We start from the raw sequence: 56,803 nt of genomic DNA on the forward strand, positions 1-56,803 counted from the left end.
AGCGGGCCGCGGCAGCCGTGGATGAACTGGCCCGCCTGGGCGTGGCCGCGGTGGCGGGCGAGTATCACAGCGTCGTCGCCCGCGCCGCTGCCGCCCGGGCCGACGCCCTCGGTCTGCCGTTCCTCTGCTCGTCGGCGGTTCTCGACGCGCTCATCCAGCAGCCGACACAATGGGTCGCGCGTCTCTCCCCGCCGCAGTCCCGTGGCTGGCAGCTGTACGCGGACTTCCTCCTCGGCGCGGGCCACAGCCGCATCGCCGTGGCAGCCCAGCCGAGTCTCTACTGGGCTGCTGGGACCCGCGTTCTGCGGGACCACCTCGCTTCACGCGGCGGCACCCTCGTCGAACTCGACATGAGCGCGCTCACCCCCACGGCCGTGTGCGACGAACTCGTCGGCCACCGCGCGACAGCTCTCCTCCTTCTGGTCGGCCACCCGGAACCGGCCGTTTCGATCGTCCAGTCCGTCCGTGGCGACCAGCGCCTCGCCGGGATACTGATCGGTGCTCCGGCCGGGCAGCCGGAGTTCGCCGAGTGGGCGGCGCTGCTGGGCGACGACGGCGCCGCGGTCCCGTTCCTGCGCTACCTGCCCGAGCGCCTCACCCCACTCGGTGCACGGGTCGAGACGGCCCTGCGCGAGCGGCTGGCCGAAGCGCCCTCGTTCGTCGCCTTCGAGGGCTACGACACGATCGCCGTCCTCGCCGATGTGCTGCGTTCTCACGGCACCGACCGGGCACGCACCGCCGCATCCTGGCCGAGCGTCGCAGTCGACGGCACCCGCGGGAAGATCCAGTTCTCCCGCACGCCGGGCATCAGCGTCTGGCAATGGGCTTCGACGCCGATCCAAGTCGTCGACCGGGATCCGGCGGAACCCGGTCGCTTCCGTGTCCTTCACACCGGCTGAACCCGTGCGGGACGAGCTTGCCGACGGCGACCCGGTCGAGCCCGGCGTCAGCCGAACTGGGCCCGCAGATACTCCCGCCACTGCTCGGTGAACTCCGCCGGCGTCGTCCCGAGCACCTTCTTCATCGCGTCCTCGACGGCGCCCGCCCGCTCCGGGTGGGCGCCGACGGCGCGATAGAACTCGCCGAGCCGCACCTCGCCCCAGCGGTCCGCGATCAGCCGGCAGGCGATCCAGCCGCTCTCGTAGGCGCGCGCGAGCCGGGCCGCGTCGCCGGAGAAGCCGAAGTCCGCGTCCTCGGGCAGCGCGTCCGGCGCCTCCCCCGCGGTCACCGCGCGCTCCAGCTCGGGCGCGGCCTCGGCCGGTGTACGCCCGGAACCCCGGTAGCCGACCCAGTCGGCGTACCCCTCGGACAGCCAGAGCGGAGTCGCGGGGCTGGTGTGGGTGCGGGTGGCGACATGGGTGGTCTCGTGGGTGAGCACGACCTGCTTGCCGGTGTCGCCGAGGACGCTGTACGCGTCGGGGTTGACGATCACCCGGTCCGCGGGCGCCGTCGCCGGGGCGCCGGTCTCGCCGGTGGTGACCGCGGCGATCCCCCGGTACGAGGAGGCGGGCGAGCCCAGCAGCCGCGCCATGCCCTCCAGGGAGTTCGGTACGAGCACGACGACGTGCCGGGACCAGTCCGTGCCCCACGCCTCCGACACCGCGGGCACCGCCCGGTCCGCGAGCCCCGCGAACTCGCTCAGCCGCTCCCGCGACTGCCCGACCCCCATCACCAGGCTCCGCTCACCCTGGACGACGCTCACCGCGCCCTGGTCCCACAGCTGCTCGGCGGACTTCTTCTCCGGCCGCTCCGCGTCGACGTACCACTCCCCCTCGTGGTCCAGGCTGAGGGTGAGCGTGCGGCCGACGGTGATGGGCGCCTTGTCGTAACCGTCGACGCGGTAGCGCAGCTCGGCCTCGGCGGTCGCCGTGCCGCCCGAGTCCTGCACGCTCGTGACCCGGTACGACCAATCGGAGAGGGGCACTTCCCGCAGATTGGCGAACCAGCCCGGCGCCCCCGTACGCAGGAAGGCCGCCTGGTCCCGGCCGAGTATCGCCGTCGCCCGGATGTCGAGGACCCGCTGCACCTCGTCCTCGACGCTCTCGGCCGCCGGTCCGCCCCCGCACGACACCAGGGCGACGAGCAGCAGACAGAGCGCCACCACTCCGCGTCCTGACGCCCTCCCTCGAAGCGGCCCCGGGGAAGTGGAGGTGCGTTCCCGCGTCGTTCGGTGCGTGCCTGCACTTCCCCGGGGTTGCTTAGCCACGACTCCGATCGTACGGGGGCTGTCGAGTACGGGTCAGGCCCCGGTGGACGACTCCTGTCAGACCCGGGTGACCGAGTTGACGGGCATCATCCCGACCGGGTCGTAGCGCACGGGTGCGCCGGGGTACGGCGCGTGGATCACCTGGCCGTTGCCCATGTACATCCCGATGTGGGACGCGTCGTGGTAGGTGACCAGGTCGCCGGGCTGGGCCTCGGACAGCGGGACCCGCGTGCCCGATCCGGCCTGGGCCTGCGAGGTGCGCGGCAGGGCGACTCCGGCCTGCGCGTACGACCACTGCATCAGGCCCGAGCAGTCGAAACCGGTGGGGCCGTTGGCGCCCCAGACGTACGGCCTGCCCACCGCGGACATGGCGGCGGCGACGGCGGCTGCCGCGCGGCCCGAGGGCGGGACGGCGCCGCCGAGGTCGGGCAGGTCGTGGCGGCCGGAGCGGGAGGCGCGGTCGTAGGCGGCGCGCTCGGCGTCCGGCAGCGAGTTGAGCAGTTGCCGTGCCTTGGCCAGCTTGCGTTCGACGGTCTTCTTGTGCGCGGCGACGGCCTTGCGGCTCTTCTCCAGCTCGGCGAGTTTCCGGGTCGCCTCCGCGCGCTCCCGGCCGAGGGCGCGCATCGCGTCCTGGAGGTCCTTCAGCTCGCCCGCCTGGTGAGCGGTGATCCGGTCGAGGACGGACGCCTTGTCGAGGTAGTCCTCCGGGTCGTCGGAGAACAGCAGGGCGAGGGAGGGATCGATGCCGCCGGAGCGGTACTGCGCGCCGGCCAGCGAACCGAGCGCCTCCCGCATGGTGTTGATGCTCTCCTGCTGCCGGGCGATCCGGTCCTGGGCACCGGTGACCTGCCTGCGCAGCTTGTCGGCTCGCTCGTCGGCCTTGTTGTAGGCCTCGGTGGCCTTCTCGGCCTCCCCGTAGAGGCGGTCCACCTCGGCACGGGTGTCGTCGTACGGCGTGGCTTCCGCCGGAATCACGCCCAGGGCCGCGACGGCGGCGGACAGCACACAGACCGCGGCACTGGCGCCACGGTCGAATCCGGTCGGTGCAAGGCGACGATGAGACCCCACAGGAAGCCGCATTCCTTCCGCTGGCGGACAAGGACCTTCCCCGGCAGGGGGAAGCGCGGCAGACAGTAGCCCCGTGGTGGGGTGACGGCCAAAGACCTTCGCGGGCACACAAAGTGACGCCCCGCCTCAGACGCAGGTCATGGGCGGGGCGCGGGGTCAGGCGCGGTGGTGGTGATTCGCCCGAACGGGCGGCACGGTGTCCTGATCTTGATCGGCCGGAAGAGGGCTCAGATCCGGACGCCGAACTGGAACGGCATGTTGTTGATCGACTCGTAGCGCACGACCGAGCCGGTGCGGGGGGCGTGCAGCACCTGGCCGTTGCCCGCGTAGAAGGCGACGTGGTGCAGGTCGCCGTAGAAGATGACCAGGTCGCCGACCTTGAGGTCGCTCTGCGAGTAGATGCGCGTGCCGGCGTTCGCCTGGGCCTGCGAGGTCCGGGGTATGGAGACGCCGGCCTGGGCGAAGGCCCAGGAGGTCAGGCCGGAGCAGTCGAAGGAGGACGGACCGGAGGCGCCGTAGACGTAGGGCGAGCCGATCTTGGACTGGGCGGCCTGGAAGGCGGCCATGGCCCGGCCGGAGGCGGGGGCGGTGTTGCCGAGGTCGACCCGCTCGGTGGCGGAGCGGCTGGCGCGGGCGTCCGCGGCGGCGAGGGCGGCCTTCTCGGCGGCCGTCAGGGAGTTGAGCAGCTTCTGCGCCTCGGCGAGCTTGCCCTGGACTTCCTTCTTCTTGCTGCCCAACTCCGTGCGGGTGGCGGCGAGGTCCTTGAGCTTGTCGGACGCCTCGGCGCGGTCCTGGGCGAGTTCGCGCTGCTTGTCCTGGATCTTCTTCAGCTGCTCGACCTGCTGGGCGCTGAGCTGGTCGGCGGTGGACGCCTTGTCCAGGTAGTCGTCCGGGTTCGACGACAGGAAGAGCTGGAGGGAGGAGTCTATGGAGCCGGTGCGGTACTGGGCGGCGGCCGCCAGACCCATGGAGTCACGCAGCTCGTTGAGGTCTTCCTGACCGCGGGCCACGTTGTCCTGGATGGTGGAGATCTCCTTCTGGAGCGTCTCCTGCTTCTCCTTGGCCCCGTTGTACTTCTCGGTGGCCTGCTCCGCCTCTTCGTAGAGCTTGTCGACCTTGGCCTTGACCTCGTCCTTGCTCGGCTTCTCGCTCGGCGCGGCGTTGGCGGCCTGCGAGCTCAGGGCTACGGCGGCAGCGGCCGCGGTGGTCAGCACGGTCACACGCGTGCGACTGGCCTGCTTGGGTCGACGATGGGACGCCACGGAGGCGAACTCCTTCTTGAGAGTGATCACCCGCTCGGAGGTTCGAAGCCAGACCCTAGTGACCCAGCTGTGATCAGTTCAAATCCTGAGGCGAAAAATCCCGGTTACGGACCGCATTCTTTACCCGCAAGTCACATGCAGTGATGCGCGATTGACACTACGTTGCGTGACAGATCAGCCAATTCGGGCATTGAGTCTGTACGTTGACCTTCAGGACAGTCGCTTGAGAAGCACCGCAGACGCCACGGGTCGGGCGCCCGCCTTCGCGACCCCGTCGGCCACCTCGCGGTCGGTCGAGGCGACGATGACCGGACGCCCCGGCGGCTCCGCGCGCACCAGCTGGCGGATCAACTCGTCCGCGGTGACGCCCGGTTTGGAGAACAGCACCCGCACCCCGCGCGGCGGCGCGAGCAACACCGGCGCCGCCAGCTCGGCCCCGTCGAAGACACAGGTCACCTCGGCGCCGGTCTGCGCGGCGAGCTGCGAGAGCTGCCCGAGCAGCCTCAACCGCTGCTTCTCCAGGGGCATTTGGGGATAGCCGGTCTTGGTGACGTTGTAGCCGTCGACGACCAGATGCGCCTGCGGCAGTGCCAGCAGCTGGTCGAGGATCGCGGGGTCGTTTTCGGACAACGCCCGTGCCGCGATGTCTTTCGGCGTCATTCGTCCCGGTTCGACCGCATCCACGGTCTCGGCCGGGCGCACTGACACGGGCGGCAACGCCAACTCCCGCCGCAGCCCTTGGGCCGCGTCGAGCACGGTGTCCAGCAGCAGCCGTACCCGCATGTCCTCGACGCTGCGGCCCTCCCTGGCCGCCCGGCGGGTGGCCTCCAGGGTGGCCTCCGCCTCCCCGAGCCGCGCCTTGAGCCGGCGGCTCTCGCTCTCCGCGGCGGACACCTGCGCATGCGTCTCCGCGCGTACGGCCTCCATCTCGCCGTGCACCTTGCGCAGCGCCGCCTCGCCCCGCTTGACGTCACTGAGGGCGGCGCGCAGCTTGCGGTGCAGGGAATCGGCTTCCTTCTTCGCCGAGTCCAGCTCGGTGCGCAGCCGCTCGGTCTCGGCCCGGGTGTGCTCACGGGCCCGGTCGAGTTCGGTACGGAGCCGCTCCAGTTCGGCGCGGTTCTCCTCGTCGGCCCGCTCGGCGTCGGCGCGCTGGGCCTCCTCGCCGGCCGCGGTCACGAGCTTCACCCAGCCGGTGGGGCGCAGTACATAGGCCGCGGCCGCCACGTCGAGCGGGTCCGCGGCCGGTGGCGGCGAGCCTGAGTCGAGGGCGCCGGACAGCTCCGGCTGCGTCTCTCTGAACTTCTCGCCGATGCGCTGCCGGAACAGCGGATCGGTCTCCAGGGCGGTCGCCATCGCGTTGCCGGCGAACTTGGCCCGGCGATTGGGGGCGAAGCGGGCGTACTGTCGCAGCTGCGCGGGCAGTTCGGCGACGGTCAGCCCGCCGAATCCGTCCGAGACGATCTGCACGACCCGGCGGCGCACTCCGTCGGGCAGCGGACGGTCGAGCACCTCAGCGGCGCCGTCGCCCGGCCCCCCGCCTGCGCTCTCCACCATCCGTCACACCCCATTAGCTGTGCGGGGGCCGCTCTCCCGTCAGGAGCCGGCGCCCGGCCTGTCCACGAGTTCCACCTGGTCCACCGCGTTGCACCAGCGGCAGCGCACCGATTCGATCGTCTCACTGACCACTTCGCGCTCCTCCACCTTCGGCTCCCCGGCAAGATCAAGGTGGACGTACTCGACGACCTTCGACGAGCGGGTCACGTCGAAGCGCGTGAGATTGCCGCAGAGGGTGCAGCGCCACCGCGTGGAGGCGGTCGGCAGGGGAACCGTCATCGTGACTGTTCGCTTTCCTTCTAGTGTCCGTGTCACGCCAGCTTCCCTGATGCGTGTGGCTCGTAACCCTACGGCCTGGCGCGTACTCGACGCCCGTCCGTCCACCGGGCCGGTCCGGCGGCGAGGCGGTCTGTGCGGCTGCGTCCCGTTACGCCATGCTCTGGGGTCATGATCGGCAACTGGAGCACATCGGCGGCCAAGGCCATCCGGATCCCGTCGGCCCCGATGACGTACACCCTGATCGCCGCCTGCTGTCTGCTCTTCCTGGCCGGCCCGGCGGCGGGGCTCAATCCGGCGTACGGCTCCGGCGACGTGCTGCTCGCCGCCCAGCGGGACTACTTCCACCGCTGGGGGGTGGTCCCCGCAGAACTGTTCGAGGGCTCCCCGCGGGCGGCCCTCACTCCGGCCACGGCCCTGTTCGTACACGGCAGCTGGGTGCATCTGCTGGGCAACATGCTCTTCCTCTACGTCTTCGGAGCGATGACCGAGGAACGGATGGGCCGCATGCAGTTCACCCTCTTCTACGTCGGCTGCGGCTATCTGGCCCTACTGGCCTACGCGGCTGCCAACGCCGACTCCGAGCAGTCCCTGGTCGGTGCGTCCGGGGCGATCTCGGCGGTCCTCGGTGCGTTCCTGTACCTGTTCCCCGGAGCCCGGGTGACCAGTCTCCTCCCGTTTCTCTTCTTCCTCCCGCTGCGCTTCCCGGCCTGGGTCGTGCTGCCCTTCTGGGCGGCGCTGCAGTGGCTGGCGGCGGCCCGCGACTCCCAGGGTCCGAGCGTGGCCTACCTGGCCCATCTGACGGGCTTCGGCCTGGGTCTCTGTTACGCGTGGGCCCGATTCGGCCGGGCGACTAGAGTGAGGCGCACCGCAGCGACGCACGCCCCCGAGGGAGAGAAACAGCCGTGATCACCGCGATCGTGCTCATCAAGACCAGCGTGGACCGGATCCCCGAGATCGCGGAGTCGATCGCGGCGTTGGACTCCGTCAGTGAGGTGTTCTCTGTGACCGGCACCTATGACCTGATCGCCATGGTCCGGGTGAAGGAGCACGAGGATCTGGCGGACGTCATTCCGGGGCGCATCAGCAAGATTCCTGGCGTGGAGGGCACCGACACGCACGTGGCGTTCCGGACCTACTCCCAGCACGACCTGGAGGCGGCGTTCGCGATCGGGCTCGACAACTAAGCGCTCCGCTGGTGGGGCCGCGTTGTGCCGTCGGTCCACTGCGGCGCCGTCGTGGCTGGTCGCGCCCATGCGGCGGAGCCGCATACTGATACAGCCCCGCGCCCCTTCGGGGCGCTACGACTTCTTGGTGCCCAGGGCGAGGGCCGTGATGCCGTCGGCGGTTGCGACGTAGATCCGGCCCTGCTGGACGACCGGGCTCTGGGTGCCGAAGGACGCTCCGCCCTCCACGCGCTTCTCCCAGGTCCGCTTGCCGCGGCGGTTGACGCCGTAGAGCATCGAGCCCTGGCGCACATAGACGGTGTCGCCCGCGACCGTGGGTTCGCTGTACTGATTCCCGTTGCCGGGGAGCAGGAAGGTCCACGCGGTCGATCCGTCGGCGGGATCCAGGGCGACGAGTTCGAAGTCGTTCGCGGTGACGGCGAGACCGCCGAAGGGCACGCAGCTGACGTAGCGGCCACCGCCGAGGTCGTCGTTGTCCGAGTGCCACAGCGCCTTGCCGGTCCGGCTGATGCCGTGCAGCATCCGCTCGCCGCCCGATCCCACCACCAGCGTGTCGCCGACCCGGGCGGGCCGCCCGGTGTCGGACCCGGCGGGCGCCGACCAGAGCCGCTGCCCGCTCGCCGCGTCCAGGGCCTGCACCTCGTCCGCGAAGGTACCGACGTACACGACCCCGTCCGCCACCATGGGCTCGCTGGTCGGCGCCGCCTTCGTGGCCGTGTCCCAGCGCACGCTGCCGTCGGGGCGGTACGCCCGCACTCCGCCCGCCTCCGACGAGCCGCCGTACGACACCAGGACCAGCCCGCGCACGGCCACCGGGAACTGGCTGTTGCCCATGGCGAGCGGCTTGGTCCAGCGCACCTTGCCGCCGTGCCCGAGCGCGCACAGCTTCTTCGCGCCTTCCTGCCCGTCGTACAGCAGGCAGTACACGCCGCCCGCGGTGGCGAGCGGGGACATGACCTCGCCGCCCAGGTCGGTGTGCCAGACGTTCAGGCCGTTCAGGCCCACGGCGTGCAGCGAGCCGTCCATGCCGCCGACGTACACCCGCTTGCCGTCGGGCGACAGTGCGGCGCAGGGCCCGCGCCTCCCGCCGAGCCCCTGCACCTTGTACTGCCAGCCCACTCGTGACGCTCCCGAAGCGGAGGCGCTGGGCCCGCTCCCCGCCTGCCCCTTGCCGTCATCGGCGTCCCGCAGCCACAGCCACCCGCCGACGCCCCCGGCCGCCACGATCCCGGCACCGCCCGCCACGGCCCGCAGCAGCCGGCGCCGGGAGGGCGGCTCGGGCGGCGTGACCGTGGGTACGTCCGTGACCGTCACCGGGGCCACATACTCGACCCGGCTCTCCCGCTCCCCCGAGGCACGTTCCGGAATCCAGCGCTCACCACCTGGCTCGGGCTCTTCCGGGGCCTCGCCGGTGTACCAGCCCGCCCGCAGTCCCTCCCGCAGGGAGCGTGCGCCGTGCCCCACGGCCGCCACCAGGTCCACGGGCGTCGGCCGCGCGTCGGGGTCGTCCCGCAGACACGACTCCACCAGGGGCAGCGCCGCCTTCGGTACGGCGGACAGATCGACGTCCCCGGTCAGGATCCGCAGCAGGACGACCGAATCCTGACCCTCGCCGAACGGCTCCCGCCCACCGGACGCGTAGGCGAGGACCGCGCCCAGCGAGAAGACGTCGCTGGCCGGTCCGACCCGGGCGCCGTTGCGGATCTGCTCCGGCGAGACATAGCCGACCGACCCGACGACCACCCCGGTCTTCGTCAGCGCCGTCGCCTCCAGCGCCCGTACGATCCCGAAGTCGATGACCCGGGGACCGTCCGGCGCCAGCAGGATGTTGGACGGCTTGAGGTCCCGGTGGATCAGCCCCTTGGCATGGATCGCGGCGAGCGCCTCGCCCAGGGCGGCCGCCAGCAGCCGGACCGCCTCCTCGGGCATCGGCCCGCCGTCCAGCACCGCGTCCCGCAGATTCGGTCCGTCCACGAACTCCGTTGCCATCCAAGGCCGTTCGGCCTCGGTGTCGGCGTCCACGACGCGCGCGGTGTACGTGCCGGCCCCGCCGACGGTCTGCGCGGCCCGCACCTCGTGCCGGAACCGGGCGCGGAAGGTGCGGTCCTCCGCGTGCTCGGCCCGCACCACCTTGACGGCCAGCCGCAGCCCGCCCGGCGCTTGGGCGAGGTACACCTCCCCCATGCCGCCGGAGCCGAGTCTGCCCAGTACCTCGTACGGGCCGATCCGCCGAGGATCCGTCTCGCGCAGCACCTGCACCCCGTGCTCCCCCTGTTTCTCCGTACGGCCGCAGAAAGGAGCGTATACGCGGTGTCCGCGTCAAAGGGTCAGACAGCCGGGACGCAGCGCCCGTCCTCGGTGCGGTAGCGCCACTTCGCACCGTCCTGGACGAGTTCCTTCACGGCCTTCACAAAACGTTCGACATGCTCGTCCGGCGTGCCCGCGCCGAAGCTCACGCGGATGGCGTTGAGGGACTTCTCGCCGGGCGCGGCCTCGGGAGCGCCGCACTCGCCCTGGGTCTGCGGATCGCTGCCGAGCAGGGTGCGGACCAGCGGGTGGGCGCAGAACAGGCCGTCGCGGACGCCGATGCCGTACTCGGCGGAGAGGGCGGCGGCGAAGTGCGAGCTGTTCCAGCCGTCGACGACGAAGGAGATGACGCCGACGCGGGGGGCGTCGTCGCCGAAGAGGGAGAGGACGCGCACTTCCGGGACCTCGGCGAGGCCTTCCCTGACCTGCGCGATCAGGTGCTGCTCACGGGCGACCAGGGTGTCGAAGCCCGCCTCCGTCAGGGCCTTGCAGGCGGAGGCGATGGAGTAGGCGCCGATGACGTTCGGGGAACCCGCCTCATGCCGGGCGGCCGTGTCGTGCCACTCCACGTCCACTCCCCCGTCCGTGCGCCGGGCGACCTTCCGGCTGGCGCCGCCGCCCGCGAGATACGGCTCGGCCGCACGCAGCCAGTCGGCACGGCCGGCCAGGACGCCGGAGCCGAAGGGGGCGTACAGCTTGTGTCCGGAGAACGCGACCCAGTCGACGTCGAGGTCCTGCACGGAGACCGGGTGGTGCGGGGCCAGCTGGGCGGCGTCCAGGACGATCCGGGCGCCGTGCGCGTGCGCGGCTGCGGCCAGCTCTCGTACGGGCCACAGCTCGCCGGTGACGTTCGAGGCGCCGGTGACACAGACCAGGGCCGGGCCGTGCTGGTCACGGTCGGCGAGGGCGCGCTCCAGGGTCTCGACGGCCTGGCGCGGGGTGCGGGGCGCGTTGAGGTAGGTGACGTGGGCGTCCTGCCAGGGCAGCAGGGAGGCGTGGTGCTCGGTCTCGAAGACGAAGACCTGGCAGTCGGCGGGGAGCGCGGCGGCGAGCAGGTTGAGGGAGTCGGTGGTGGAGCGGGTGAAGACCAGCTGGTCGTCGGCGCGGCAGTCGAGGAACTCGGCAACCGTGGCGCGGGCGTTCTCGAAGAGGTCGGTCGACAGCTGGGAGAGGTAGCCGGCGCCGCGGTGCACGCTGCCGTAGTACGGCGCGTACGCCGCCACGTCGTCCCAGACGCGCTGGAGGGCGGGGGCGCTGGCCGCGTAGTCGAGCGCGGCGTAGGTGACCTCGCCGCCGGTGACGAGGGGGACGGTGACATCCCGGCCGAGAACGGGCAGCGGGGCGCAAACGGACTGGGCGGCGGCAGCGGTGGAGACGGACATGGGTGAACTCCCGTGAGAGGCGCACGCATGCGGCGTACGAGAAAGAGAAAAGGGTGTGCGGAGGCGGGGCTCTGCGGCCCTATCGCATTCGCTTGCTCACGGAAGACTCCCTCGAACGACCAGGACCCCTGGTTTCGAGAGGGGCCCGCGCTTGCCGCAGACCTCGCTGCCTACGGCCTGGTCTTCACCCGGGGCACCCCGCCACGGACGGAGGGTTGCCGGACAGTCGGCCGGGGCCTCATGACTGTCACTCATGACCTGGTCAGGAAAGTACGTCAAATGATCGACGTCCCGCAACCCGTGTCCGGATTGCGGGACGTCTCCTCGCGTTTCGCGTTACTTGTTGCTCGCGGCCACCCAGCGCTCCAGCGTCAGCTTCGCGGCCCCGGAGTCGATCGACTCCGCCGCCTTCTCCATCCCGGCACGGATCTGCTCGGCGAGCGAGGCACCGGTCGGCTCCAGCGCCACCAGGGCCGCCGCCGAGTTCAGCAGTACGGCCTCCCGCACCGGGCCCGTCTCGCCGTCCAGCAGGCGCCGGGCGACCTCGGCGTTGAAGGACGCGTTGGCGCCGCGGAGGGCCTGAACCGGCACCAGTTCCAGGCCGACGTCCCGCGGGTCGAAGGACTCCTCGGTGACCTTGCCGTCGCGGACGATCCACACCCGGGAGGTGGCCGTGGTGGTCAGCTCGTCCAGGCCGTCGTCACCGCGGAACACCAGGGACGAGTTGCCGCGCTCGGCGAAGACGCCGGCCACGATCGGCGCCATGCGGAGGTCCGCGACCCCGACGGCTTGCGCCCTCACCTTTGCCGGGTTGGTCAGCGGGCCGAGGAAGTTGAACGTCGTCCGGATGCCCAACTGGCCGCGCGCCGCCGCCACATGACGCAGCGCCGGATGGAACTTCACCGCGAAGCAGAAGGTGATCCCGGCCTCCTCTGCGACCTCGGCGACCCGCTGCGGCGTCAGCTCCAGATTGACGCCCAGCTTCTCCAGGACGTCCGAGGCCCCGGACGCCGACGACGCGGCCCGGTTGCCGTGCTTGACGACCTTCGCGCCGGTGCCGGCGACGACGATCGAGGACATGGTGGAGATGTTCACGGTCTTCGCGCCGTCACCGCCCGTGCCGACGATGTCGACCGTGTGCCCCGGCACCTCGATCACATTCGCGTGCTCGTACATCGTCCGGACGAGCCCGGCGATCTCCTCCACGGTCTCGCCCTTGGCGCGCAGCGCCACCGCGAACCCGGCGATCTGCGCGTCTGTCGCCTCGCCGCGCATGATCCGGTCCATCGCCCAGGCCGTGTCGTCGGCGCTCTGGTCACGGCCCTCCAGCAGACCGTTCAGCACCTCGGGCCAGGAACGGCCCGCCGCGATGTCGCCTCCAGCGGGGGTCACAGCGCTCATAAGGCCGCTCCTGGTCGTCGTAGAAACAGAACTGTGGTGGACCCCACCCTATCCAGCTCAGGGCACGGCGAAGGGCCCCCGTCCGAAGACCGGACGGGGGCCCTTCAGCCGTGGCGTTCGGCCGCGCCCCGAAGGGGCGCGGGGAACTGCGCGACCAGCTACAACGGCGCCGCAGACGACAACCGACACAGCCCGGCACTGTCAGCGCAGCGTCAGTGGTGGCCGTGGCCGCTCGTGATCTCCTTGTACTCCTCGACGGACGGCTTGGGGATCTGGGCCTCTTCGCCGTAGTACGCCTTGCTGAGCTTGGCGCGCAGCTTCTCGGAGCCCTTCACCTTGCGCTCGACACCGTTCTCGTCGACCGTCGGGCCGATCTGGGCCGGCTCGTACTGCTCGTGCGCGGTGAGGGTGTACAGCGCGTCCTGGCTGAGCGGCTCGTGCACCTCGATGAACTCACCGTGCGGCAGGCGCTTGATGATGCCCGACTCGCGGCCGTGCAGCACCTTCTCCCTGTCCCGGCGCTGGAGGCCGAGGCAGATCCGCTTGGTGATGACGAACGCGATGACCGGGGCGACGAAGAACCCGATCCGGACGAACCAGGTGATGGCGTTGATCGACAGGTGGAAGTGGGTGGCCCAGAGGTCGTTTCCACCACCGATCAGCAGCACCATGTACCAGGTGATCCACGCGACACCGAAGGCCGTACGGGTCGGCGCGTTGCGCGGGCGGTCCAGGATGTGGTGCTCGCGCTTGTCGCCGGTGACCCAGGACTCGATGAACGGGTAGACCGCGATCGCGACCAGCACGAGCGGGAAGATCATCAGCGGGATGAAGACGCCCAGGACGAGCGTGTGACCCCAGAAGTCGATCTCCCAGCCCGGCATGACACGGATCAGGCCCTCGGAGAAGCCCATGTACCAGTCGGGCTGGGCGCCGGTGGACACCTGGTCCGGACGGTAGGGGCCCAGGGCCCAGATCGGGTTGATCGTGGCGATCGCCGAGACGGCCGCGATGACACCGAAGACCAGGAAGAAGAAGCCTCCGGCCTTGGCCATGTAGACCGGCAGCAGCGGCATGCCGACGACGTTCTTGTTGGTGCGGCCGGGACCCGCGAACTGCGTGTGCTTGTGGTAGAAGACCAGGATCAGATGGCCGACCACCAGGCCGAGCATGATGCCCGGCAGCAGCAGGATGTGGATCGAGTAGAAGCGGGCCACGAAGTCGCCGCCCGGGAACTCCCCGCCGAAGAGGAAGAACGACAGATACGTGCCGACGATCGGCACGGACAGGATCGCGCCCTCCATGAAGCGGACACCGGTGCCGGAGAGCAGGTCGTCCGGGAGCGAGTAGCCGGTGAAGCCGGTGAACATGCCCAGGACGAACAGCAGGAAGCCGAACAGCCAGTTGATCTCACGCGGCTTGCGGAACGCGCCCGTGAAGAACACACGCATCATGTGCACGAACATGCCGGCCAGGAAGACCAGCGCCGCCCAGTGGTGGATCTGCCGGATGAGCAGACCGCCGCGGACGTCGAAGGAGATGTGCAGCGTGGAGCTGAACGCCTCCGACATCAGCTGGCCCTGCAGCGGGACGTAACTGCCGTGGTACTCCACCTCGTTCATCGACGGGTGGAAGAACAGCGTCAGATACACACCCGTGAGGATGATGATGATGAAGCTGTAGAGGCAGATCTCACCCAGCATGAACGACCAGTGGTCGGGGAAGATCTTGCGCATGTTGGTCTTGGCGAGGGAGTAGATCCCCAGCCGGCCGTCGGCCCAGTCGGCTACGCGCTCGCCGCCCGGTGCCTTCCCGCGGTCGCGGGACTCTTTGTTGGTCGCAGTACTCATCCGCGCTCCCAGAATGCAGGACCGACGGGCTCTTCGAAGTCGCCGAGCGCCTCGAGGTAGCCCTCGTCGTTCACGCCGATGCGCAGCTGCGGCAGGGCGTGACCGGCGGGACCGAAGATCACTCGGGCACCGTCGGAGAGGTCGAAGGTGGACTGGTGGCAGGGGCAGAGCACGTGGTGCGTCTGCTGCTCGTACAGGGAGATCGGGCAACCGACGTGGGTGCAGATCTTCGAGTACGCCACGATGCCCTCGTGGGACCACTCCAGCTCGCGCTTGTCCTTGATGTCGCCCGGCTGGATCCGGACGATCATCAATGCGTCCTTGGCGATGTTGACCTGGAAGTCGTGGTCGTGCTCCTCCAGGCCCTCGGGCTTGGCGAAGGTGAGCGAGCCGACGACGACGTCGGAGGGACGCAGCGGCTCGTCGGTGTTCATGTTGACGAGCAGCTTGCCCCGGCGCCAGCTGGTGTGGCGGAGCTTGGTCTCGGGCAGCGGGCCGAGGTCGCGCAGCAGGACGACGCCGGAGAGCGGGACCAGGGCCAGCGCGCCGAACATCGTGTTGCGGATCAGCTTGCGGCGACCCAGCGCGGACTCCTTGGCGCCCTGCTTGAAGTCGGCCATGACCTTGGCCTTGACCTCGGGCTCCGCCTCGATCGCGTGGCGCTCGTCGACCATCTCCTCGTCCGACATCAGCGTGCGGGCCCAGTGGACCGCGCCGGCGCCGATGGCGAAGAGGGCGATGCCGAGCGTCATGCCCAGCGCGAAGTTCAGCCCGCTGATGTGGCCCAGCGGGAAGATGTAGACCGACTTGTCGGCGGGGATCGTCACATACGCGGCGATGAAGCCGACGGTGGCCAGCATCGACACCGTGAACAGCATGGCCACCGTGCGCTCGGACCGCTTGGCGGCCCGCTCGTCGATGTCCTGCACCCGGTGCTCATGGGGCGGCAGGCCGGGATCCGCGAACGGGTCCTTGTCGTCCGCGACGCCTACGGCGCCGTGCGTGTCCTGCTCAGCGGGCAGGTTCTCTTCTGGAATGTCTTGGCTACTCATGACTTCTTGGCCTTTGCGGTCCGAGCGGCGACCCAGACGGCGACCGCGATCAGCGCGCCGAGTCCGAAGACCCACGAGAACAGACCCTCGCTGACCGGACCGAGTCCGCCCAGCTCGAGGCCGCCGGGGCTCTCGGTGTCGTCGCTGTTGACCGCGTCGAGGTACGCGATGATGTCCTTCTTGTTCTGCTCCGACAGGATGGTGTCGGGGAAGGAAGGCATGTTCTGCGGGCCGGTCTGCATGGCCTCGTAGATGTGCTTCGGGTCTACGCCCTCAAGGTCTGGTGCGAACTTGCCGTGCGTCAGCGCGCCGCCCTTACCGGTGAAGTTGTGGCACTGCGTGCAGTTGGTGCGGAACAGCTCACCGCCCTTGGCGATGTCGGCGTCATCGGGGCTGTACTGCCGCTCGGTCGGAACGGACGGACCGGCACCCAGCGAGGAGATGAAGGCCGCGAGCTGGTCGATCTCGGCCTGCGAGTAGACGACCTTCTTCTTCGGGACCTGCGCGCCCGGCTGCTGGGCCGGCATACGGCCGGTGCCCACCTGGAAGTCGACGGCCGCGGCGCCCACGCCCACCAGGCTCGGACCGTCGGAGGTGCCCTGACCGCCGGTGCCGTGGCAGCTGGCGCAGCCGACGGCGAAGAGCTTCTTGCCCTCGTCGATGGCGAGGGACTGGGCGGTTGTATCGGCCTGCGCCTTGTCCGCGGGTGCGAACACGGCGTACAGCCCCCCGGTGCATGCCAGCGCGAGGAGTAGAACGACGACCGCGGCCAGCGGATGGCGTCGTCGTGCGGAGAGCTTTTTCACGGATTACCCCGGTGTCAGGATCTTCTGCGTCGATGCTTCTGGAAAACGGTGCGGGACCGCGGCCCCGGCTACTTGATCATGTAGATCGTGGCGAAGAGGCCGATCCAGACGACATCGACGAAGTGCCAGTAGTAGGACACGACGATGGCGGCGGTCGCCTGCTCGTGAGTGAACCTGCTGGCCGCGTAGGTGCGGCCGAGGACGAACAGGAAGGCGATGAGACCACCCGTCACGTGCAGGCCGTGGAAGCCGGTGGTCAGGTAGAACACCGAGCCGTACGGGTCGGACGAGAGCGAGAGACCCTCGTGCTTGACCAGCTCCGTGTACTCGAAGACCTGACCGCCGATGAAGATCGCGCCCATGACGAAGGTGACGATGAACCAGCCCCGGAGCTTCTTCACATCACCGCGCTCGGCGGCGAACACGCCGAGCTGACAGGTGAGGGAGGAGAGCACCAGGATCGTGGTGTTGGCCGCCGAGAACGGGAAGTTCAGGCTGGACGCCATCTCCTTCCAGTGATCCGGCCCGGTCACCGATCGCAGGGTGAAGTACATCGCGAAGAGGGCCGCGAAGAACATCAGCTCGGAACTCAGCCAGATGATGGTTCCGACGCTGGTGAGGTTCGGTCGATTGACCGACGGGTGCGCGTGACCCTTGTCTACTGTCGTTGCTGTCGCCACGACCGACATTATGTCGGTCGCTTATCCCGCCCTCACTCCGGGGGTGCCGTTCGGAGTGTCTCTCCCGGCCGTACCGGTGTTGACGTGGTGTTGAAGGGAGTAGCATCCGGCCCAACGGGCCTGATCCTTACGACGCTGATGTCACGGAGGAACCATGCAGCCGACCGCCACGGTGCTGGTCTACAGCGACGACTCCAACACCCGCGAGCAGGTGCGGTTGGCCTCCGGCCGGCGGCCGGCTCCTGATGTCCCCTTGGTCGAGTTCCTGGAGTGCGCCACGCCCGCGGCGGTGGTTGCCGAGTTGGACAAGGGGGGCATCGATGTCTGTGTGCTGGACGGTGAGGCCGTCCCGATGGGGGGCATGGGGGTCTGCCGTCAGATCAAGGACGAGGTGTTCAACTGCCCGCCTGTCCTGGTGCTGATCGGTCGGCCACAGGATGCGTGGCTGGCTACGTGGAGCCGGGCGGATGCGGCGGTGACGTTGCCGGTGGATCCGGTGGAGTTCGCTGCGGCGCTGGCTTCCTTGCTGCGGGAGAACAAGGCGCTGAGCGCCTGATGGGGCGCCTCACACAGCCGTCGGCCTGAGCCTTGCCGCGTCCTCCGGGGTCGGGCCCTCCGGGTTGCCCTTGACGAGGGCGCTGCCCTTGCGCCAGTGCTTCCACTGGAGGTTCCAGTCGCCGAAGCCGTTGCCGAAGGGTTCCATGGTGTTGCCGTAGGAGTTGACGACCTCGACCAGGTCCCCCTCGCGGACGTTCTCGTAGAACCAGGCGGCGTTGCCGGTGCTCATGCCGGTGCAGCCGTGGCTGACGTTGGCATAGCCCTGGGAGCCGACGGACCAGGGGGCGGCGTGGACGTACTCGCCGCTCCAGGTGACGCGGGTGGCCCAGTAGACGGGCAGGTCGTACGACTCCGAGGAGCCCTCGGCGATACCGATGCTGGTGCCGCGCATGCGTACGAAGTACTCCTTGCCGAGTACGACCTTGACGCCGTTGCGGGTCTCGAAGCCGGGCTTGCCGGTGGTGACGGGGATCTCGTTGATCGCCTCGCCGTTCTTGTAGACCGTCATGGAGTGGGACGAGGCGTCCGTGACGGCGATGACCTTGTCGCCGGTGGTGAGTTTCAGCGGCTTCGTCCCGCCGCCCCAGAGCCGGTCGCTGATCTTTATGCCCTCCAGGGTGCTGCGGACCCGGATGGTGGCGTGGGTGGGCCAGTACTCCTTGGGGCGGTAGTGGAGGTTCTGGTCGTCCACCCAGTGCCAGGCGCCCTCCGCCGCGGGCGTGGACTCGACCTTGAGCGCCCGTTCGATGATGGCCCGCTGGGCCTTGAGCTTGATGGGCTGGTCGAGTTCGGCCGTGATGGGCTGGCCGACGCCGTACTTGCCCGCCTGCGGCCCGAACTCCACCTTCAGGCGCTTCTTGGTGAGGGGCTTGCCGGTGTCGAAGCTGAGGACCTTGCGGCCGGGCGCCCCGTCCTCGTCCTCCGTGCTCACCCGGACGGTGTAGTGGGCGTTGGCGGCCAGCGGTGAGGTGCTGTGCCAGCGGGAGCCGTCGGCGGAGAGCTCGCCGGCCACGAACCTGCCTCTGCCGTCGCGGGCCGTGACATCCGTGATGCGCCCTTCGGAGTCCTCTGCGACGACCTCCAGGGGCTTGTCCGGGTCGGCCTTCTTCCCGCCCTTGGAGGAGCCGTTGAAGGCGATCTGGTCCGCCGCGTCGTACGGTGCGGCGGACAGCGGGTTGCCGTCGCTGCCGCAGCCGGTGACGCCCGCGCCGAGGGCCATCACCAGCAGCGTGCAGCCGACCGCGGTGCGGGTGGTGCGGGGTGAGTCGTTCATGGCTTCACGCTAGGAAGCCTCGTCAACCGTGGCGCGCTGGGTGACCCGTACGGGGGAACGCGATTGCGGCAAAAGGAGGAGCCCGGACCCTCCTTGACGGAGTGTCCGGGCCCCGGAGCGCTCGGCGTGTGTTACTGGGTGCGGTTCTCACCGCGGTAGTACTCGAAGACCCAGCCCCACAGGCCCACCAGGATCAGCGGTGCCGAGAAGTACATCAGCCACCAGCCGATCGCGATCGACAGGAAGGCGAGCGCGCCGCCGACCGCGAGGGAGAGCGGCTGCCAGCTGTGCGGGCTGAAGAACCCGACCTCGCCGGCGTCGTCCGCGACGTCCGCCTCCTTGTTGTCCTGCGCACCCACGTCGACCCGCCGGGCGGTGAAGCCCAGGTAGAAGCCGACCATGATGCACAGACCGAAGGCCAGGAAAAGGGCCGTGGTACCGGCCGGCTCCTTCGACCACACGCCATAGACGACCGCCGTGGCGAGGACGAAGACGCTCAGCCACATGAACATCTTGCCCTGGATCTTCACTTGCCGGCCTCCTTGCCGCCCGCGAGAGCCTTCTCACCGTGAGGCGCGTTCTCGAGCTGGTCGAGAGCGGCGATCTCGGGGTGGTGCAGGTCGAACGCCGGGGATTCGCTGCGGATCCGCGGCAGGGTGAGGAAGTTGTGCCGCGGCGGCGGGCAGGACGTCGCCCACTCCAGCGAACGGCCGTAGCCCCACGGGTCGTCGACCTCGACCTTCTTGCCGTACTTCGCGGTCTTCCACACGTTGTAGAAGAACGGCAGGATCGACAGGCCGAGCACGAACGAGCTGATCGTCGAGATCGTGTTCAGGGCCGTGAAGCCATCGGCCGCGAGATAGTCCGCGTACCGACGCGGCATGCCCTCCGCGCCCAGCCAGTGCTGGACCAGGAAGGTGCCGTGGAAGCCGATGAACAGCGTCCAGAAGGTGATTTTGCCCAGGCGCTCGTCGAGCATCTTGCCGGTCATCTTCGGCCACCAGAAGTGGAAGCCGGCGAACATCGCGAAGACGACGGTGCCGAAGACGACGTAGTGGAAGTGCGCCACCACGAAGTACGAGTCCGAGACGTGGAAGTCCAACGGCGGAGAGGCCAGGATGACACCGGTCAGACCACCGAAGGTGAAGGTGATCAGGAAGCCGACCGCCCAGAGCATCGGTGTCTCGAAGGACAAGGAGCCCTTCCACATCGTTCCGATCCAGTTGAAGAACTTCACGCCTGTTGGTACGGCGATGAGGAACGTCATGAAGGAGAAGAACGGGAGCAACACTCCGCCGGTGACGTACATGTGGTGGGCCCACACCGTCACGGACAGACCCGCGATCGCGATGGTCGCGCCGATCAGACCCATGTAGCCGAACATCGGCTTGCGGGAGAAGACCGGGATGACTTCGGAAATGATTCCGAAGAATGGCAACGCGATGATGTACACCTCTGGATGGCCGAAGAACCAGAAGAGGTGTTGCCATAGCAAGGCGCCGCCATTGGCGGAGTCGAAGACATGCGCCCCGAATTTTCGGTCCGCCTCCAGGGCGAACAGCGCTGCCGCGAGCACCGGGAAGGCCAGCAGCACCAGGACCGCGGTGAGCAGCACGTTCCACACGAAGATCGGCATGCGGAACATGGTCATGCCGGGGGCGCGCATGCAGATGATGGTGGTGATGAAGTTGACCGCGCCGAGGATGGTGCCGAAGCCGGAGAAGGCCAGACCCATGATCCAAAGGTCGGCGCCGATGCCCGGGCTGCGGACCGCGTCGGAGAGCGGGGAGTAGGCGAACCAGCCGAAGTCGGCCGCACCCTGGGGGGTGAGGAAGCCGCCCACCGCGATCAGCGAGCCGAACAGGTACAGCCAGTAGGCGAACATGTTCAGCCGCGGGAACGCCACGTCGGGCGCGCCGATCTGCAGCGGCATGATCCAGTTCGTGAAGCCGGCGAACAGCGGCGTCGCGAACATCAGCAGCATGATCGTGCCGTGCATCGTGAACGCCTGGTTGAACTGCTCGTTCGACATGATCTGCAGGCCCGGACGGGCCAGCTCGGCGCGCATGAAGAGCGCCATCACGCCACCGATGCAGAAGAACGCGAACGACGTGACGAGGTAGAGCGTTCCGATCGTCTTGTGGTCAGTGGTGGTGAGCCACTTGATCACGACGTTGCCGGGCTGCTTGCGCCTGACCGGCAGCTCGTCCGTGTAGTGGGACTCCGCTGCGGCGGCACCCTGGGGTTCGTTGAGGATGCTCACAGGTTTGTCGTCTCCCGGTTCTTCTCGTGGCTCGTCTGCGCGATGCCGGCGGGAACGTAACCGGTCTGCCCCTTCTTGGCGAGGTCCTTGAGGTGCTGCTCATAGCGCTCAGGGGAGACGACCTTCACGTTGAACAGCATCCGGGAGTGGTCGACGCCGCACAGCTCGGCGCACTTGCCCAGGAAGGTGCCCTCCTTGTTGGGGGTCACCTGGAAGGAGTTGGTGTGGCCCGGGATGACGTCCTGCTTCATGAGGAACGGCACCACCCAGAAGGAGTGGATGACGTCCCGGGAGGTGAGGATGAAGCGGACCGTCTTGCCCTTGGGCAGCCACAGGGTCGGGCCCGGGTTGCCGGTCTGCGGGTTCCGGGTGCCGGGCGTGCCGACGTCATAGACACCGCCGGCGTTCGCCGGGAAGTCGTCCTTGAACCGGTTCGGGATCGCGTCCAGGTTCTTGTCGGTCTTCGCGTCACCGGTGGAACCGTCGACGTTCTCGACGTAGTTGAAGCCCCAGCTCCACTGGAAGCCGACGACGTTTACGGTGACGTCCGGCTTCTTCTTGAGGCTGAGGAGCTCGGACTCGTCGCGGGCCGTGAAGTAGAAGAGGACCGACACGATGATGAGCGGGACCACCGTGTACAGCGCCTCGATCGGCATGTTGTACCGGGTCTGCGGAGGAACCTCGACCTTGGTGCGGCTGCGCCGGTGGAAGATGCTGCTCCACAGGATCAGGCCCCAGACCAGCACGCCGGTGGCGAGCGCGGCCGCCCAGGATCCCTGCCACAGGGAGAGGATCCGCGGAGCCTCTTCGGTGGTGGGGGTGGGCATACCAAGGCGGGGGAAGTCCTCGTATGTGCAACCGGTTGCAGTCGCCAGGACCAAGCCCGCGGTCAGTGCCTGCAGCAGCTTCCGCCGCATCGGGCGCCGCGGCGAGCGGTCGGAGCCGTAGGGACTCACGTAGCGCCTTCCCGAGAGTCTCGCCCGCGCTGTTCGGCTGCGGCCTTCTCGCTGGTCGGTCGCCGCCCTGCGTCGGGCAGGGGTTTGGATGTTTATGCGGACCAAACCCTAGCCGACGCTCTCCGAGGGTTCGCGGGGAGGGGTGCCTAGTGAGTGGGGTGGTTCGCTGGTTTGGCGGCTGCGGGTTCGTTGTGGCTTGTCGCGCAGTTCCCCGCGCCCCTTTAAGGGCGTTGCACGTCCGTACGTCTTAGCGTTGCTGTGTGTCCTACTTCGATGCTGCTTCAGCCGCTCCCCTTCATCCCGTTGCCCGGCAGGCCTTGCAGGCCTCTCTCGACGAGGGGTGGGCCGACCCGTCCCGGCTCTACCGTGAAGGGCGGCGGGCTCGGTTGTTGTTGGATGCGGCTCGGGAGGCTGCGGCCGAAGCCGTGGGGTGTCGGGCGGATGAGCTGGTCTTCACCTCGTCCGGTACTCGGGCTGTGCACTCGGGAATCTCGGGGGCGTTGGCGGGGCGGCGACGGGTGGGGCGTCACCTGATCGTGTCAGCGGTCGAACATTCCTCGGTGCTCCATTCGGCCGATGCGCATGAGGCGGACGGCGGGACGGTGACGCAGGTTGCGGTGGATCGGATGGGGGTGGTGGCGCCTCAGGCGTACGGCGCCGCTCTTCGGCCCGATACCGCGCTCGCCTGTCTGCAGTCGGCCAACCATGAGGTGGGGACGGAGCAGCCGGTTGCCGCTGTGGCCGAGTTGTGCCGGGAGGCGGGGGTGCCGTTGCTGGTGGATGCGGCGCAGTCGCTCGGGTGGGGGCCGGTCGAGGGTGAGTGGTCCTTGCTCACGGCCAGTGCGCACAAGTGGGGTGGGCCGTCGGGGGTCGGGCTGCTCGTGGTGCGCAAGGGGGTGCGGTTCGCCGCTCAAGGGCCCGTGGACGAGCGGGAGTCGGGGCGGGCGGCCGGGTTCGAGAATCTGCCGGGGATCGTGGCGGCGGCGGCCTCGTTGCGGGCGGTGCGGGCGGAGGCGGCGCAGGAGGCGGTACGGCTGCGGGAGTTGACGGAGCGGATCCGGGCTCGGGTGGCGGAGTCGGTGCCCGATGTGGAGGTGGTGGGGGATCCGGTGCGGCGGCTGCCCGGGATCGTCACCTTCTCCTGTCTTTATGTCGACGGGGAGACATTGCTGCACGAGCTGGATCGTGCCGGTTTCTCCGTGTCGTCCGGGTCGTCCTGCACGAGCAGCACGCTGACGCCCAGCCATGTGCTGAGGGCCATGGGGGTGCTGAGTGAGGGAAACGTGCGGGTTTCGCTGCCGTTCGGGACTCCGGCGGAGGACGTCGACCGGTTCCTGGAGGTGCTGCCGGGGGCCGTGGCGGCGGTGCGGGAGAAGTTGGGGGCGCCGGTGCCCGCGACGACGACCGTGCGGGAGGACGTCCTGGTCGTGGACGCGCTCGGCAAGCGGTGCCCGATCCCCGTCATCGAGCTGGCGAAGGTCATCGGGGACGTCCCCGTCGGCGGCACGGTCCGCGTGCTGTCGGACGACGAGGCCGCGCGACTGGACATTCCGGCGTGGTGCGAGATGCGGGGGCAGGAGTACGTCGGTGAGGAACCGGCGGAGAAGGGAACGGCGTATCTGATCCGCCGGTCGACATGACCCACCCAGGGGCGCGGGGAACTGCGCGACCAGCCCCCACGCCCCCGCACACGACAACGCTCGAGTGCCCGGCAGACGAATAGTCGACGTCAGCCCAGGTGAGCCCTGACCTCTTCGGCCGCGTCATGGCCGTACGCCTTCGTGAACCGATCCATGAAGTGCGCCCGGCGCAACTGGTACTCCTGGGTGCCGACCGTCTCGATGACCAGCGTGGCGAGCATGCAGCCGACCTGTGCGGCGCGCTCCAGGGAGACGTCCCAGGCGAGGCCGGAGAGGAAGCCGGCGCGGAACGCGTCGCCGACGCCGGTGGGGTCGGCCTTGCGCTCCTCCTCGGGGCAGCCGACCTCGATCGGGTCCTCGCCGACGCGCTCGATGCGGACGCCGCGCGAGCCGAGCGTGGTGACGCGGGTGCCGACCTTGGCGAGGATCTCGGCGTCGGTCCAGCCGGTCTTGGACTCGATGAGGCCCTTCTCGTACTCGTTCGAGAAGAGGTACGTCGCCCCGTCCAGCAGGATCCGGATCTCCTCGCCGTCCATGCGGGCGATCTGCTGGGAGAAGTCGGCGGCGAACGGGATGGACCGGGAGCGGCACTCCTCGGTGTGGCGGAGCATCGCCTCCGGGTCGTCGGCGCCGATCAGGACCAGGTCGAGGCCGCCGACGCGGTCTGCGACGGTCTTGAGCTCGATGAGGCGGGCCTCGCTCATCGCGCCGGTGTAGAAGGAGCCGATCTGGTTGTGGTCGGCGTCCGTGGTGCACACGAAGCGGGCGGTGTGCAGCGTCTCGGAGATCCGGACCGAGTCGGTGTCGACGCCGTGCCGGCCGAGCCAGGAGCGGTAGTCGTCGAAGTCGAAGCCGGCGGCCCCGACCAGGATAGGCCTGGTGCCGAGCTGGCCCATGCCGAAGGCGATGTTCGCGCCGACCCCGCCCCGGCGTACGTCGAGGTTGTCGACCAGGAAGGAGAGCGAGACCGTGTGCAGTTGGTCCGCGACGAGCTGGTCGGCGAAGCGGCCGGGGAAGGTCATGAGGTGGTCGGTGGCGATGGAGCCGGTGACTGCGATGCGCACGGCTAGGTATCTCCAACGGATGCGGAGGCGGATTGACAGTTAACGCTACCGGGTCGGCGTGGTGACGTTGAAGCGACCAAAACTACCCGATAGTAGATCTTTCTTCGCCGACTCGGACGTGCTTACGGTGCCGTCATGACGAAACTCGACGTCCATGCTCCGGTCCCGGTCGATCTGGAAGGCGACCTGGCGTCGCTGCGCGGCGACTGTGCCCGGATGGCCCCCCACTGGACGGTTCCGGACCGGAGCGCCGCCCTTCCCGTCTCCCCGTCCCTCATTCACGGGGTGAGCGTGCCGAAGAGGTCCGCGCGGCTGCTGGACGCCATGTCGGACTACGGCGACTGATTCAGCGCCGTCAGGGAACCGCGCGCTCCCCCGCTGCGTCCCATCGCTGTCCCCCTTAGAGGGGATGCGGAATACGACCCATCGCCCGCGCCGAATTGGCAGGGCCGGGTCAACAGGGACAGCTGTGCAGGCAAAGGAGCGATGCGGTGAACACCGAGCGACCCGACAACGACGACGCGGGCGCCTCCGGCAAGGACGCGGAGGAGGCACGGGTGGAGAAGGGCGCCGTCGGTGCCGCCGAAGACGCCGGGACAACTCGGGACGCCACTGACACCGCCGGGAAGGGCGAGGGGGGCCAGGAGGCCGAGAGGGCCGAGGCGGCGGGGGTCCCGGAGGGGAAGGGCGCCGCGGAGGAGCCCGGCGCCGAAACGTCCGGCGCCGACCCTGCACCCGGCACGGAAGCGCCCGACACCGACGCCCCCAGCGCCGAAACGCCCCACGCCGACACCTCCGACCTCCACGTGGTTGCCCCTGAAGAGGGCTCTGCGGCGCGGCCCCCTCGGCGGCGTTCGCCCGTCGCCATCGCCTCCGTCGCCGCGGCCGTTCTGCTCGTCGGCGGTGGTGGGGCGTACTTCGCCGCCACCGCGTCCAGTGGTTCGGACGGCCGTACGTCGTCCGGGGCCCCCGGCGGCGACGGCACTCCCCCGCCGCTCGCGCTCGACGGATACTCCGAGGGCAGCGCCGGTATCGCGCCGGGCGAGCCCGACCCGAACGGGGTGACGTACAAGGCCGAGGGTGAGATGCCGGACGGTCCCGATTCCGCACCCGTGTACCGGGCGAACGGTGGGGTCACCGAGGATCAGGTGGCCGAGCTGGCTGCCGCACTCGGCGTGGACGGGACGCCGGTCGCCCAGGGACAGGCCTGGACGGTGGGCGCGAAGGACGCGGCGGGGCCGAGTCTGCAGGTGAACAAGGCGGCGCCGGGTACGTGGACGTTCCACCGGTACGCGCCCGGGACGGACGACTGCGAGAGCACCACCGTCTGTTCCAAGGACCCCGCCGATCCGGCGGGCGATCCGGTGAGCCCCGAGACCGCCGAGCAGGCAGCCGCGCCGATCCTCAAGGCCGTCGGGCAGGACGACGCCAAGATCGACACGAGCCAGGTCATCGGCGCCCAGCGGGTGGTGAACGCCGATCCGGTGGTCGGCGGAATGCCGACGTACGGCTGGACGACCGGACTGACCATCGGCGCCGAGGGCGAAGTGGTAGGCGGCAGCGGTCAGTTGGAGGCGCCGGTGAAGGGGGACACGTATCCCGTGCTGAGCGCCGAGAAGACGCTGGGTCTGATGAACAAGGCTCCGGCGGCCGACCATCGGATGGGCATCGGCGGGTGCGCCAGTCCCGTACCGCTGAAGGACCGGCTGGAGGCGCCGTGCGGGTCGGAGAGCGGCGCCCCGCAGCAGACGATCACCGTCGAGAAGGCGGTGTTCGGGCTGGCCTCGCATACCGTGGGCGGGCAGCCGGCGCTGGTGCCGTCCTGGCTGTACGAGGTGCGGGCGCCGGGCGCCGAGGACGCCTTCACGGTGACTCATCCGGCGGTCGACCCGAAGTACCTGGCCTCGCCGACGACTTCCGCGCCGAGCGGGCAGCCCAGCACGCTGCCGACCTCGCCCGGCGATGAGCCGACCTCCGCGCCGGCCCCCCGTGAGGTGACGGTGCAGGGCTACACGGCCGAGGGCAGCGAGCTGACCGTGGCCTTCACCGGCGGCGTCTGCGCCGACTACGAGGCGACGGCGACCGAGGGCGGCGACAAGGTGACGGTCACGGTGACCGAGAAGCCCTGGCCGGGCAAGGTCTGCATCATGATCGCGAAGGAGTACCACCAGACCGTCCAGCTGGACGAGCCGCTGGGCGACCGGAAGGTCGTCGGGGCGGACGGCAAGGCGGTCCCGCTGGAGAAGGCGGGGGCGCGGCTGCCGGAGGCGTCCGGCAGCCGGTGATCTGCCGCACACAAGCGTGAAGGCGGCGGCCCCGTACGGGGCCGCCGCCTTCACATCACGCTTGAGGCTTGGCTGAGGCTTGAGGCTTAGCTGAAGGAGTCACCGCAGGCGCAGGAGCCCGTCGCGTTCGGGTTGTCGATCGTGAAGCCCTGCTTCTCGATGGTGTCCACGAAGTCGATGGAGGCACCGCCCAGGTACGGAGCGCTCATGCGGTCGGTGACGACCTTGACGCCGCCGAAGTCCTTGACCACGTCACCGTCGAGGGAACGCTCGTCGAAGAAGAGCTGGTAGCGCAGGCCGGAGCAGCCACCGGGCTGAACGGCGACGCGCAGGGCCAGATCGTCACGGCCTTCCTGGTCGAGCAGGGCCTTGACCTTCGCCGCGGCGGCGTCGGACAGGATGATGCCGTCGGTGACGGTGCTGGTCTCGTCCGATACGGACATCTACATCTCTCCCGGGTAGTACGGAGACTGCTTGCCGACGGTTGCAACCGGCGCGGCCGCGGATTCATTCCGGGCCCGCCCGAGACTTTCCCTTGGCTTGTCCCTTCATGCTCGCACATGCGCCCGGGAGCGGACAGCGGCCTGTGGACAGCGGCACGGACAGCGTGACAACGCCATGCGACGACGAGGTGTCGGGATTCACGTCACATCGACGCGATGGCCATCGTCAAACTGACGTGAAGCAGTTATGATAGATAGCGTCAAATCGACGAGAAGTCGCTTCTTCTCGCCGGTGAACGGTGTCCCGCATGTCCCGCCGACCCGCCCCGGGCCGGCGAGCCGCAGAACAGAAAGGGTTGGTGTCGTGACCACCGCCCAGACCCAGGAGCTCGACGTACAGCCGACGCCCCTCGCCCTGCTGCTCCTCGGCCGTGAGGCCGACCCGAGGAGCGAGCGCGGCGTCGAGTGTCCCGGCGACCTGCCCTCGCCGTCCGACCCGGACCTGGTCGAGCGTGCCCGCGCGGCCAAGGCCAAGCTCGGCAGCAAGGTCTTCGTGCTCGGCCACCACTACCAGCGCGACGAGGTCATCCAGTTCGCCGACGTCACGGGTGACTCCTTCAAGCTGGCCCGGGACGCGGCAGGGCGCCCCGAGGCCGAGTACATCGTGTTCTGCGGTGTGCACTTCATGGCCGAGTCGGCGGACATCCTGACCTCCGACGACCAGAAGGTGGTCCTGCCGGACCTCGCCGCCGGCTGCTCGATGGCCGACATGGCGACGGCCGAGCAGGTCGCCGAGTGCTGGGACGTGCTGACCGAGGCCGGGATCGCCGAGCAGGTCGTGCCGGTGTCGTACATGAACTCGTCCGCGGACATCAAGGCGTTCACGGGCAAGCACGGCGGCACGATCTGCACGTCGTCCAATGCCCAGCGGGCCCTGGAATGGGCCTTCGAGCAGGGCGAGAAGGTGCTCTTCCTGCCGGACCAGCACCTCGGCCGCAACACCGCCGTCCGCGACATGGGCATGTCCCTCGACGACTGCGTGGTCTACAACCCGCACAAGCCGAACGGCGGGCTGACGGCGGAGCAGCTGCGCGACGCCAAGATGATCCTCTGGCGGGGTCACTGCTCGGTGCACGGCCGCTTCTCGCTGGACTCGGTGAACGACGTCCGTGAGCGAATCCCCGGCGTCAACGTCCTCGTCCACCCCGAGTGCAAGCACGAGGTCGTCTCCGCGGCGGACTACGTCGGTTCGACCGAGTACATCATCAAGGCACTGGAGGCGGCGCCGGCCGGCTCCAAGTGGGCCATCGGCACGGAGCTGAACCTGGTCCGCCGGCTGGCGAACCGCTTCGCGCCCGAGGGCAAGGAGATCGTCTTCCTCGACAAGACGGTCTGCTTCTGCTCGACCATGAACCGCATCGACCTCCCCCACCTGGTCTGGGCCCTGGAGTCCCTGGCCGAGGGCAACCTGGTCAACCGCATCGAGGTCGACAAGGAGACCGAGGCGTTCGCGAAGCTGGCGCTGGAGCGGATGCTGGCGCTGCCGTAGGACCGATGCGAGGAGCGCTCACCCCGAGTTCCGCTCGGGGTGAGCCAGGTCGAGACTGAAGACGCTGCCGTCCGGGGTGTTCACGATCAGCGCGCCGCCGTACGACTGCACCTCGGACTTGATCACGTCGCCGCTCGCGAGCTGCTCGGCGTGCGCGCCCGTCTCCCACAGCAGCGTGCCCCCGCGTGCGTCGAGGGCCGCGACCCGGCCGCTGGTGCTGGCCAGATACAGGGTGCGAGTGCGGGCGTCGTACGTGGGTTTGCCCGAGCCCTCGGCGTCGGTCCGGGTCTGCCACAGCTGTTTGCCGGTCAGCGGGGATACGGCGGTCACCTGGCCGTTGGCCGCGGTGATCCACAGGGTGTCGGCGGCCAGCGTCACCGCGCCCTCGTAGGTCTTCGCCAGCTTCGTCGTGGTGGTGGCGCCGGTGTCCGGGTCGACCAGCAGGACCGTGCCGAACGTCAGCTCCTCGGGGCGCGTCGGTCCTGTGGTGCCGACCGCGAAGGCCAGCCTGCCGTCGACGGCGCCGAGCAGGCCGGTCGTGTACGGGATCTTCAGACGCCGGACCACCGACCCGTCGGTCGGCTTCAGCTCCAGGAACTCGGCGGCCTGGGTTTCGTCGTCCGGGAAGCAGTGCCGGTACAGGCCGGAACCGACGGTCAGGAACTGGCAGTAGTTGTCGGCGGGCACCTGCATGATCCACCGTTCGGTGCCGGTGCGCGGGGAGCGGGCCGTCACCAGCCGGCGGCTGCTGTCGGCGGTCAGGACGAGGTCGCCGGAGAGCATCTGGTCGATGCCCGTGTCGTTCACCTCGCGAGACCACAGCTGCTTGCCGCTCTCCGTGTCGAGGGCGACGACGCTGGTGCTGTCCACGGAGGCGCCCTTGTAGACGGCATGCCGCAGGAGCACCGCGCCGTCCCGCACGCCGAGGAGCGTGAAGTTGTTCAGCCCTGTCTCGCCGGAGTCGGCGGACGCGAGGGAGGCGCGCCAGACGGTGTTGCCGGTACGGCCGTCCAGACGTACGGGAAGGGCGTTGTTGCCCGCGCAGTAGACGGCGTCCTCGTACGTTCGGCAGGTGACGTCACCCGATGCGCCTCTCTCCGCCCCCAGCGCCTTGGCCTCGCCGCTCTGTGCCGTCTCGTACGCCGTCGTCTGCCAGGGCTGCCAGCCGGTGGGCAGCTCGCCCCACCGGGAGGCCGCGACCGGGGCGCTCGTCGCCTCCTGAGGGCTGTCCGCGAATCCCGGGCCGAACACCATGTACCCGAGCAGGCCCAGGGCCACCGCGCCCACCGTGCCCGCCGCCGCCAGCAGCGGGCGGACCCGGCGGCCCCGCCGGCGGACCCGCGGAAGCTTCGTCTTCGCCGCCGGGTCCGCCCCGGAGGAGGTCTCCTCGCTGGTCCGCAGCACATCCCGGCGGAGCGTCACGGTGGCCGGGTCGGCAGGGTTCGCTTCGGGCAGGGCGTCCGCGAACTCCTGGGCCAGCTCGTCCAGTTCGGGACGGTCCGCGGCCTCCTTCGCCAGGCAGCGCTCCAGGACCGCGCGCAACGGCTGTGCCACGCCGTCCAGCACTGGCGCCTCGTGGACGACCCGGAAGGCGGTCAGATAAGGGCTGTCGGCGTCGAAGGGCCCCCGCCCGGTGACCGAGAACACCAACAGCGCCCCGAGCGAGAAGACGTCCGAGGCGGGGCCGACCGTGCGGGCGTCGGTGAACTGTTCCGGGGACATGAAGGGCGGGGTGCCGATCATCTGGCCGGTCTCGGTCAGGGTGTTGTGGTTCTCGGCCGCACGGGATATTCCGAAGTCGATGACGCGCGGGCCGTCCTCGGCGATCAGGACATTGGCCGGCTTGAGGTCGCGGTGCACGACCCCCGCCCGGTGGATGTCCCGCAGCGCCTCCACCAGCCCCAGGGCCAGCCGCCGCAGTCCGGTGCCGCGGAGCCCCCCTTGGTCACGGATCCGCTGGGCGAGCGAGCTGCCGGGCACGTACTGGGTCGCCATCCAGGGCCGTACCGCCTCCGGGTCGGCGTCCACGACCGGTGCGGTGAAGGCTCCGCTCACCTTGCGGACGGCCTCGATCTCCTGCCGGAACCGGGCGCGGAAGACGGTGTCCTCGGCGTACTGGGCGTGCACCACCTTCACGGCGACATCACGGCCCGAGCGCGACCTGCCCCAGTAGACGACGCCCATGCCGCCGGTCCCGAGCCGGTCCACGAGCTTGTAGCCGCCGACCGACTTCGGGTCATCCTTGTGCAGTGGCACGCCCGGATCCCCTTCGCCGCAAAGCAGTTCGGGCCACAGGATACGTAACGGCAGAACGGCGGCGGCCGGGGATCAGGCCGTCACACGCCCGCAGGCTCCGGCTCCTCGGAAGCCGACGTCGGCTGCGGGGGCAGCTTCGCCTCCCTCTTGGCCGCCCGCTTCTTCGCCCGGCGCTCCTTACGCAGTTCGAGCATCGCGTAGAGCGTCGGGGCCAGGAGCAGGGTCAGCAGAAGTCGCGCCGCCCATGGCGTCGACGCCCTCGAGCGCGTCCGGGGACGCGCCCTGGTACGGGGCGAGCACGGACACCATGGGAAGTTCGATGGAGGGCAGCAACTGCTGCTTGAGCTGTGGGATCGCGATCGCTCCGAAAGCGAGCGCGACGATCGACATCAGCCCTATGAGGGCCCGTTGCGCGAGGCTGAATTACACCCTGAGCCATCGCCGGACGGTGATCCGTCGACCCTGGGTCCCGTTCCTCATCTCTCGCCTACTCCGGCCGCAGTACGGACCGGGCGGAGCTCACTCCACCCTTGGACGTACCAGCCCCGACTCGTACGCGATCACCACGAGCTGGGCCCTGTCCCGCGCGCCCAGCTTGGCCATGGCCCGGTTGACGTGCGTCTTCACGGTCAGCGGGCTGACTTCGAGACGTTCGGCGATCTCGTCGTTGGAGTGTCCGCCGGCGACCTGGACCAGCACCTCGCGCTCCCGCCCGGTGAGCGCCGCGAGGCGTTCGGCACGGGCGGGGTCGCGGTCGTCGTCCGCCGCGTTGCCCTGGGCGAGGAAGCGGGCGATCAGGCCCTTGGTGGCGGCCGGGGACAGCAGCGCCTCCCCGCCGGCCGCGACCCGGATCGCGTTGAGGAGTTCCTCGGGTTCGGAGCCCTTGCCGAGGAAGCCGGAGGCGCCCGCGCGCAGCGACTCCACCACGTAGTCGTCGACCTCGAACGTCGTCAGGATCACCACCCGGACCTGCGCGAGGCTCGGGTCGGCACCGATCATGCGGGTGGCCGCGAGTCCATCCGTACCCGGCATGCGGATGTCCATCAGGACGACGTCGGCGCGCTGTTCCTTGGCAAGCCGCACCGCCTCCGCACCGTCGGACGCCTCGCCCACCACCTCCATGTCGGGCTCGGAGTCGACGAGCACACGAAAGGCGCTGCGCAGCAGCGCCTGGTCGTCAGCGAGCAGGACACGGATGGTCATACGGAGTCCTTCGCTGGGCTGGTGCGGGTCTTGACCGGCAGGATCGCATGCACACGGAAACCGCCGCCGTACCGGGGACCGGTGGTGAGGGTGCCGCTCAGGGCGGTGACCCGCTCCCGCATCCCGATCAGCCCGTGCCCGCCGCCGGCCTCGGGGGCGTCGTCCTCCCCGGCGCCGTTGTCGAGCACCGTGATCTCGATGTTCTCTCCCACGCGTACGACGCTGATCTCGGCCTTGGCCTCGGTGCCGGCGTGCTTCTGCACATTGGTGAGGGCTTCCTGGATGACGCGGTAGGCGGCCAGGTCGACGGCGGCGGGCAGCACGTTGCCGTGGTCGGCGCGGGCGACCTCGACATGCAGTCCGGCGCTGCGGAAGGTGCCGACGAGTTCGTCGAGGCGGACCAGGCCGGGCGCGGGCTCGGTCGGCGCCTCGGGGTCGTCGGACTGCCGCAACAGGCCGACGGTGGCGCGGAGTTCGTTGAGCGCGGAGCGGCTGGCCTCGCGTACGTGGGCCAGGGCCTCCTTGGCCTGGTCGGGCCGCTTGTCCATGACATGGGCGGCGACTCCGGCCTGCACATTGACGAGCGCGATGTGGTGGGCGACCACGTCATGCAGGTCCCGGGCGATCCGCAGCCGCTCCTCGGCGACCCGGCGGCGGGCCTCCTCCTCACGGGTACGCTCGGCCCGCTCGGCGCGCTCACGGATGGCGTGCACGACCGCACGCCGGCTGCGGACCGCGTCACCGGCGGTGGCGCCGATGCCGGTCCAGGCGAGGACGCCGAGGTTTTCCTGGGCATACCAGGGGAGCGGGCCGGCGAGCATCGCGGAGCCGGTCAGCACGGTCATGGTGAGCAGGCCGACGCGCCAGGTGGTGTGCCGGTCGGTGCTGGCGGCGACGGTGTAGAGCGCGATGACCGCGGACATGGCGACGGGGGCGCGCGGGTCGCCGGTGACGGACTCGATGAGCGAGGCGGTGCCGGTGAAGGCGAGGACCGGCTTGGGGGCGCGGCGCCGGAAGACCAGGGCGGCGGCGCCGAGCGTGATGAGAACCAGACTGAGGGCGTCGGGGCTGTGCAGGCTCCAGGGGACGCTGTCCTTGCCACGCGGGTCCACGAAGGAACCGGCCACCATGCAGGCGAGCACGGCGGCCGCGAGCGCCGCGTCCAGCGCCAGCGGGTGCGTGGTCAGCCACTGCCGGGCGCGATTGATGCTGCTCACGCTCGCAACAGTACGTCCTGAGGGCTGCCGCCCCCAGACCCCCGCTTCGGCCTGAACAGCCTCGTCCTCAGACACCGGACGGGCTGGATGATGCGGACCGGCGCCGAGAAGAGCCGTCCCTCACCCCGGAATCAGCCCGTCGTCACTCAGCATCTCCCGGACCTCCTCCAGTGTCGCGTCCGGGGACGGGAGGATCAGTTCTGAGGGTTCCAGGGAGTCGTCCGGCAGGGGTTCGCCCAGTTCGCGGACCTTCTGGAGGAGGGCATGGAGAGTGGCGCGGAAGCCTGGGCCGTCGCCGCTCTCCATCTCCTGAAGGAGTTCGTCGTCCAGCTTGTTCAGCTCGGTGAAGTGGCTGTCGGCCAGCCTCACCTGCCCCTCCCCCATGATCCGTACGATCATGTCGCCCTCCGTATGGCGATTACTGCTTGTCGAAGCGCGGGGTGTCCTGCGGCTGCTGCTGGGACTGCGACTGGTCCTTGCCGCCCTCGATGGCCTGCTGCGACGAGGAGCCGCCGGCCAGCTCGGCCTTCATGCGCTGCAGTTCCAGCTCTACATCCGTACCACCGGAGAGGCGGTCCAGCTCGGCCTGGATGTCGTCCTTGTGCATCCCGGACTGGTCGTCGAGGGCACCGGAGGCGAGAAGCTCGTCGATCGCGCCGGCGCGCGCCTGGAGCTGCGCGGTCTTGTCCTCGGCACGCTGGATGGCCATGCCGACGTCGCCCATCTCCTCGGAGATGCCGGAGAAGGCCTCACCGATCCGGGTCTGGGCCTGGGCGGCGGTGTAGGTGGCCTTGATGGTCTCCTTCTTCGTACGGAAGGCGTCGACCTTGGCCTGGAGGCGCTGGGCTGCCAGGGTGAGCTTCTCCTCCTCGCCCTGGAGCGTCGCGTGCTGCGTCTCGAGGTCCGTCACCTGCTGCTGGAGGGCGGCGCGGCGGGACAGCGCCTCACGCGCCAGGTCCTCGCGGCCGAGGGCGAGCGCCTTGCGGCCCTGGTCCTCCAGCTTGGTGGACTGTGACTGGAGCTGGTTGAGCTGCAACTCCAGGCGCTTGCGCGAGGTCGCCACGTCGGCGACACCGCGGCGGACCTTCTGGAGCAGCTCCAGCTGCTTCTGGTACGAGTAATCGAGGGTTTCGCGCGGGTCCTCGGCCCGGTCAAGGGCCTTGTTCGCCTTCGCGCGGAAGATCATCCCCATACGCTTCATGACACCGCTCATGGGCTTCGCGCGCCCCCTTCTGACGGACTACATCCAGCTCCTGCGACAGAACCCACAGTACGGGCCCTGCATCCATTACCGCACTGTTCGGGGACGGATGCGCTCATCCCCAAGGACGACTGCGTTCGGCCCCGCTCCGGCGTAGGGAGTAGGTGACCCCTGAGAGCGACCCCCGAGAGCAGCGCCCCTTCTGTCCCACTAATACGACTGGTGTTGCCGGATCGTTCCCCGCGGGGCTGGGGTCCATGCCTCAGACCCCGTACCCTTGGGTTTTGTGTTCCGTAGCCGTGCCAAGGACGAGAAGGCCGCGAACGCCGACAAGGCGTCGCTGACCGACTCCACTCAGACCCGTGACCCGCAGGCCCCGAAGGGCAGGCCCACTCCCAAGCGGAGTGAGGCCCAGTCCCAGCGCCGCAGCGTCGCCAATACGTCGATGACCCGCAAGGACGCCGTCAAGCGTCAGCGCGAGGAGCGCCGTGCCGCCCTGGACAAGCAGCGCCAGGCGCTGGCCGGCGGCGACGAGCGCTATCTGCCCGCGCGTGACAAGGGGCCGGTGCGCAAGTACGCGCGGGCCTTCATCGACTCGCGGTTCAACGTCGCGGAGTTCTTCCTGCCGATGGCCGTGGTCATCCTCGTGCTGAGCATGGTGCGGGTGGCCTCGTTGCAGAACATCGCGCTGCTGCTGTGGCTGGTCGTGATCGTGCTGATCGTGCTCGACTCGATCGCCACCGGTTACCGCCTCAAGAAGGGGCTGGCCGAGCGCTTCCCGGACGAGAACAAGCGCGGCGCCGTCGCCTACGCGCTGATGCGCTCTCTCCAGATGCGTCGGCTCCGGCTGCCGAAGCCGCAGGTCAAGCGCGGGGAGCGGCCCTGACCGGCACGGCTTCGTTCTCGGGGGGCGCGGCGGATGCCTGGCTGAGCAAGCTGGGCGGGCTCCGTGACGTCGTACGCCAGGAGCTGGTGGCCCGCCAGCTCGACGAGCAGATAGCCGGCCGGTTCCCGGTCGGGCGGCGGCTGCGCGTGCTCGACGTGGGGATGGGCCAGGGCACGCAGGCGCTGCGACTGGCCCGGGCCGGACATCAGGTGACCGGGGTCGAGCAGGATCCGAAGATGATCTCCGTGGCGCGGGAGGCCCTGTCCGCCGAGCCGGAGGGGATCCGGGAGCGGATGCGGATCGTCCAGGGCGACGGCCGTGACACCGGCGTGCACTTCCTGCCGGGCAGTTTCGACGTGGTGTTGTGTCATGGCGTGCTCATGTACGTCGATGATCCCGACCCGCTGCTGGCGGGGCTGGCCCGGATGCTCGCCCAGGGCGGTCTGCTGTCGCTGCTGGTGCGCAACGCGGACGCGCTGGCGATGCGGCCGGGCCTGTCCGGCGACTGGGCGGGCGCGCTGGGCGCCTTCGACACCGTGTCCTACCGGAACCGGCTCGGGCTCGACGTCCGTGCGGACCGGCTGGACGCGCTGACCGGGACGCTGGCCGGGATCGGGGCGCCGCTGCACGCCTGGTACGGCGTGCGGATCTTCACGGACACGGCTGCCGACGGGGCCGGGACACCCGGCGACATCGACGCGCTGCTGGCCGCGGAGGAGCGGGCCGGGCGGACGGATCCGTACCGGCGCGTGGCGGCGCTGCTGCATCTGTGCGGGGTGCGTGGGTAAGCGCTCCGCCGGTTGCGCTGTTTGCCGCGGGCCGGTGGGGGCTGGTCGCGCCCACACGGCGGTAGCCGCACATCGACACAGCCCCGCGCCCCTTACGGGGCCCGGTTCCTGAAGCCCGTTCGGGTCAACAGCGGGGGACGGGTATTCACCCCGCCGCGAGACTCGGGGCATGGACGCTTCCCGTATCCGTGCCCTGCGGCTCGCCGCCGCGCTCGCTTGCTCCCTGGCGCTCGTCTCCGGTTGTTCCGACTCCGGGTCGCCTCGGTCCTCGGAGTCGGAGAAGACGACCAAGCAGGCCGCCGTGCCGGTCGTGGACAGCGAGTTGCAGGACGACTACACGAAGGTGATCAAGGACGTTCTGCCGTCGGTCGTGCAGATCCAGGCCCGGAACGATCTGGGCTCCGGGGTGGTGTACGACAACCTGGGCCACATCGTCACCAACGCGCATGTCGTCGGGAACGAGAAGACCTTCCAGGTGACGACCGCCAACAGCGAGGACGTACTGACCGCCAGGCTCGTCTACGCGTACCCGGACCAGGATCTCGCCGTCATCAGGCTGAACGACGTACCGGACGGTCTCAAGGCCGCGAAGTTCGGGGACTCCGCGAAGGTCGAGGTCGGGCAGATCGTCCTCGCGATGGGCTCGCCACTCGGGCTGTCGTCGAGCGTGACGCAGGGGATCGTGTCGGCGACCGGACGGACCGTCAGCGAGGGGCGGACCGGCGGCGGTACGGGCGCGACCATCGCGAACATGGTGCAGACGTCGGCCGCCATCAATCCCGGCAACAGCGGCGGCGCCCTGGTGAACCTCGACGGCGAGGTCATCGGCATCCCGACGCTCGCCGCCACCGACCCCAACGTCGGGGACGCCGCGGCGCCCGGCATCGGGTTCGCGATCCCCGCGTCGATGGTGAAGACGGTCGCCGACCAGATCATCAAGGACGGCAAGGTGACGGACTCGGGCCGGGCCGCGCTCGGCATCACCGGCCGTACGGTCGTCGACGACGACTACCGGGCCGCCGGGGTCGCGGTCGTCGCGGTGACGAACGGCGGGGCGGCCGACCGGGCGGGACTGGAGGCCGGGGACATCATCACCAAGCTCGGCGACACCGACATCACCACCATCACCTCGCTGACGGAGGCGCTGGCCACGCAGAAGCCGGGGGACAAGACGACGGTGACGTTCACGCGCAACGACGCCGAGAAGACGGTGGATGTGACGCTGGGTGAGCAGTGAGGAGGGGCGGCCGGTTTACGGTCGCCCCTCCCTCGTCCGTCTTACGCGTCCGCGGCGTGCAGGCTCATCGGGCCGTAGATCTCCGTGGCGTCCTCGAACAGGCGGACCTGGTCCGCACCGCCGGCGAGCAGGTCTTTCCAGTACTCGCCGAGCCAGGACTCGGCGTCTCCCTGCGTGGTGAACTCCTCGGGCTGCACCGCGGGCTGGACCTCCGCGCCGTCGGCCTTCTCGAATCGCCACGTCCATAGGGCCATGTGCGCCTCCCGTGTTTGAGCGGTTACGGAGCAGCAGCGTATGCGGTTGTTCGTTGTCTGCGGCGGAGTGGGGGCTTGTCGCGCAGTTCCCCGCGCCCCTTAACGGCGTCTCCGTCACGCAAGATCAGCAGAGACCGGCGAAAATCAACTTCGTGGACGTGACTCTGCTCGGTACCGGTGCCCCCGCGGGGCTGCCCCGCCCCGACTGTCCCTGTGCGGTCTGTGCCGCCGCGCTCGGGCCGGATGCGCGGGCGGCTACCGCGTTGCTCGTGGACGGGGTGCTGCTGATCGATCTGACGCCCGGTGCCGCCTTTGCCGCCGCTCGGGCCGGGCGGTCGCTCGGGGGCGTGCGGCAGGTGCTGTTGTCGCATCCGCATGATGGGCCGGCCGTGGAGGTGCCGGCGGGGGTGCCGGGGCCGGGGCGGGTGCCGGATGGGCGGGAGTTGGCGTTGTTGACGGGGCATCGGGTGCGGGCCGTGGCGATGGACGCGGGCGGTACGGGGTATGCGGTGACCGGCCCGGATGGGCACCGGCTGCTGTATGTGCCGCCGGGCAGCGCGCCGGCCGGGCTGGAGGAGGGGGACGGAGAGGCGTACGACATGGTCGTCGCCGATGTCGTGGGGCGGCCGGACGCGTTGGCACGGCTGCGGGCGGTGGGGGCCGTTGGGCCGACGACGGATGTCATCGCCGTACATCTGGATCACGACGTACCGCCGGGGGCCGAGTTGCGGCGGCGGCTCGCGGCGGCCGGGGCGCGGGCCGTGCCGGACGGGACGACGCTGGTCGTGGGGGTGTACGAAGACGTACCGGATGTGCCGCGGCGGACGCTGGTACTGGGCGGGGCGCGGTCGGGGAAGTCCGTGGAGGCCGAGCGGCGGCTGGAGGCGTTTCCCGATGTGCTGTATGTCGCCACCGGCGGCACGCGGGACGAGGACAGCGAGTGGGCCGCGCGGGTGGCCGCGCATCGGGAGCGGCGGCCGGGGTCCTGGCGTACGGCGGAGACGTGTGACCTGGTGCCGTTGTTTCAGGCCGATGGGGCGCCGTTGCTGATCGACTGTCTGTCGCTGTGGCTGACGGACGCGATGGACTCCGTCGGGGCGTGGGACGACGCGGTGTGGGCCGACGGGGGTGAGCGGGCGTTGCGGGAGCGGGTGCGGGAGCTGACCGGGGCCGTGCGGGCGGCTCGGCGGACCGTTGTCGCCGTGTCGAACGAGGTGGGGTCGGGGATCGTGCCGGCCACCGCCTCCGGGCGGCGGTACCGGGACGAGTTGGGACGCTTGAACGCGGCGTTCGCGGGCGAGTGCGAGCAGGTGCTGCTGGTGGTGGCGGGGCAGGCGGTGGTGTTGCGGGGGTGAGCCGGGGCTCAGGTCTTGCAGGCGATGACCCGGTACGTCGCCGAGAGGTCCGTCGGGGAGAGACGGGGGCGGCGGTCTGCCGAGACGATCGTGCAGCCCTGGGACTCCAGCTCCGTGCGGAGGTTGGCCAGGGGGGTCAGATGGGCGTGGGTGGGGTGGGACTGGGGGAGCCAGTGCTTGCCGAGGAGGGTGGCGTACGCGGACTGCGGGTTCGAGGTCTCGATCACCAGGTGGCCGCCCCTTCGGAGGACCATGAGCGCGGCGCGGATCTCCTCGCGGGGCTCGGGCGCGTGCTGCAGGTGGTGGAGGAGGCTCACCACGTCGTAGCGGGCGCGTAGCAGGGTCCTGACGACGGGGTCCGTCAGGTTGCCCACGTAGGCCTCTTCGATGCGCTCCGCCGCATGCGCCCGCAGCACACGCGAGGTGGGGTCCAGACCGTCGAAGGAGGTGTACGGGAAGAGGTCCCGCGCCGTCTCCGGGAAGCGGGCCTCGCCCGTGCCCACGTCCAGCCAGCTCTCCGGTTCGGGGCGCAGCCGCAGCATCGCGCGGGCGGTGGCACGGTGGTGACGGCGCATCGGCGCACAGCCCTTGGCGTGCTCACCGGAGAGCTGGTCCAACAGCACGTCCTCGGCGGTGCGTTGGGGATTGCGGAAGACATGGGCGCAGTCCTGGCACTCGTCCACGGCGCCCGTACGGGCGCGGAGCAGTTTCGAACCGCACCATGGGCAGTCGTCGCGGCGTGCGGGTGGCATGGGCGGCTCCCCTGAGGACGTACGACATTCCACTGCAAAACGGAACGTATGGGATCGCGATCTTGGGTGCAATGACGTCGTGTGCGCGTGGTGGCGATGTGGCGCTGTTCCGTTCGATCGGGGCCGGTACTGTTCGGCGAATGAGCTCGCTTAATCTCGACGACTTCACCGATCTGATCGAGCGCCCCGACGGCGGGGTGCGCCGCGATGCGGAGGCGCGCCGGGAACGTCAGATCGTGCCGCCCGGAGCACTGGGCCGCCTCGACGACCTGGGTGAGTGGCTGGCGGCGGCGCAGAGCGCCGTGCCGGTGCGGCCGATCGAACAACCGCGGGTGGTGCTGTTCGCCGGCGACCACGGGGTCGCCGGACTGGGTGTCTCCGCACGGCCCGCGGGCAGCGCCGGAGCGTTGGTGCGGGAGGTTCTGGAGGGCGGCCGGCCGGTCTCCGTCCTGGCCCGGCGGCTGGGCGTGCCCGTGCGGGTCGTGGACATGGCGCTGGACTGCGATCCGGAGACGCTGCCCGACGAGGTCGTACGGCATCGGGTACGGCGGGGCAGTGGACGTATCGACGTCGAGGACGCGCTGACGGCGGAGGAAGCCGAGGCCGCGTTCCGGGCCGGGGTCGCGGTGGCCGACGAAGAGGCCGACTCCGGTACGGATCTGGTGGTGCTCGGCGATGTGAGCGTGGGCGGGACCACGGCGGCGGGTGTCCTGGTCGCCGCGCTGTGCGGGACCGATGCGTCGGTCGTGACCGGGCGCGGAGGGCTCGCCATCGACGATCTCGCGTGGATGCGGAAGTGCGCCGCGATTCGCGATGCGCTGCGGCGGGCCCGGCCCGTGCTCGGCGATCAGTTGCAGCTGCTGGCGACGGTGGGCGGTGCCGACCTCACCGCCATGACCGGGTTTCTGCTGCAGAGCGCGGTGCGGAAGACGCCGGTGATCCTGGACGGGGTCGTGGCGGCCGCCTGTGCGCTGGTGGGCCAGCGGATCGCGTTCCGAGCACCGGACTGGTGGCTGGCCGCGCACAGCAGCGGGGAACCGGGCCAGGCGAAGGCCCTCGACCGCATGGCCCTCGAGCCGCTCCTCGACCAGGGCGTGACGGTGGGGGAAGGGGCGGGAGCACTGCTGGCGCTGCCGCTGGTGCAGGCCGCGGCGGCGTTGGCGGCGGAACTGCCGGAGAAGGCAGAGGCGGCCGAAGAGGCCGAAGAGGTCCAGGAGGCTGAGAAGGCGCAGGAGGCCGAGAAGGCCCCGGAGGCTGAGAAGGCGGCGGACGAGTAGGGAAGGACGGGGGCAAGCCATGTGCCGCAATCGGTAAATTTGCCCCATATCATCCCTCCCCATGGGAGATACCCGCGTTGATGTGAAGTCGGGATCCAGGGAAGGGCAGGGGGCGGTGGCCTCGCGGCGGGCAGCTGCCTTTGCCGTCTGGTATTTGCGGGTCGTCGCGTTCGTCAACTTCCTCAGCGCGGTGTGGGTGTCCCTGGGCCAGGACGTGCGGCGGCACAACCAGGAGAACTACTTCACGCCGTATCTGCTGACCGCCGGTTTCGCCTCCGGTGTGTTCACGGCGTTTCTGGCGATCACGATGCGGCGCCGCAAGCGGGCGGCGTGGATTCTGAACCTCGTGCTCAGCGGGCTGTTCCTGCTGCTGCTCGCCTTCGCCATGTTCTTCCCGGAGATCCGGCGGCATGCGCAGAACTGGGTGTCACTCGTCCTGACCGCCGCCTTCGTGGCGTCGCTGCTCGTCGGGCGGCGGGAGTTCTACGCCAAGGGCGACCGGTCCAACCCGAAGCTCGCCGCCGCCGTCGCGGTGGGCGGGCTGCTGGTCTGTTCGCCGCTGGCGGCGCTGCTGGTGACGGTCACCAACCAGGCGCACGACGAGCACCGTTCGACGTTCGCCGACCGCTGGTGGTACGGGACGCTGCGGCTCGTCTCGGTCGTCGCCGACGACTCCCGCTTCCCCGGCATCACGAGCCCCAATTGGGTCAACGTCACCATCAACGTGCTCAGCACGCTGCTCGTCCTCGCCGTCTTCTACGCCGCCTTCCGCTCCCGGCGCGCCGTCGACCCGCTCACCGAGGACGACGAAACGCTGCTGCGGGCGCTGCTGGAGCGGCACGGCGAGCGTGACTCGCTCGGGTATTTCGCACTGCGCCGGGAGAAGAGCGTCGTCTGGTCGCCGACCGGCAAGGCGGCCGTCGTGTACCGGGTCGTGAGCGGTGTGGCGCTGGCCTCCGGAGATCCGGGCGGCGATCCGGAGGCGTGGCCGGGTGCCATCGAGCCGTGGCTGGCCCAGGCGCGTGAGCACGGGTGGATCCCGGCCGTGATGGGGGCGAGCGAGGAGGCCGGGACCGTGTACGCGCGGCACGGGATGGACGCGCTGGAGCTCGGTGACGAGGCCGTGGTGGAGGTCGCCGAGTTCACGCTGGAGGGGCGGGCCATGCGGACCGTACGGCAGGCGTACAACCGGGTGAAGCGCGCGGGGTACGTCGTCCGCATCCGGCGGCACGAGGACATTCCGGCCGACGAGATGACGTACCTGCTCCAGCGCGCGGACGACTGGCGCGACGGGGCCACCGAGCGTGGGTTCAGCATGGCGCTGGGACGGCTCGGGGATCCGGACGACGGGCGGTGCGTGATGCTCGAATGCGCCGACGGCCAGGGCGAGTTGAAGGCGCTGCTGTCCTTCGTGCCCTGGGGGCCGCGCGGGCTCTCCCTCGACCTGATGCGGCGGGACCGGGACGCCGACAACGGGCTGATGGAGTTCATGGTGATCGACCTTCTGAATCGTGCCCAGGAGATCCAGATCACGCAGGTTTCGCTCAACTTCGCCATGTTCCGCTCGGTCTTCGAACGTGGTGCACGCATTGGCGCCGGACCGGTGCTGAGGCTGTGGCGGTCGCTCCTCAGCTTCTTCTCGCGCTGGTGGCAGATCGAGTCGCTGTACCGCGCCAACGCCAAGTACCGGCCCATCTGGGAACCGAGGTTCCTGCTCTTCGAGAAGAGCGCGGACCTGCCCCGCATCGGCATCGCCGCGGCCCGCGCGGAGGGGTTCCTGGAGGCGCCGGGACTGCCGAAGTGGATGCACCGCAAGCATCTTCAGACGCGTAGATGAGGTCGCACAGATGAGTACGCTCGCCCGCTGGGCCCGCGCCGAATGGGGACTGCTGTACGTCACCGTGCGCGGAGCGATCGCCGAGCGGCGCCGGCGGGCGATTCCGATGACGATCGGCGCCGTGTGCCTGACGGCTCTGCTGCATTTCGTCCACAGCCAGTCCTGGGGCTACGGGTTCGTCCAGGACGTGGGGGCCGTACGGGCCGAGGATCCCCTGTGGCCGGCGCTGCTGCGGACTCCGCTGTCGCTGTTCGTGCCCGCGCTGGATCTGCCGGTGTGGGGAGGCCTCGTACAGATCCTGCTGGTGTTCGGGATCGCCGAGATCTGTCTGGGGAGGTGGCGCACGCTCGCCGTCGCGTACGCCGCGACGCTCGCCGGAACGCTGTACGCGCGCGTGGGCATCGCGCTCGGTCCGGGCGGGCTGCTGGGGCTGCCCGCGTCGGACGCGTATGTCGTGGACACGGGGCCGTCGGCGGCCGTGGTGGGGCTCGCCGTGTTCCTCGGCTGGCGTTACCGGGCGTACGTCACCGCGGGGGCGGTGATTCTGGCGATGGTGGTCGAGGTGCTGGTGAAGGAGAACCTGGCCGGCAAGGAGCATCTGGCGGCGATCGCGGGGGTGCTGGTGCTGTGTGCCGTGTGTGCGCTGCGGGCGGTGCGTCAGCGGCGGTCGACGGAGCGGGCCGGTTCCACCGGATCGGGTTTGCCGCCGATCCAGTCCTGAAGCCGGCGGCTCGGGCCCGCCCAGCGGCGGTCGTGGCGGTAGGCACGGCGGAGGGACTTGGCGCGGGCGCGGGGGCGGCGGCGGTAGAAGCGCTTGGCCCAGGGGGAGCCGGGGCGGGCCAGGCGGATCGTGCCGACCACGGCGATGATCGGGACGATGACGCCGAAGATCGCGGTGCGGGCCTTGCCCTTGCTCAGGGCGAGCAGCGAGAAGGCGAAGTTCGTGAGGACGGTGCTGATGACGGTGGAGCGGTTCTGCAGGTCGTCGTCGTCCAGGTCGTTGACGCCGAAGGGGGTGTAGCCGACGAGGACCAGGCCGACGAGGGCGGCGGTCAGCACCACGACCTCCACGCTCTTGCGGCCCGCTTCCGTCCAGTAGACGTCGTCGAGGTGGAGGATCAGGGCGAACTCGTCGAGGAGGAGGCCCGCGCCGATGCCGAAGATCACGGCGGCGAGGGCCGAGCCGAAGCCGCGGGTGCCGCCGGCTACCGCGCCGAAGCCGCCGATGACGGTGAGGACGACTCCGGGGACGACGTGATGGATGTGTACGCCGCCGGCCTTGATGTTGCCGAAGGGGCCCTTGCCTGCGCGGATCAGGCGGGTGATGAGGCGGGTGACGAGGAAGGTGACGACGAAGGCGGTCAGGGCGAGGAGCAGGGGGAGTTTGCCCGGTTCGATGATGTTGTGCTCCAGCCAGTGCCCCATGTGTGACAGTTTGCCCGGAGTGGGGGTGGGTGTCGTGTCGGTGCGGCGTGTGGGGTGGTTGCGGAGGGGGTGGGTCGCGCAGCCCGGCGCTTGCGGGGTGCCGCGCAGTTGGGCGCGGTTGTAGCCTTCCCGGATGTCCAGGACCCCTCCCCTTCATGGCCTTCGTTTTGCCTTTGGGACGCTCAGCGTGCTGCCTGTGAAGGTGGTGCGGTGGGATCGGGGGGCTGCGCGGGGTGGCATGTTGGGTGCTCCGTTGGTCGGGGGCGTCGTGGGGGGTGCCGCGGCCGGGCTCGGGCTCCTGTTGCTGCTTGTTGGTGCCGCGCCCCTGCTCGCCGCCGTGGCCACCGTGGCCGTGCCCACCGTGCTCACTCGGGGGCTGCACCTCGACGGGCTGGCCGACACCGCCGATGGGCTCGGCAGCGGGAAGCCCGCGGAGGATGCGCTGCGGATCATGAAGCAGTCGGACATCGGGCCGTTCGGTGTGATCACGCTCGTGTTCGTGCTCCTCGCCCAGGTGGCCGCCCTGACCGAGGCTTACGACGGCTCCTGGGCCCGGGGTGCCTTCGCCGCCGTCGTCTCCGCGACCGTCGGCCGGCTGGCGCTCACGACCGCCGCGCGGACCGGGGTGCCGGCCGCGCGGCCGGAGGGGCTGGGGGCCACGGTCGCCGGAGTCGTGCCGGTGCGCGGGGCGGTGCTGGCCGCCCTCGCGGTCACCGGGCTGGCCGCCGGCGCGGGCGCGGCCTTCGGGGCGTACGGCATCGTCCAGGCGGGCGCCGCCGTCGTCCTCGCCCTCTCCGCCGCCGAGCTTCTGCTGCGGCACTGCGTCCGCCGCTTCGGCGGGGTCACCGGTGATGTCTTCGGCGGGCTCGAGGAGACGGCGGCGACGGCGGCGCTCGTCGTTCTGTCACTGGGCTGACACGAAATCCCGCTCGGCCCTTCGCTCCCACGCTCCCGTCACTAGTCTCGTCCGCCGAAACCGACAAGTGACCGTCATCGGGGGGACGTCCATGCCGAAACTTCGCCGTACCGCGGCCTGGCTCATCGACTTCGCTCTGGTGGTCGCGCTGGCCACCGGGCTCGCCGTGCTCACCTTCCACCGGATATCCGCGCTCGTCACCGATGTGCCCGAACTCGCCACGCGCAGCGGTTTCGACCTGCTGACCTCACGCGGCGACGTCATCGACGCCTCGGAGAACCTGGGCCTCTCCGTGTGGAACAAGTCGGTGCTCTACGTCGAGCAGGCCTTCGGGCTGCTGATCGTGGTCACCTTCCTGTACCAGTGGGCCTCGTTGACCTTCCTCGGCCGCACCCTGGGCAAGGCCCTGACGGGGCTGAAGGTCACCCCCCGCGCGGGACGCCGGGCCGCGCTGCGGGCCGCGGTCACCACCACGGCGGACGTCGTCGTGTACGCGCTCGCCTGCGTCCTGCTGATCGAGGGGCAGTTCGTACTCTCCGTGCTGGTGTGGGCCCTCGCCGTCGCGGCCTTCTTCTGCAACGCCCTGCCCGTGCTCGGCCCCAACTGCCGCTCCCTCGCCGACCGGCTGGCCGGCACGGAGGTCACGGGCCTCGGGCCGGCCACGTCCGGGATGCCCCAGCCGGCCGTCGGCATGTACGGCAACGCACCCCACGGGTGGTGAGCATCCGGAAGTTGCCATGACGCCACCGACGGGTGAACGCCCGAGGGCGGAGCGAACGCTCATACGCGCGTAGGCTCGGTCCCGGGTGTTCGCCGACAGGGTGAAGGCCCCGGACGAGTCCAACCCTCAGGCCAGGTCTAGGGTCGGCCGACGGGCCCGGTCGACCCACTCCCATCGGCCACAGCAACTTCACATTCGGAAGCGAGATATCACCACCGTGACTGCTCTCACTCTCAGCACCGCCTCGGCGCCCGGCCTGCGGGCCGACGCGATCGTGATCGGTGTCGCCAAGGGCGCCAAGGGACCCGTCGTCGCACCGGGCGCCGAGGCCGTGGACAAGGCTTACGACGGCAGGCTCGCCGGCGTCCTGGAGACCCTCGGTGCCTCCGGTGCCGAGGGCGAGGTGACGAAGCTCCCCGCGCCGTCGGGCTTCAAGGCACCGCTCGTGGTGGCGGTCGGCCTGGGCGCCGAGCCGCAGAAGGACGCCCAGTTCGACGGCGAGACGCTGCGCAAGGCCGCCGGTACGGCCGCCCGCGCCCTGGCCGGAACCAAGAAGGCCGCCTTCGCCCTACCGCTCACGGACGCCGCCGACGCCGGTGCCGTCGCGGAGGGCGCGCTGCTGGGCGCGTACTCCTTCGACACCTACAAGGAGAACGGCAAGGGCGGCAAGGACGCGAAGAACGGCAAGGCGCCGCTCGCCGAGGTCGCCCTGCTCGGCGGCAAGCCCCGCGACAAGGCGTACAAGGCGGCCGTCGAGCGCGCCACCGCCGTCTCCGAGGAGCTGAACCGCGCCCGCGACCTGATCAACACCCCGCCGAACGACCTCAACCCGGAGTCCTTCGCCGCCGTCGCCCAGACCGCGGCCAAGGAGCACGGCATCAAGGCGCAGGTGCTCGACGTGAAGGCCCTGGAGAAGGGCGGCTACGGCGGCATCCTGGGCGTCGGCGTCGGTTCGGCCGCCGGTCCCCGGCTGGTCAAGCTGTCGTACACGCACGCCAAGGCGAAGAAGCACCTCGCCTTCGTCGGCAAGGGCATCACGTACGACTCGGGCGGCATCTCGCTGAAGCCGGCCGGGCACAACGAGACGATGAAGTGCGACATGAGCGGTGCGGCGGCCGTCTTCGGCGCCGTCGTCGCCGCCGCGCGCCTCGGGCTCGAGGTCAATGTCACCGGCTGGCTGGCGCTGGCAGAGAACATGCCGTCGGGCACGGCGACGCGGCCGGGTGACGTGCTGCGGATGTACAGCGGCAAGACCGTGGAGGTGCTCAACACCGACGCGGAGGGGCGGCTTGTGCTCGCGGACGCGCTGTGGGCCGCCTCCGAGGAGAAGCCGGACGCGATTGTCGACGTGGCGACGCTGACCGGGGCGATGGTGCTGGCGCTGGGGAACCGGACGTTCGGGGTCATGGCCAACGACGAGGCGTTCCGCTCCGCGGTGTGCGAGGCCTCGGAGGAGGTCGGTGAGGCTGCGTGGCCGATGCCGTTGCCTGAGCACCTGCGTAAGGGGATGGATTCTCCCACTGCTGACATCGCGAACATGGGTGAGCGGATGGGTGGTGGGCTGGTCGCCGGTCTGTTCTTGCGCGAGTTCGTCGGCGAGGGCATCACCTGGGCGCACATCGACATCGCGGGGCCGGCCTTCAATGAGCAAGGGCCCTTCGGGTACACGCCGAAGGGTGGTACGGGGTCGGCTGTGCGGACGTTGGTGCGGCTTGCCGAGCTGACGGCTGCGGGGGATCTGGGGTGATGTTCGCCTAGGGGGTCGGTCCTGTCCGTCGTATCGCGGCTGCGGGGGTGTGGGGGCTGGTCGCGCAGTTCCCCGCGCCCCTAGGTGCGTCACCTCGCCGTGCGTTTCAAAGGTGCTGTGTCTCACACCCCGGCCCCGCGTCTCGTCCTGTGCCGACAAGTGCGAAGATGGGGCACGGCAGGACAGGGCCCCACCGAAGGGCCGAAGAGTAGCGGCCGGACACCAGCCGCCTGCCGGTCACCGCAGACCGGCGTACGGCGCACATGCATGGAGGACGTGACGTGGCGAACGACGCCAGCACCGTTTTCGACCTAGTGATCCTCGGCGGTGGTAGCGGTGGTTACGCCGCGGCCCTGCGCGGGGCGCAGCTGGGCCTGGACGTCGCCCTGATCGAGAAGGACAAGGTCGGCGGTACCTGCCTGCACCGGGGTTGCATTCCCACCAAGGCCCTGCTGCACGCGGGCGAGATCGCCGACCAGGCCCGCGAGAGCGAGCAGTTCGGTGTGAAGGCCACGTTCGAGGGCATCGACATCGCCGGGGTCCACAAGTACAAGGACGGCGTGATCGCCGGTCTGTACAAGGGGCTCCAGGGGCTCGTCGCCTCGCGCAAGGTCACCTACATCGAGGGTGAGGGGCGGCTCTCCTCCCCCACCTCCGTCGACGTCAACGGCCGGCGCGTCCAGGGCCGCCACGTCCTGCTGGCGACCGGCTCCGTGCCGAAGTCGCTGCCGGGCCTGGAGATCGACGGCAATCGCATCATCTCTTCGGACCACGCCCTCGTCCTGGACCGCGTACCGCAGTCCGCGATCATCCTGGGCGGCGGTGTCATCGGCGTCGAGTTCGCCTCCGCCTGGAAGTCCTTCGGCTCCGACGTCACCGTCATCGAGGGCCTGAAGCACCTCGTCCCGGTCGAGGACGAGAACTCCTCCAAGCTTCTTGAGCGCGCGTTCCGCAAGCGCGGCATCAAGTTCAACCTGGGCACCTTCTTCTCGAAGGCCGAGTACACCGCGAACGGTGTCAAGGTCACCCTCGCCGACGGCAAGGAGTTCGAGGCCGAGGTCCTGCTCGTCGCCGTCGGCCGCGGTCCGGTCTCCGCCGGTCTCGGCTACGAGGAGCAGGGCGTCGCCATGGACCGCGGCTACGTCCTCGTCGACGAGTACATGCGTACCAACGTCCCGACCATCTCCGCCGTCGGCGACCTGGTCCCGACGCTCCAGCTCGCGCACGTCGGCTTCGCCGAGGGCATCCTGGTGGCGGAGCGTCTGGCCGGTCTGAAGACCGTTCCGATCGACTACGACGGTGTCCCGCGGGTGACCTACTGCCACCCCGAGGTCGCCTCCGTCGGCATCACCGAGGCCAAGGCCAAGGAGATCTACGGCGCGGACAAGGTCGTCGCTCTGAAGTACAACCTCGCGGGCAACGGCAAGAGCAAGATCCTGAACACCGCGGGCGAGATCAAGCTCGTCCAGGTCAAGGACGGTGCGGTGGTCGGCGTCCACATGGTCGGCGACCGCATGGGCGAGCAGGTCGGCGAGGCCCAGCTGATCTACAACTGGGAGGCGCTGCCGGCCGAGGTCGCCCAGCTCGTCCACGCCCACCCGACGCAGAACGAGGCGCTCGGCGAGGCCCACCTCGCCCTGGCCGGCAAGCCGCTCCACTCGCACGACTGACCCTCGGTCGACGAAGCGACGACTCAGACTTCCGCAATTCGTAAGGAGCAACCGAAACCATGGCGGTTTCCGTAACCCTTCCGGCGCTCGGCGAGAGCGTCACCGAGGGCACTGTCACTCGCTGGCTGAAGGCCGAGGGTGAGCGCGTCGAGGCCGACGAGCCGCTGCTCGAGGTCTCCACCGACAAGGTCGACACCGAGATCCCCTCCCCCGCCGCCGGCGTCCTGGCCTCCATCAAGGTCGCCGAGGACGAGACGGTCGAGGTCGGCGCCGAGCTGGCTGTCATCGACGACGGCACGGGCGCGGCTGACGCCACCCCGCCTGTGGCTGAGGTACCGGCCCCGGCGCCCGAGCCCGCCCCGGCCGCCGCCGCACCGTCCACCGAGCAGGCCGCCCCGGCTCCGGCGCCCACCGCCGAGGCCACCGCCGGCTCCGCCGAGGGCACGGACGTGGTCCTGCCCGCGCTCGGCGAGTCCGTCACCGAGGGCACCGTCACCCGCTGGCTGAAGTCGGTCGGTGACAGCGTCGAGGCCGACGAGCCGCTGCTGGAGGTGTCGACGGACAAGGTCGACACCGAGATCCCGGCGCCCACCTCCGGCACGCTGCTGGAGATCGTGGTCGGCGAGGACGAGACGGCCGAGGTCGGCGCCAAGCTGGCCGTCATCGGCGTCGCGGGTGCCGCTCCGGCGGCAGCCCCGGCCCCGGCGGCTCCGGCTCCCGCCGCCGCTGCCCCGGCTCCGGCCGCGCCCGTGGCTCCGGCTGCCCCCGCGGCTCCTGCCGCCCCGGCCGCGCCCGCCGCTGCCGCCCCGGCTCCGGCCCAGCCCGCCGCTCCGGCTCCCGCGCCTGCCGCTCCGGCCCCCCCGTCGGCGGAGCCGACTAAGGCAGCACAGCCCCCGGCCCCGGCCGCTCCGGCTCCCGCCGCGCAGGCCACCGACGAGGGCGCCTACGTCACCCCCCTGGTGCGCAAGCTCGCCGCCGAGAACGGCGTCGACCTGGCCACCGTCAAGGGCACCGGCGTCGGCGGCCGTATCCGCAAGCAGGACGTCATCGCCGCCGCCGAGGCCGCGAAGGCCGCCGCCGCTGCCCCGGCCCCCGCCGCGGCTGCTCCGGCCGCCGCGAAGAAGGCACCGGCGCTGGAGGTCTCCCCCCTCCGTGGCCAGACCGTCAAGATGCCGCGCATCCGCAAGGTCATCGGCGACAACATGGTCAAGGCCCTGCACGAGCAGGCCCAGCTGTCCTCGGTCGTCGAGGTCGACGTCACCCGGCTGATGAAGCTGCGTGGCCGGGCCAAGGACGCGTTCGCGGCCCGTGAGGGCGTCAAGCTCTCCCCGATGCCGTTCTTCGTCAAGGCCGCGGCCCAGGCGCTGAAGGCGCACGCGCCCATCAACGCCAAGATCAACGAGGCCGAGGGGACCATCACCTACTTCGACACCGAGAACATCGGTATCGCGGTGGACTCCGAGAAGGGCCTGATGACCCCGGTCATCAAGAACGCCGGTGACCTCAACATCGCCGGTATCGCCAAGGCCACGGCCGACCTGGCGGGCAAGGTCCGGGCCAGCAAGATCACGCCGGACGAGCTGTCGGGCGCGACCTTCACCATCTCCAACACCGGTTCGCGCGGTGCGCTCTTCGACACGATCATCGTGCCGCCGGGCCAGGTCGCGATCCTCGGCATCGGCGCCACGGTCAAGCGCCCGGCCGTCATCGAGACGGAGGAGGGCACGGTCATCGGCGTCCGCGACATGACCTACCTGACCCTCTCCTACGACCACCGCCTGGTCGACGGCGCCGACGCGGCCCGTTACCTGACGGCGGTCAAGGCGATCCTGGAGGCAGGCGAGTTCGAGGTCGAGCTCGGCCTGTAATCAGCCACTTCGCTTGCACGGCGCCCCCGCCCGGAGTTTCCCGGGCGGGGGCGCCGTGTTTGTACCGTCACTGCGCGGTGTAACTCTCCTCTCACCTGCATGGAAGCGCCCCCGTGCGCCCTTCCCGAACCGGCCGGTGGCCTTATTGTCTAAACGTCAAACGCCTTTAAGGAGCCCTCATGACCGCCCCCGTCATCCACTCGCTGCGCGAACAGATCCGCGAGCACATCGTGGAGGGGATCGTCAGCGGGCGCTGGAAGCCGGGCGAGCGGATCGTGGAGCGGCGCATCGCGACCGAGCTGGAGGTCAGCCAGACGCCCGTACGGGAGGCACTGCGCGAGCTGGAGTCGCTGCGGCTGATCGAGTCGGCGCCCAACAAGGGCGTACGGGTGCGGAATCTGACCGCCGCCGACCTGGAGGAGAGCTACCCGGTCCGGGCCGGCCTGGAGGCGATCGCGGCCGAGCTGGCGGCGGAGCGGCTGGCGCAGGACTGCTCGGCCCTGGAGCCGCACGTCGCCGCCCTCTACGACGCCGACGCCGCGTCGGACGGCACGGCGCAGGTACGGCACACGGTCGGCTTCCACCGGGAGCTGGTGCGGGCGGCCGGGAACTCGGTGCTGCTGCACACCTGGGAAGGGCTCGGCATCGAGGTCTTCACGGCGCTGTCGATCCGGTGGCTGGGGACGGTGCAGCAGTCGTACGCGGAGGAGCACGAGGAACTGGTGCAGGCGTTCCGGCGCCGGGACCCGCGGATCGCCGAGATCGTGAAGGCCCATGTGCTGGGGTGCGCACCGCGCGCCTGAGGCCCCTCGAACACCGGAGCAGAGCCCCGCTCAAACGCTTCCCGACCTGCGAAAATCCTTGCCCCGAGCGTCACCCCGTGCCACTGCCGAAGGCACCCCGTGCCGACTTTCTCGTGATCAAGAGGTTTTGCATCTCAACCCTTTGATCGATCATCGATCAGGGAGTTACAGTCGCCGATGAGCTTCCACCGAAGCTCCAGCCCTGTCCTGCCAAAGACCAAGGGCACCCCTGAACCCTTACCGATGAGGGAACCCCCTTCGACTGAGGAAGGCGGCGACATGACCGACCCCAACGCCATCCAGCCGAGCGAGCTCGACCAGCTCCCGGACCGCGACCCGGAGGAGACCGCCGAATGGCAGGCCTCCCTGGACGCCGTCACCAAGGCTGCCGGGCCGCACCGTGCCGCGTATCTGATGCGCCGCACCCTGGAGCGCGCGGAGGGCAACGGCATCGCGCTGCCGAAGCTCCTCGAGACCGACTACGTCAACACCATCCCCACCGCCGCCGAGCCCGCCGTACCGGGTGACGAGGCGATGGAGGCGCGGATCACCGCCTGGAACCGCTGGAACGCGGCCGCGATGGTGACCCGGGGCAGCAAATACGGCGTCGGCGGCCACATCGCCACCTTCGCCTCCGCCGCCTGGCTGTACGAGACCGGCTTCAACCACTTCTTCAAGGGCAAGGAGGCCGACGGCTCGGGCGACCAGCTCTACATCCAGGGCCACGCCTCCCCCGGCATCTACGCCCGCGCCTTCCTCGACGGCCGGCTGACCGAGCACCACCTCGACAACTTCCGCCGCGAGTCGGGCGGCAGCGGCCTCCCGTCGTACCCGCACCCGCGCCGGCTGCCCTGGCTGTGGGAGTTCCCGACGGTGTCAATGGGCCTCGGTCCGCTCTCCGCCATCTATCAGGCGCGCTTCAACCGCTACCTCACCAACCGCTCCATCAAGGACGTCTCCGCCTCCCACGTCTGGGCCTTCCTCGGCGACGGCGAGATGGACGAGCCCGAGTCGACGGCGGCCCTCGCGCTCGCCGCGCGTGAGGAGCTGGACAACCTCACCTTCGTCATCAACTGCAATCTGCAGCGCCTCGACGGCCCGGTCCGTGCGAACTTCAAGATCGTGCAGGAGCTGGAGGCCCAGTTCCGCGGCGCCGGCTGGAATGTCATCAAGACGCTGTGGGGTTCGGCCTGGGACGAGCTGTTCCAGCTCGACACCACGGGCGCGCTGGTACGACGGCTGCGCGAGGTACCGGACGCGCAGGTGCAGACGTACCAGACCCGTGACGCCGCCTATATCCGCCAGGACTTCTTCGGCGCCGACCCGGCACTCGCCGAGATGGCGAAGCTGCTGGGCGACGACAAGATCCTGGAGCTCTTCCACCTGTCCCGCGGTGGTCACGAGGCGCGCAAGGTGTACGCCGCGTACAAGGCCGCCGTCGAGTTCAAGGGCGCGCCGACCGTGATCCTGGCCCAGACGGTCAAGGGCCACACCCTCGGTGAGGGCTTCGCGTCGAAGAACGCCAACCACCAGATGAAGAAGCTGACGGTGGACGAGTTCAAGCAGATGCGTGACCTGCTCGAACTCCCCATCCAGGACAGCGACTTCGTCGACGGTGTGGTGCCTTACGGCCACCCGGGCGCCGACTCCCCGGAGGTCCGCTACCTCCAGGAGCGCCGCGCGGCCCTCGGCGGTCCGGCCCCGGCCCGTCGTACGCACGCCGTCGCCCCACTGCCCGCGCCCGCCGAGAAGGCCTTCGCCTCCTTCGACAAGGGATCAGGCAGCCAGAACGTGGCCACCACCATGGCCTTCGTCCGGCTCGTCAAGGACCTGGTCCGCGACAAGGAGACGGGCAAGCGCTGGGTGCCGATCGTGCCCGACGAGGCGCGCACCTTCGGCATGGAGAGCCTCTTCCCGTCGCTCGGGATCTACTCCCCCAAGGGCCAGACGTACGAGCCGGTCGACCGTGACCAGCTGATGTACTACAAGGAGGCCAAGAACGGCCAGATCCTCAACGAGGGGATCACCGAGGCCGGTTCGATGGCCGACTTCATCGCCGCGTCGACGTCGTACTCGACGCACGGCGAGACGATGATCCCGTTCTACATCTTCTACTCGATGTTCGGCTGGCAGCGCACGGCCGACCAGATGTGGCAGCTCGGCGACCAGCTGGGCCGCGGCTTCCTGATCGGCGCGACGGCCGGTCGTACGACGCTGACGGGCGAGGGCCTGCAGCACGCGGACGGCCACTCGCCGGTGATCGCGGCGACCAACCCGGCGGCGCTGACGTACGACCCGGCCTTCGCGTACGAGGTCGCGGCGATCGTCAAGGACGGTCTGCGGCGGATGTACGGCGAGGCGGCGCCGGGTGAGGACCCGAACGTCTTCTACTACCTCACCGTCTACAACGAGCCGCTGCCGCAGCCCGCGAAGCCCTCCGGACTCGGCATCGACGAGGGCATCGTCAAGGGCCTGTACCGCTTCAACACGGCGGAGTCGGCGGGCCTGTCGCCGGTGGCCAATGCCCCGCGGATCCAGCTGCTGGGTTCCGGTACGGCGATCCACTGGGCGCTGAAGGCGCAGAAGCTGCTCGCCGAGGAGTGGGGTGTCGCCGCGGACATGTGGTCGGCGACGTCATGGAGCGAACTGCGGCGGGACGCGCTGGAGGCCGACGCGGCGCTGCTGCGGGGCGAGGAGCGGGTGCCGTACGTCCGTCAGGCGCTGCACGGCGCCGAGGGGCCGGTGCTGGCGGTCTCCGACTACATGCGGCAGGTCCCGGACCAGATCGCGCAGTGGGTCGAGCAGGACTACTCCTCGCTGGGCGCCGACGGCTTCGGTCTCTCCGACACCCGCGACGCCGCCCGCCGCCACTTCGGCGTCGACGCCGAGTCCATCGTCGTGGCCGCGCTGGCCCAGCTGGCGCGTCGCGGCGAGGTCAAGGCGACGGCGGTGAAGGAGGCCCGGGAGCGGTACGGGTTGTAATTCGGCCGCGGGTGAGTGGGGGCTGGTCGCGCCCACGCGGCGGAGCCGCATATCGATACAGCCCCGCGCCCCTTAAAAGCAGGCCCGCCCAGGCGCGCCAGCTTGGGGGCGCGGGGAACTGCGCGACCAGCCACATCCGGACCCGCACCCGGCCGCAGAGCCCCGGCATCATGGATCTATGCGCGCTGCCCGTCTCATCAAAATGGTGCTGCTGCTCCAGTCCCGGCCCTCCATGACCGCCGCCGAGCTGGCGACGGAGCTGGAGGTGTCCGAGCGGACTGTCACCCGGGATGCGCAGGCGTTGTCGGAGGCGGGCGTTCCGGTGTACGCGGATCGGGGGCGGGCCGGCGGGTACCGGCTGATCGGCGGGTACCGGACGCGGCTGACGGGGCTGCACCGAAGTGAGGCGGAGGCGCTGTTCCTGTCCGGCGTGCCGGGTGCGCTGCGGGAGATGGGGCTGGAGGACGCGGCCTCGGCGGCCCGGCTGAAGGTGTCGGCGGCGTTGCTGCCCTCCCTGCGCGACGCCTCCCGCACGGCTGCGCAGCGGTTCCATCTGGACGCGCCGAACTGGTTCAAGGAGACCGAGACGCCCGCGCTGCTGCCGGTCGTCGCGGACGCGGTGTGGGACGACCGGCGGATCACCGCCCGCTACCGCAGGGACGGGGTCCTGGTCGAGCGGGAGCTGGAGCCGTACGGGCTCGTACTGAAGGCCGGCGTCTGGTACCTGTGCGCGCGAGCCGCCCCGCACGGCTCTCCCCGGGTCTACCGGATCGACCGGTTCCAGGCCGTCGCGGCCGGTGCCGAGCGCTTCGTCCGCGACGAGGACTTCGATCTGCCCGGCTTCTGGGAGGAGCGGGCAGAGCAGTTCGCGCGGTCCATCCTGCGCGCCGAGGTCGTCGTACGGCTCTCCGCGGACGGCGTGCGCAGGCTGCCGCACGCCGTCGATCCGCTCGCCGCGCGGGAGGCGCTGGCGAACGCGGACGCCCCGGACTCCGGCGGACGGGTGACGGTGACGCTCCCCGTGGAGTCCGAGGAGGTCGCCCACACCCAGCTGACGGCGCTCGGTCCGGAGGCCGAGGTGCTGGCTCCCGAGAGCCTGCGCGCGCGGTTCGCGGGGGACGCGGCGCGGTTGGCGGCGCTGTACGACCGATGACGCCGTACCACTCCTGACTCCGTCCCGCCCATAACAATCCGCCTCACTCCACGTGCGTCCCACCCCTCCAGGCACGATGCTTGACCCGTGATGGACGAGACGGAGTTCTGGGAGCTGATCGACGCCAGCCGCGAGGCCGCCGAGGGCGACCCCGAGGAGCAGGCCGACCTGCTTGTGGAGCGACTCCTGGCGC

50 protein-coding genes, 1 pseudogene and 1 riboswitch (2 of these 52 cut by a window edge) are annotated in these 56,803 nt (G+C 70.1%); of the genes and pseudogenes, 24 read left to right on the forward strand and 27 right to left on the reverse strand.

What is annotated here, in order from left to right; genetic code table 11:
* Positions 1-899: the 3' portion of an ABC transporter substrate-binding protein gene (locus tag QQY66_RS12635; protein ID WP_301979314.1), read on the forward strand. It extends 193 nt beyond the left edge of the window; the window shows 899 of its 1,092 coding nt (coding positions 194-1,092); its start codon lies beyond the left edge, outside the window; the stop codon is at positions 897-899.
* A gap of 47 nt (positions 900-946) precedes the next feature.
* Here the strand turns inward: QQY66_RS12635 and QQY66_RS12640 are convergent, their stop codons facing one another.
* From QQY66_RS12640 to QQY66_RS12660, 5 genes are all read right to left on the reverse strand, one after another.
* Positions 947-2,104 carry a hypothetical protein gene (locus QQY66_RS12640; RefSeq protein ID WP_301979315.1) on the reverse strand — a complete coding sequence of 386 codons (1,158 nt, stop codon included), beginning with the start codon at positions 2,102-2,104 and terminating at the stop codon, positions 947-949.
* 159 nt (positions 2,105-2,263) lie between these two features.
* Positions 2,264-3,274 (reverse strand): C40 family peptidase, encoded by a 1,011-nt coding sequence (locus QQY66_RS12645; RefSeq protein WP_301979316.1) that lies wholly within the window; start codon positions 3,272-3,274, stop codon positions 2,264-2,266.
* Positions 3,275-3,501: 227 nt separating this feature from the next.
* Positions 3,502-4,536, reverse strand: a complete 1,035-nt coding sequence (locus QQY66_RS12650) for an NlpC/P60 family protein (RefSeq protein ID WP_301987283.1) — start codon at positions 4,534-4,536, stop codon at positions 3,502-3,504.
* A 210-nt stretch (positions 4,537-4,746) separates the two neighbouring features.
* Complete coding sequence (locus tag QQY66_RS12655) at positions 4,747-6,090, reverse strand: NYN domain-containing protein (protein ID WP_301979317.1); 1,344 nt, start codon at positions 6,088-6,090, stop codon at positions 4,747-4,749.
* A 39-nt stretch (positions 6,091-6,129) separates the two neighbouring features.
* Entirely contained in the window at positions 6,130-6,369 is a 240-nt protein-coding gene (locus tag QQY66_RS12660) for a hypothetical protein (RefSeq protein ID WP_037719539.1), read from the reverse strand.
* A 168-nt stretch (positions 6,370-6,537) separates the two neighbouring features.
* On the opposite strand from QQY66_RS12660, the gene QQY66_RS12665 reads away from it, so the two are divergent.
* Both QQY66_RS12665 and QQY66_RS12670 read left to right on the forward strand, forming a co-directional pair.
* On the forward strand, positions 6,538-7,275 hold the full coding sequence (locus QQY66_RS12665) for a rhomboid family intramembrane serine protease (protein ID WP_301979322.1): 738 nt from the start codon (positions 6,538-6,540) through the stop codon (positions 7,273-7,275).
* A complete protein-coding gene (locus QQY66_RS12670; protein ID WP_210576181.1) occupies positions 7,272-7,553 on the forward strand; it encodes an Lrp/AsnC family transcriptional regulator in 282 nt (93 codons plus the stop codon). Before QQY66_RS12665 ends, QQY66_RS12670 begins: the two co-directional genes overlap by 4 nt.
* A 114-nt stretch (positions 7,554-7,667) precedes the next feature.
* Here the strand turns inward: QQY66_RS12670 and QQY66_RS12675 are convergent, their stop codons facing one another.
* From QQY66_RS12675 to QQY66_RS12705, 7 genes are all read right to left on the reverse strand, one after another.
* Positions 7,668-9,812 (reverse strand): PQQ-binding-like beta-propeller repeat protein, encoded by a 2,145-nt coding sequence (locus QQY66_RS12675; RefSeq protein ID WP_301979325.1) that lies wholly within the window; start codon positions 9,810-9,812, stop codon positions 7,668-7,670.
* A 68-nt stretch (positions 9,813-9,880) separates the two neighbouring features.
* The gene (locus QQY66_RS12680; RefSeq protein ID WP_301979327.1) at positions 9,881-11,242 is read right to left on the reverse strand and encodes an aminotransferase class V-fold PLP-dependent enzyme; all 1,362 of its coding nucleotides are present in this window, start codon (positions 11,240-11,242) and stop codon (positions 9,881-9,883) included.
* A gap of 142 nt (positions 11,243-11,384) precedes the next feature.
* Positions 11,385-11,501, reverse strand: a riboswitch (SAM riboswitch).
* Between the two features lie 77 nt (positions 11,502-11,578).
* On the reverse strand, positions 11,579-12,643 hold the full coding sequence (gene trpD, locus QQY66_RS12685; protein WP_301979329.1) for an anthranilate phosphoribosyltransferase: 1,065 nt from the start codon (positions 12,641-12,643) through the stop codon (positions 11,579-11,581).
* 212 nt (positions 12,644-12,855) lie between these two features.
* Positions 12,856-14,493 (reverse strand): cytochrome bc complex cytochrome b subunit, encoded by a 1,638-nt coding sequence (locus QQY66_RS12690; RefSeq protein WP_301979330.1) that lies wholly within the window; start codon positions 14,491-14,493, stop codon positions 12,856-12,858.
* Positions 14,490-15,545, reverse strand: a complete 1,056-nt coding sequence (locus QQY66_RS12695) for a ubiquinol-cytochrome c reductase iron-sulfur subunit (protein ID WP_301979332.1) — start codon at positions 15,543-15,545, stop codon at positions 14,490-14,492. The genes QQY66_RS12690 and QQY66_RS12695 overlap by 4 nt, the downstream gene beginning before the upstream one ends.
* A complete protein-coding gene (locus QQY66_RS12700; RefSeq protein ID WP_301979333.1) occupies positions 15,542-16,351 on the reverse strand; it encodes a c-type cytochrome in 810 nt (269 codons plus the stop codon). The genes QQY66_RS12695 and QQY66_RS12700 overlap by 4 nt, the downstream gene beginning before the upstream one ends.
* Before the next feature lie 68 nt (positions 16,352-16,419).
* On the reverse strand, positions 16,420-17,040 hold the full coding sequence (locus QQY66_RS12705) for a heme-copper oxidase subunit III (protein WP_301979335.1): 621 nt from the start codon (positions 17,038-17,040) through the stop codon (positions 16,420-16,422).
* Positions 17,041-17,185: 145 nt separating this feature from the next.
* Between QQY66_RS12705 and QQY66_RS12710 the strand changes: the two genes are divergently transcribed.
* Complete coding sequence (locus QQY66_RS12710) at positions 17,186-17,587, forward strand: hypothetical protein (RefSeq protein WP_301979336.1); 402 nt, start codon at positions 17,186-17,188, stop codon at positions 17,585-17,587.
* Positions 17,588-17,596: 9 nt separating this feature from the next.
* Here QQY66_RS12710 and QQY66_RS12715 read toward each other — a convergent pair whose 3' ends face one another.
* The 4 genes from QQY66_RS12715 to coxB all read right to left on the reverse strand — a co-directional run bounded on the left by QQY66_RS12715 (position 17,597) and on the right by coxB (position 22,081).
* Entirely contained in the window at positions 17,597-18,862 is a 1,266-nt protein-coding gene (locus QQY66_RS12715; protein ID WP_301979338.1) for an Ig-like domain-containing protein, read from the reverse strand.
* A 131-nt stretch (positions 18,863-18,993) separates the two neighbouring features.
* Positions 18,994-19,392 carry a cytochrome c oxidase subunit 4 gene (locus QQY66_RS12720; protein ID WP_301979339.1) on the reverse strand — a complete coding sequence of 133 codons (399 nt, stop codon included), beginning with the start codon at positions 19,390-19,392 and terminating at the stop codon, positions 18,994-18,996.
* Positions 19,389-21,125, reverse strand: coding sequence for a cytochrome c oxidase subunit I (ctaD, locus tag QQY66_RS12725; RefSeq protein WP_301979340.1), 1,737 nt, complete (start codon positions 21,123-21,125; stop codon positions 19,389-19,391). Before ctaD ends, QQY66_RS12720 begins: the two co-directional genes overlap by 4 nt.
* The gene (gene coxB / locus QQY66_RS12730) at positions 21,122-22,081 is read right to left on the reverse strand and encodes a cytochrome c oxidase subunit II (protein ID WP_301979341.1); all 960 of its coding nucleotides are present in this window, start codon (positions 22,079-22,081) and stop codon (positions 21,122-21,124) included. The genes ctaD and coxB overlap by 4 nt, the downstream gene beginning before the upstream one ends.
* Before the next feature lie 260 nt (positions 22,082-22,341).
* On the opposite strand from coxB, the gene QQY66_RS12735 reads away from it, so the two are divergent.
* Positions 22,342-23,721, forward strand: coding sequence for a cysteine desulfurase/sulfurtransferase TusA family protein (locus QQY66_RS12735; protein ID WP_301979342.1), 1,380 nt, complete (start codon positions 22,342-22,344; stop codon positions 23,719-23,721).
* Between the two features lie 89 nt (positions 23,722-23,810).
* Here QQY66_RS12735 and QQY66_RS12740 read toward each other — a convergent pair whose 3' ends face one another.
* Positions 23,811-24,785, reverse strand: a complete 975-nt coding sequence (locus QQY66_RS12740; RefSeq protein WP_301979344.1) for a carbohydrate kinase family protein — start codon at positions 24,783-24,785, stop codon at positions 23,811-23,813.
* 135 nt (positions 24,786-24,920) lie between these two features.
* Between QQY66_RS12740 and QQY66_RS12745 the strand changes: the two genes are divergently transcribed.
* Both QQY66_RS12745 and QQY66_RS12750 read left to right on the forward strand, forming a co-directional pair.
* Entirely contained in the window at positions 24,921-25,130 is a 210-nt protein-coding gene (locus tag QQY66_RS12745; protein WP_301979345.1) for a hypothetical protein, read from the forward strand.
* Positions 25,131-25,276: 146 nt separating this feature from the next.
* Positions 25,277-27,070 carry a hypothetical protein gene (locus QQY66_RS12750; protein ID WP_301979346.1) on the forward strand — a complete coding sequence of 598 codons (1,794 nt, stop codon included), beginning with the start codon at positions 25,277-25,279 and terminating at the stop codon, positions 27,068-27,070.
* 86 nt (positions 27,071-27,156) lie between these two features.
* On the opposite strand, the gene QQY66_RS12755 is transcribed toward QQY66_RS12750, so the two are convergent.
* Positions 27,157-27,513 (reverse strand): iron-sulfur cluster assembly accessory protein, encoded by a 357-nt coding sequence (locus QQY66_RS12755; protein WP_030582488.1) that lies wholly within the window; start codon positions 27,511-27,513, stop codon positions 27,157-27,159.
* Positions 27,514-27,877: 364 nt separating this feature from the next.
* Between QQY66_RS12755 and nadA the strand changes: the two genes are divergently transcribed.
* Entirely contained in the window at positions 27,878-29,062 is a 1,185-nt protein-coding gene (gene nadA / locus QQY66_RS12760; RefSeq protein WP_301979348.1) for a quinolinate synthase NadA, read from the forward strand.
* An 18-nt stretch (positions 29,063-29,080) separates the two neighbouring features.
* Here the strand turns inward: nadA and QQY66_RS12765 are convergent, their stop codons facing one another.
* The 6 genes from QQY66_RS12765 to QQY66_RS12790 all read right to left on the reverse strand — a co-directional run bounded on the left by QQY66_RS12765 (position 29,081) and on the right by QQY66_RS12790 (position 34,924).
* Positions 29,081-31,318 (reverse strand): protein kinase, encoded by a 2,238-nt coding sequence (locus QQY66_RS12765; RefSeq protein ID WP_301979349.1) that lies wholly within the window; start codon positions 31,316-31,318, stop codon positions 29,081-29,083.
* A 177-nt stretch (positions 31,319-31,495) separates the two neighbouring features.
* A complete protein-coding gene (locus QQY66_RS12770) occupies positions 31,496-31,708 on the reverse strand; it encodes a hypothetical protein (RefSeq protein WP_301987765.1) in 213 nt (70 codons plus the stop codon).
* Positions 31,709-31,837: 129 nt separating this feature from the next.
* Positions 31,838-32,521: a response regulator transcription factor gene (locus QQY66_RS12775; protein WP_301979350.1), complete on the reverse strand. Its 684-nt coding sequence runs from the start codon at positions 32,519-32,521 to the stop codon at positions 31,838-31,840.
* The gene (locus tag QQY66_RS12780; RefSeq protein ID WP_301979351.1) at positions 32,518-33,738 is read right to left on the reverse strand and encodes a sensor histidine kinase; all 1,221 of its coding nucleotides are present in this window, start codon (positions 33,736-33,738) and stop codon (positions 32,518-32,520) included. Before QQY66_RS12780 ends, QQY66_RS12775 begins: the two co-directional genes overlap by 4 nt.
* Positions 33,739-33,858: 120 nt before the next feature.
* Complete coding sequence (locus QQY66_RS12785) at positions 33,859-34,137, reverse strand: hypothetical protein (RefSeq protein WP_301979352.1); 279 nt, start codon at positions 34,135-34,137, stop codon at positions 33,859-33,861.
* 19 nt (positions 34,138-34,156) lie between these two features.
* The gene (locus tag QQY66_RS12790) at positions 34,157-34,924 is read right to left on the reverse strand and encodes a PspA/IM30 family protein (protein WP_301987284.1); all 768 of its coding nucleotides are present in this window, start codon (positions 34,922-34,924) and stop codon (positions 34,157-34,159) included.
* Between the two features lie 272 nt (positions 34,925-35,196).
* On the opposite strand from QQY66_RS12790, the pseudogene QQY66_RS12795 reads away from it, so the two are divergent.
* The 3 genes and pseudogenes from QQY66_RS12795 (at position 35,197) to QQY66_RS12805 (ending at position 37,850) form a co-directional block, all read left to right on the forward strand.
* Positions 35,197-35,825 (forward strand): annotated as a pseudogene (locus tag QQY66_RS12795) (DUF3043 domain-containing protein).
* An 86-nt stretch (positions 35,826-35,911) separates the two neighbouring features.
* Entirely contained in the window at positions 35,912-36,613 is a 702-nt protein-coding gene (locus QQY66_RS12800) for a bifunctional 2-polyprenyl-6-hydroxyphenol methylase/3-demethylubiquinol 3-O-methyltransferase UbiG (protein WP_301979353.1), read from the forward strand.
* A gap of 169 nt (positions 36,614-36,782) precedes the next feature.
* Positions 36,783-37,850: a S1C family serine protease gene (locus QQY66_RS12805; protein WP_301979355.1), complete on the forward strand. Its 1,068-nt coding sequence runs from the start codon at positions 36,783-36,785 to the stop codon at positions 37,848-37,850.
* Positions 37,851-37,891: 41 nt separating this feature from the next.
* On the opposite strand, the gene QQY66_RS12810 is transcribed toward QQY66_RS12805, so the two are convergent.
* Entirely contained in the window at positions 37,892-38,104 is a 213-nt protein-coding gene (locus tag QQY66_RS12810; protein WP_301979357.1) for a hypothetical protein, read from the reverse strand.
* A 152-nt stretch (positions 38,105-38,256) separates the two neighbouring features.
* On the opposite strand from QQY66_RS12810, the gene QQY66_RS12815 reads away from it, so the two are divergent.
* Positions 38,257-39,459: a bifunctional adenosylcobinamide kinase/adenosylcobinamide-phosphate guanylyltransferase gene (locus tag QQY66_RS12815; RefSeq protein WP_301979359.1), complete on the forward strand. Its 1,203-nt coding sequence runs from the start codon at positions 38,257-38,259 to the stop codon at positions 39,457-39,459.
* Between the two features lie 8 nt (positions 39,460-39,467).
* Here the strand turns inward: QQY66_RS12815 and QQY66_RS12820 are convergent, their stop codons facing one another.
* On the reverse strand, positions 39,468-40,211 hold the full coding sequence (locus QQY66_RS12820) for a class I SAM-dependent methyltransferase (RefSeq protein ID WP_301979360.1): 744 nt from the start codon (positions 40,209-40,211) through the stop codon (positions 39,468-39,470).
* Positions 40,212-40,351: 140 nt separating this feature from the next.
* On the opposite strand from QQY66_RS12820, the gene cobT reads away from it, so the two are divergent.
* The 3 genes from cobT to QQY66_RS12835 all read left to right on the forward strand — a co-directional run bounded on the left by cobT (position 40,352) and on the right by QQY66_RS12835 (position 44,046).
* Entirely contained in the window at positions 40,352-41,488 is a 1,137-nt protein-coding gene (gene cobT, locus QQY66_RS12825) for a nicotinate-nucleotide--dimethylbenzimidazole phosphoribosyltransferase (protein ID WP_301979362.1), read from the forward strand.
* Positions 41,489-41,549: 61 nt separating this feature from the next.
* Positions 41,550-43,325 carry a phosphatidylglycerol lysyltransferase domain-containing protein gene (locus tag QQY66_RS12830; protein WP_301979364.1) on the forward strand — a complete coding sequence of 592 codons (1,776 nt, stop codon included), beginning with the start codon at positions 41,550-41,552 and terminating at the stop codon, positions 43,323-43,325.
* Between the two features lie 10 nt (positions 43,326-43,335).
* Positions 43,336-44,046: a hypothetical protein gene (locus tag QQY66_RS12835; protein WP_301979366.1), complete on the forward strand. Its 711-nt coding sequence runs from the start codon at positions 43,336-43,338 to the stop codon at positions 44,044-44,046.
* Here the strand turns inward: QQY66_RS12835 and QQY66_RS12840 are convergent.
* On the reverse strand, positions 43,983-44,750 hold the full coding sequence (locus QQY66_RS12840; RefSeq protein WP_301979368.1) for a hypothetical protein: 768 nt from the start codon (positions 44,748-44,750) through the stop codon (positions 43,983-43,985). The genes QQY66_RS12835 and QQY66_RS12840 overlap by 64 nt on opposite strands.
* Positions 44,751-44,883: 133 nt before the next feature.
* On the opposite strand from QQY66_RS12840, the gene QQY66_RS12845 reads away from it, so the two are divergent.
* From QQY66_RS12845 to QQY66_RS12885, 9 genes are all read left to right on the forward strand, one after another.
* A complete protein-coding gene (locus QQY66_RS12845) occupies positions 44,884-45,666 on the forward strand; it encodes an adenosylcobinamide-GDP ribazoletransferase (RefSeq protein ID WP_301979369.1) in 783 nt (260 codons plus the stop codon).
* A 91-nt stretch (positions 45,667-45,757) separates the two neighbouring features.
* Positions 45,758-46,387, forward strand: coding sequence for an RDD family protein (locus QQY66_RS12850; protein ID WP_301979372.1), 630 nt, complete (start codon positions 45,758-45,760; stop codon positions 46,385-46,387).
* Positions 46,388-46,604: 217 nt separating this feature from the next.
* On the forward strand, positions 46,605-48,134 hold the full coding sequence (locus QQY66_RS12855) for a leucyl aminopeptidase (protein WP_301979373.1): 1,530 nt from the start codon (positions 46,605-46,607) through the stop codon (positions 48,132-48,134).
* A 281-nt stretch (positions 48,135-48,415) separates the two neighbouring features.
* On the forward strand, positions 48,416-49,804 hold the full coding sequence (gene lpdA / locus QQY66_RS12860) for a dihydrolipoyl dehydrogenase (protein ID WP_301979375.1): 1,389 nt from the start codon (positions 48,416-48,418) through the stop codon (positions 49,802-49,804).
* A gap of 59 nt (positions 49,805-49,863) precedes the next feature.
* Positions 49,864-51,672, forward strand: coding sequence for a 2-oxoglutarate dehydrogenase, E2 component, dihydrolipoamide succinyltransferase (gene sucB / locus QQY66_RS12865; RefSeq protein WP_301979377.1), 1,809 nt, complete (start codon positions 49,864-49,866; stop codon positions 51,670-51,672).
* A 179-nt stretch (positions 51,673-51,851) separates the two neighbouring features.
* Positions 51,852-52,475, forward strand: coding sequence for a GntR family transcriptional regulator (locus QQY66_RS12870; protein WP_301979378.1), 624 nt, complete (start codon positions 51,852-51,854; stop codon positions 52,473-52,475).
* A 279-nt stretch (positions 52,476-52,754) separates the two neighbouring features.
* Positions 52,755-55,457, forward strand: a complete 2,703-nt coding sequence (gene aceE / locus QQY66_RS12875) for a pyruvate dehydrogenase (acetyl-transferring), homodimeric type (protein ID WP_301979380.1) — start codon at positions 52,755-52,757, stop codon at positions 55,455-55,457.
* Positions 55,458-55,635: 178 nt separating this feature from the next.
* The gene (locus QQY66_RS12880; RefSeq protein ID WP_301979382.1) at positions 55,636-56,610 is read left to right on the forward strand and encodes a YafY family protein; all 975 of its coding nucleotides are present in this window, start codon (positions 55,636-55,638) and stop codon (positions 56,608-56,610) included.
* Between the two features lie 90 nt (positions 56,611-56,700).
* A protein-coding gene (locus QQY66_RS12885) for a DUF4240 domain-containing protein (protein ID WP_301987285.1) crosses the window boundary here: on the forward strand, positions 56,701-56,803 show its beginning. Its footprint extends 416 nt past the window's final position; the window shows 103 of its 519 coding nt (coding positions 1-103); its start codon is at positions 56,701-56,703; its stop codon lies beyond the right edge, outside the window.

The sequence above is a fragment of the Streptomyces sp. DG2A-72 genome (assembly GCF_030499575.1).
Classification (GTDB): Bacteria; Actinomycetota; Actinomycetes; order Streptomycetales; family Streptomycetaceae; genus Streptomyces.

Excerpts from the sequence above, each read along its gene's own strand:
- QQY66_RS12790 (WP_301987284.1), bottom strand. The coding sequence starts at position 34,924 with ATGATCTTCCGCGCGAAGGCGAACAAGGCCCTTGACCGGGCCGAGGAC.
- QQY66_RS12665 (WP_301979322.1), top strand. The coding sequence starts at position 6,538 with ATGATCGGCAACTGGAGCACATCGGCGGCCAAGGCCATCCGGATCCCG.
- QQY66_RS12805 (WP_301979355.1), top strand. The coding sequence starts at position 36,783 with ATGGACGCTTCCCGTATCCGTGCCCTGCGGCTCGCCGCCGCGCTCGCT.
- QQY66_RS12810 (WP_301979357.1), bottom strand. The coding sequence starts at position 38,104 with ATGGCCCTATGGACGTGGCGATTCGAGAAGGCCGACGGCGCGGAGGTC.
- QQY66_RS12845 (WP_301979369.1), top strand. The coding sequence starts at position 44,884 with ATGTCCAGGACCCCTCCCCTTCATGGCCTTCGTTTTGCCTTTGGGACG.
- QQY66_RS12830 (WP_301979364.1), top strand. The coding sequence starts at position 41,550 with ATGGGAGATACCCGCGTTGATGTGAAGTCGGGATCCAGGGAAGGGCAG.
- QQY66_RS12840 (WP_301979368.1), bottom strand. The coding sequence starts at position 44,750 with ATGGGGCACTGGCTGGAGCACAACATCATCGAACCGGGCAAACTCCCC.
- QQY66_RS12655 (WP_301979317.1), bottom strand. The coding sequence starts at position 6,090 with ATGGTGGAGAGCGCAGGCGGGGGGCCGGGCGACGGCGCCGCTGAGGTG.
- QQY66_RS12695 (WP_301979332.1), bottom strand. The coding sequence starts at position 15,545 with ATGAGTAGCCAAGACATTCCAGAAGAGAACCTGCCCGCTGAGCAGGAC.
- QQY66_RS12710 (WP_301979336.1), top strand. The coding sequence starts at position 17,186 with ATGCAGCCGACCGCCACGGTGCTGGTCTACAGCGACGACTCCAACACC.
- QQY66_RS12705 (WP_301979335.1), bottom strand. The coding sequence starts at position 17,040 with ATGTCGGTCGTGGCGACAGCAACGACAGTAGACAAGGGTCACGCGCAC.
- cobT (WP_301979362.1), top strand. The coding sequence starts at position 40,352 with ATGAGCTCGCTTAATCTCGACGACTTCACCGATCTGATCGAGCGCCCC.
- QQY66_RS12660 (WP_037719539.1), bottom strand. The coding sequence starts at position 6,369 with ATGACGGTTCCCCTGCCGACCGCCTCCACGCGGTGGCGCTGCACCCTC.
- QQY66_RS12785 (WP_301979352.1), bottom strand. The coding sequence starts at position 34,137 with ATGATCGTACGGATCATGGGGGAGGGGCAGGTGAGGCTGGCCGACAGC.
- QQY66_RS12755 (WP_030582488.1), bottom strand. The coding sequence starts at position 27,513 with ATGTCCGTATCGGACGAGACCAGCACCGTCACCGACGGCATCATCCTG.
- QQY66_RS12850 (WP_301979372.1), top strand. The coding sequence starts at position 45,758 with ATGCCGAAACTTCGCCGTACCGCGGCCTGGCTCATCGACTTCGCTCTG.
- QQY66_RS12715 (WP_301979338.1), bottom strand. The coding sequence starts at position 18,862 with ATGAACGACTCACCCCGCACCACCCGCACCGCGGTCGGCTGCACGCTG.
- sucB (WP_301979377.1), top strand. The coding sequence starts at position 49,864 with ATGGCGGTTTCCGTAACCCTTCCGGCGCTCGGCGAGAGCGTCACCGAG.
- trpD (WP_301979329.1), bottom strand. The coding sequence starts at position 12,643 with ATGAGCGCTGTGACCCCCGCTGGAGGCGACATCGCGGCGGGCCGTTCC.
- aceE (WP_301979380.1), top strand. The coding sequence starts at position 52,755 with ATGACCGACCCCAACGCCATCCAGCCGAGCGAGCTCGACCAGCTCCCG.
- QQY66_RS12770 (WP_301987765.1), bottom strand. The coding sequence starts at position 31,708 with ATGTCGATCGTCGCGCTCGCTTTCGGAGCGATCGCGATCCCACAGCTC.
- QQY66_RS12870 (WP_301979378.1), top strand. The coding sequence starts at position 51,852 with ATGACCGCCCCCGTCATCCACTCGCTGCGCGAACAGATCCGCGAGCAC.
- QQY66_RS12835 (WP_301979366.1), top strand. The coding sequence starts at position 43,336 with ATGAGTACGCTCGCCCGCTGGGCCCGCGCCGAATGGGGACTGCTGTAC.
- QQY66_RS12680 (WP_301979327.1), bottom strand. The coding sequence starts at position 11,242 with ATGTCCGTCTCCACCGCTGCCGCCGCCCAGTCCGTTTGCGCCCCGCTG.
- QQY66_RS12690 (WP_301979330.1), bottom strand. The coding sequence starts at position 14,493 with ATGAGTACTGCGACCAACAAAGAGTCCCGCGACCGCGGGAAGGCACCG.
- QQY66_RS12820 (WP_301979360.1), bottom strand. The coding sequence starts at position 40,211 with ATGCCACCCGCACGCCGCGACGACTGCCCATGGTGCGGTTCGAAACTG.
- QQY66_RS12745 (WP_301979345.1), top strand. The coding sequence starts at position 24,921 with ATGACGAAACTCGACGTCCATGCTCCGGTCCCGGTCGATCTGGAAGGC.
- QQY66_RS12775 (WP_301979350.1), bottom strand. The coding sequence starts at position 32,521 with ATGACCATCCGTGTCCTGCTCGCTGACGACCAGGCGCTGCTGCGCAGC.
- QQY66_RS12880 (WP_301979382.1), top strand. The coding sequence starts at position 55,636 with ATGCGCGCTGCCCGTCTCATCAAAATGGTGCTGCTGCTCCAGTCCCGG.